The organism is Vibrio sp. 10N.222.49.C12, assembly GCF_041475025.1.
GTDB lineage: Bacteria > Pseudomonadota > Gammaproteobacteria > Enterobacterales > Vibrionaceae > Vibrio > Vibrio crassostreae_C.
In genome coordinates, this window is sequence record NZ_JBFRVF010000026.1 from 57,672 (window position 1) to 115,342 (window position 57,671).

Sequence of the window (57,671 nt, forward strand, 5' to 3'; positions counted from 1 at the left end):
ACTTCATCCGCGTAAACTCTTTGCCAAAGTGTGGCGTGATCCAGCCTTTGTTTAGTTCATGGCACACATCAGAAACATCGAGCAAGGTACCGTCATCACAGCGGAAAGTAGGGAAGTTTCCTACCGGTTCTCCTTGAGCGCTAGGCATTAACCAATAAGGTGCAAGCCCTTCAGTCGCATGGTTGAGCCACTCTTCTCCAGAAGGAAGATGGGCGTTGGCAGATACGGCGAAGCTAGTAATACTGAGTAATGCGATCGTTGCTCGTAACATGATGTTTATCTTAACTATTTGAATTTCTTTGAATATAAACAATCACATCTGCACATTGTGATTAGGCGATCACAATCGACCAAATTAATAAGGTTTAGATAAAAGCTCACAGACTAGTGAGCTTTGGAAGGGTGTCTTGTATTTTATACTGGCTTGCCCGCCTCATCTTCTTCAACCACATCGGTTTCTAAGCTTGCCTCTGCCAGCCATTTTTGTATCGATGGACTGTTAAGCACGCGTTGTTGATACTGTGATGCCTTCTCTGAAAGTTTGATGCCATAGGTTTCTACACGTAATGCAACGGGTGCAAACATCGCATCGGCAATCGACCATTCACCGTACAACCATCCCTCTGGGTATTGCTCCATTTGCGCTGACCAAATTGCATCGATACGAGCGATGTCTTTCAGTGCGCCATCACTCAACGTGAGCTTTCTTTTGGCTCGGCAGTTCATTGGTAACTCATTTCTGACGGCAAAGAACCCGGAGTGCATCTCGGCGGAAATTGCTCGGGCATGGGCGCGTTCTTTCACTGAACTGGGCCACGCTGCGCCATTCAAGTGGGCGTCGTTAACGTATTCGAGAATTGCCAATGAATCCCACACCGCAACGTCGCCGTCAACTAAGGTTGGAACCTTAGCCGTTGGCGTCACTTTCGCCAGAGTGTCGTAAAAATCAGAGGTGAATAGCTTGAGCTTGATGACTTCTGCATTGAGGTTGTAGTTATCGAATATCAGCCATGCACGCAGTGACCAAGTTGAGTAGTTCTGGTTTCCAATATAAAGCTGCATCGTTGCTTCCTTGCGTTTAGTGGGTATGCATTTGAGCTTAGGGGATTGTATTGCGGCGCACTAACGGATAATTTTGATGCAATACATTAATAAAAACGATGGGTGGTGATTTCAATATGGATATTGATGCTTTGCGAGGTTTTCTCGCGTTTGTGGAAACCAGTAGTTTCACACGTGCAGCGAAACAGATAAATCGCACCCAATCGGCATTCAGTGCTCAGATGCGTAAGTTGGAAGAAGAACTCAACGTCACTCTTTTCCAAAAAGAAGGGCGTAACTTAATACTCACTGAAGCAGGCTTAGCGCTGCGTTCTCATGCCGAACAGTTGGTCGCGCTCCACAATACAGCCCTCAAGCAAGTAAAGCGTTACGAAGACAAACAACCTCTGAGACTCGGCTGCCCTGAAGACTACAACGACACCATTCTGCCGAAAGTCATTCGCCTGTTACAGCAAGCAGAGCCTACGTGCTCAATCCAAATATTCAGCCTGCCGAGCATTACGCTCAGAGAGTGGTTGGATGATGGCCGTTTAGATGCGGCGATTGTCACTCGAGCGCCCGACAGCGAAGAGGGTTATTGGCTTACACATGATGTGGGTGTTTGGATAAGCAGCTCTGACTATGCGTTTGATAGCTCCAAGCCTGTTCCATTAGCCTTGTTTCAAACGGACTGTAAATATCACGCTGCAGCAGTGAATGGTTTAACTAAGCAAGGTACGCCTTATCAGTTATTGGCGTGTAGCAATACCGCTTCGGCGCAGCGAGCGATCGTTAAAGCCGGATTAGCCATTGGTGCAATGGGTAAGCTCAGCGTGACTTCAGACTTGAAAATTCTTGATGATATGCCGCCGTTGCCTTCGGTCGATATTGTGTTGATCTTAGCGAGCAAGCACCACCCAGTATTGGATAAAGAGGTGCTCAATCAACTTGTGGAGCTGGGTTCTGAGTAGCTTAGGTTCATCTTCCTATTGGAGGATTCCCAAGCTTTTCAATTTTCGATAAATGGTATTGCGGCTGATACCGAGTATTCTCGAAGTCTTACTTATGTTGCCTTGGTTGGCTTGATAGGTTTGCAGCAAGGTTTCTTCAACGGTACTTCTTAAATCGTTATTAGCTGTACCTTTGGTGGTATTAGGAGGCGTGAGTTGATGCTGATTATCGTGTGCTAATGACGTGAGATGTTGAGCAAGGTGGCTGGGCACATGCTCGAGTGTGAGTTGGGGTTCATCACTTGCTAATAGAGCAGCAACCTTAAGTAAGTTGTCTAATTCGCGGATATTACCCGGCCAAGAATAGGCGCACAGTAAGCTCATCAAGTGCGGGCAGATTGTCTGTTCGTCTTCGGCGTATTTACGATGAATGTGCTCGATTAAAGCGTGCTTGTCTTGTCGGTGTTGTAGGCTTGGCAAGGTGAAGGCTAAGCCATTGAGTCTGTAATACAGGTCTTGCCTAAACTCACCTGTTGCGACTAACTGCTCGAGGTTTTTGTGAGTTGCAGCGATGATCTGACAATCGACTTGATAGCTTTGATTGGAACCAACTGGCACCACGGATTTGTCTTGCAGAACATGCAGTAGTCGGCACTGAGCTTCTAAAGGCATGTCGGCGATCTCATCTAGAAATAGAATCCCTTTATCTGCTTGACGGATCTTACCTTGGAAGCCCTTGTGGCTTGCTCCCGTAAAGGCGCCCGGCGCGTAACCAAACAGTTCAGATTCGATAAGGTCTTTAGGCAGCGCGCCACAATTTAACGCTACCAAGGGCGAAGACTTACGCTGGCTTTGCTTGTGCAGCGCTTTAACAAACTCGCCTTTGCCAACTCCTGTTTCTCCTAAGATCAACAAACTGATCCCTTTATCGATTACCTTGTTGGCTTGCTGCCAAGCGTGTTCGATTTGTTGCTCGCCATGGTGCAAATCACACGATGCTGAAATGGAGCGTGTGCGTTTGGTGGTTACAAGAAGTCGGGTATCGGCCGTGAGACACATAAGATGATGCTCGATCACTACCAAAATACTAAGAACCTGTTGATCAGCTACGATACTAACCCACTAGGATTTTTCTAAAATAGATAGGTTCTAGAACAGTCTATTAGGAAGTCACTAGCAACGAGATGGCTTAAACAATACAAGTAAAATGAAAAGCAAAACGCCAAGTTCTTATGAGCTTGGCGTTTTTATATTTGAATCGCTCTAGTTTTGCGAAAAGAAGATCTCGGGCTTGTGGACTGGGCCATAGTTGCCTTCTAACTGAGTGAGTTCTAATCCTTGTTTGCTTATCAAAGAGCCGACTAACTGGCGGTTGAACGGGTAGCTGTCGGGGTTGTTAATGTACTCTTCAACATCAATCCATTTAGCTTCTGCAATTTCATCGGTGTCTTGAATCGCAATCTCCCGAGTTTGAGCGATAAGGTGACAAACAAAGTAGAGGTTAGACTTTCCGAATTGATACGGGTGTCTCGTCGCCATGCCAACCACTGAAACGAACGTGGCTTCGATGCCAGTCTCTTCTAAGGTTTCTCGAACCACGGATTCTTCAATGCCTTCACCCAACTCAATATGACCGCCCGGTAATTTGTAGCCCGTCATGCCGTGTTCTTTAATCATCAGCACTTGGTTGTGTTCGTTAGTGATTAACGCGCCAGCACCCAAGGTGTGTGGGTCGGAATGAAAGGCACAAACTCTACAATCTCGGATTTGTGGATCAGCGTAATCTCGTCTTCTAGACAGTTGTGGAACACAAAGCCAAGTTCGGTCGCTACCGGAATGAGGTGCGAGAGTGAAATAGGTAAGCTAATCCAAATGATGCCTTTGTTATTCTGCTTTGAAAATTCGGTGATCTCGCTGAGTTCGGCATTGAATGAGTCAACATCGTGAGGGGCTGTTGCTGGGTCAATGATGATGCCGTTAAATTTGTCGAGCGTAAATTCCACGGGTGATCCTTTATTATTTTGATTTATTGGGCGTCGAGCATGGTCTGAGCTTATCGTATCTAAAGAGCTTATAACACATTGAGAGCAAGGGCAGCAGTGAATCAAAAGTAGGCAATGCAGTTTATGTCGAACGGGTCGGGATAAGTGGAGGGTGTTGCTAGAAACAAAAACTGCGCTTGGAAGCCAAAGCGCAGTTTTAAAATGAGGTTTATTGCAGTTCGATTTTAACGAATATAGTTCGCGTTAATACTCACGTACCAGTGTTGAAGCTTGCCATCAGATTTCTTGATCCACAAATCGTTGGTGTAGCTATCAATCTTGCCGTTAACCGTAAGGTTGAATGTGTTCTCGTCGAATTCGCCAAGCTTCACGAACTGGTCCGTGGTAATCAGGAATGGGTCCATGTCGTCTACACCAACCACATCTGAAATCACATAGTAGTGGTAAGTCAGCGGCTTGCTCGCATCATTCGGGTTGCTGCGATACGCAACAAGCTTGAATGGTTCCGTTAATGGAACGTCGAGCGTTTGCTTGTCCATGGTCGCTGGAATTGGAATAAACAGCCAAGCGGTAAACAGACCGCTCAATAAAACCATCAGGAAGAAAAGAGTCTTAATTGCTTTCATAGCAACCTTCAAAATATGGGGGATGTTAATGGGGCTATGGTAACTAGGGAGAGTAAAGATGCAAGCTCTGTTATTACCCTATCTTATCTCAGCTTAATCTAGCGCAAAGAAAGCGGTTCGGTTAACTCGAAATGTAAACACGAGTGCTTAACTCTTGATTATGGCTTAAGAGAATTCGTTATTTGAACCAATCTTGGTTTTTAACCAGTCTCTCGAAACAAGGCGAAGAACTGTCGCGAAATGACCTATATAGATAAAATTCAGTACGATAAGAATAGCGCATGAATATTTTTTGAGCGTTTTCTTATGCATTTAAATCCACGGTTAAGTGGCGAATACCATTCTTATGTCGATCACTCATTTCGTATCGATTGTTCACTTGGCTCCAATCCATTTGGCGCACCAGAAATTCCTGAACATGTGATCAAAGATATTATCTACGGTATTGATAAGTACTATTGCCACAGGGAGCTTTCGGAGCTGACTTATCTGACTCGCCAGTTTATTGGGATTGAAGATTGTCGTATTACGTACACCACGGGCTCTCTTGGGGCGCTAGAACTTATCTTCAATAAACTTATCGATCACAACAATCGCACCATGATAGGCATTGGCCCTCAGTTTGTTGAAGCAGTATCAGAGTTCACTTTGGTGGGCGGGAAGTACCAGTCCATCAACATGTTTGATTATCAAAACGAGTCGGATCTGTTCGGTGTGTTGGCATCAAAAATAAGCAGTCAAAATCCTGCCTTGGTGTATATCGATAATCCCAACAACCCAACGGGTCGAATCTACGACAGAGCTTATCTGGTCGAGATAGCGAGAGTATGTGAGCGTTCTGGCGCTATTTTGATTGTCGACGAGGCATATGGTGAATACCTGACCCCTGAGCAGTCTATGCTCGATCAGACCTTAGTCTTGGACAACTTAATAGTTTTACGAACCTTTTCTAAAGGTTTAGGGCTCGCTGGGATTCGACTCGGTTACTTAGCCAGCAGTGAAAACCTGACTTCTGCAATCGAAGCTGCGGTGAGTGTGTTTACGCCGACTTACCCCTCAATAAAAATCGCATCGGCGACCTTACCCAATGCAATACACTTCTTAGAAATGAACCGCAGCAAAACTGAATACTTTAAGCAGCAAATGATCGGCTTGTTGTCTGAGAACAATATTGAGGTGGTTGGCACGTCAATATCGACGCCCATTATGTTGTTGAAAAAGAGAGGAACTCACCTTTCAAAGCTATTTGAGAGTATCGGTATTAAGACATGTTCGGGTGTCGATTTTGCTATTACGTGCGACGCGATGACTGAAGAGTATGTTCGATTACGAATTGTTGGCAATGATATAGATTTAGAAGCGTTAAAGCAGCGTATTAAGCAGTTATAAAAGCAACCGTTATAAAATCAGTAGGCATAAAAAAGCCCGCACCTTGCGTTTACAAAGTGCGGGCTAAATTCATCTGGCTACTTGTTTAAGTAAGCAGCGTGGAACTCAATGTGTTCATCAATAAAGCTAGAGATGAAGTAGTAGCTGTGGTCGTAACCAGGCTGCATACGTAGATCTAAATCGGCATTGGTTACCTTAGCGGCTTCGACTAATTGCTCAGGTTTAAGCTGTTCAATCAGGAAGTTATCGGCTTCACCTTGGTCGACCAACATTGGCAGTTTAGTGCCTTTGGTTTTTAGAAGCTCAGAGGCATCGTAGTGTTTCCACTCTTCAATATCCAAGCCTAGGTATTGGTTGAAGGCTTTTTGTCCCCAAGGGCATTGCATTGGGTTGGTGATTGGGCTGAATGCAGAGATAGAACGGTAGCTATCTTCGTTTTTAATGCCAATCGTTAGGGCACCATGTCCGCCCATGCTGTGACCAGAAATCGATTTTACGGATGTAACAGGGAAGAACGACTCAATTAATGCAGGGAGCTCTGTTACCACGTAATCGTACATGTGGTAATGGCTGTCCCATGGCGCTTGAGTGGCATTCACATAGAAGCCTGCACCTTGGCCGAGATCGTAATTTTCATCGTCGGCAACACCTTCGCCACGTGGGCTAGTGTCTGGTGCAACAATCGCGATGCCTTGCTCAGCCGCGGCTTTGAAAGCGCCGGCTTTTTGCATGAAGTTTTCATCGGTACAGGTTAAGCCTGACAACCAATACAAAACAGGAACTGGGTTTTCTTTGCTTGCGTTAGGTGGCAAGAAAATCGCAAAACGCATGTTGCAGTCAAGCGTTGCAGAAAAGTGGGTGTATTGTTTGTGCCAACCACCAGCAACCTTTGCTTGGCTAATGTTTTCGATTGTCATCTATTGTGCTCCGTTAGGTTGATGGTTTGGGAGTAAATTTGTCTATATTACATAAAGTTTCACCACCCACCGGGCAGGAGGTGGTGAAGACAGTTTGTTGCTATTCATTTGTAGCTGTGGCCTCGACACCTAAGTATCGAGACCAAGAGGTGTTATACCAATCACAGTAAGTAGATGGTCATAAATAGCGCAGGAAAAAGGCTTGAGAACAAGGCAGAAATTTTCGATAAGTAGTTATTCTACAATCAAAATTTCTAACGCCGTTATCGAGTGTTTTAACAAGCTAGAATGACCAGTTATTTACTACGATTGGTATTATTTATCCATGTGTAGAACAGTACGGATAGATTCACCTTTGTGCATTAGGTCGAATGCTTCGTTAACGTCTTGCAGACCCATAGTGTGAGTAATGAACTCTTGAAGACCAAACTCACCTGCCATGTAGCGGTTAACGATTTCTGGAAGCTCAGAGCGGCCTTTAACACCACCGAAAGCAGAACCACGCCATACGCGACCAGTCACTAGTTGGAATGGACGAGTTGAGATCTCTTGACCTGCACCCGCAACACCAATGATGACTGATTCGCCCCAACCTTTGTGGCAGCACTCAAGTGCTTGACGCATCACGTTTACGTTACCGATACACTCGAAAGAGTACTCAACACCACCGTCTGTCATCTCTACGATAACGTCTTGGATTGGCTTGTCGAATTTAGTTGGGTTGATGCAGTCTGTCGCGCCAAGCTGTTTAGCTAGCTCGAATTTGCTCTCGTTGATATCAACACCGATGATGCGGTCAGCACCAGCCATGCGAGCACCAATGATTGCAGAAAGACCGATACCACCTAGGCCGAATACAGCAACGTTGTCGCCTTTTTCAACTTTAGCTGTGTTCAGTACAGCGCCCATACCTGTAGTTACACCACAACCTAGAAGACAAACTTCTTCAAGCGGTGCTTCTTTGCTTACTTTCGCTAGTGAGATTTCTGGAAGTACTGTGTACTCAGAGAAAGTAGAACAACCCATGTAGTGGAAGATTGTCTCACCATTGATAGAGAAGCGGCTTGTACCGTCTGGCATTAGGCCTTTACCTTGCGTTTCACGAACCGCTTGGCATAGGTTAGTTTTACCAGATTTACAGAACTTACATTCGCCACATTCAGCTGTGTAAAGTGGGATAACGTGGTCGCCAACTTCGACACTTGTCACGCCTTCGCCGATCATCTCAACGATACCGCCACCTTCGTGACCGAGAATAGAAGGGAAGATACCTTCTGGATCGTCACCTGATAATGTGAATGCGTCAGTGTGACAAACACCAGTAGCAACGATGCGAACTAGAACCTCACCAGCTTTAGGAAGTTGTACATCAACTTCTTCCATTTTTAGTGGCTCGCCAGCTGCCCATGCAACCATTGCTTTTGATTTGATATGCGTTTGACCAGGTTTAATTTCGATTGTCATTGGATGTTTCCTATATATGTCAGTACAGCGGATAACTGTGCAATTAAATTCAACCCGTTAAGTGTAGTTGAGCTTAATTGTTTCCGCTCTCTCGTTTTGTTGGAGCTAGTATAGGTGTGAGTGCATGTTTTGATAATCCCCTTAAATAGAAAATGATTATTACGTATTTGTAATAATAGAGCATTTAGGTTCCTCGTGTTAACCGAAAGTCACACTTAAGAATTTTTAAGGTACGTCATAATAATTGCTTACTGAAAATCACATGAATTGGAAATAAAACTACAATATTCTGAGCGCCGTATTTAATGTTGTGGACTCATACATGCTTTTATCTCTTCCGCCTCCAGTGATGCTGTCACTTGCCATCGTGCTTGAAGTTGTCGCGACTTCTTTATTGCCTAAAACGCAGCAATTTACTTCCCTTCCTGCGACCGCCGCAGTACTCGTCGGTTATGGCTTTGCTTTTTATCTGTTGTCTCTCACGGTTCAAACCATGTCTTTGGGTGTGGCGTATGCGATTTGGTGTGGCGCAGGGATAGTGTTGGTCGCGGCGTTGTCTTGGTTGGTCTACGGGCAAAAGCTAGACATCTACGCGATCATTGGAATCGCTTTGATTCTGTCTGGCGTGGTGATCATCAACCTGTTTTCAACGTCGGTGAGTCACTAAGAGTCTATTCCTACTTCTGAAACAACAAACTAATTGGAATCTAGAGTTGTTAACCTCCAACTTAAGATATTGAATATAAAATAGTAATTCTAATAAATGCATTTTGTGCATGTATTTTATGAAAACAGCTCACTTTACTCATAGATTGGTCGGTTTAGTATAGCCAGCAGAAACCAATGATTATAAATAATCATAGATATTGTCTGTTTATCAATAACTTAGTAGGTAATTATGACTATTCCGACAACCGATATGATGGAAGCTTGGGCGGGATTTCAAGCTGGCGACTGGCAAACATCCGTTAATGCACGTGATTTTATTCAGCGAAACTACACTCCTTATGAAGGTGATGAATCTTTTCTTGCGGACGTGTCGGATTCGACGACACAGCTATGGGAATCGGTGCTAGAAGGTATTAAAGAAGAAAGCCGCACTCACGCCCCTGTCGATTTTGATACTGATATCGTTTCCACTATCACCTCACACGATGCAGGTTACATTGCAAAAAACCTCGAAAAAATCGTGGGTCTACAAACCGATAAACCACTAAAACGCGGCATCATCGCTAATGGCGGTATTCGAATGGTGAAAACGTCGTGCGAAGTGTACGGTCGTGAATTAGAGCCACAAATCGAAAAGATCTTCACTGAATACCGCAAAACGCATAACCAAGTAGCGTTCGATCTTTATACCGATGAAATTAAAGCATGTCGCCGTTCTGGTATTATTACTGGTTTGCCAGATGCTTATGGTCGTGGACGCATTATCGGCGACTACCGTCGTCTTGCTTTGTACGGTATCGACTTCCTAAAATCAGACAAAAATGAGCAGTTCAAATCGACTCAGAAGATGCTTGAAACGGGTGGTGATTTAGATAAGACATTGCGTTTACGTGAAGAGCTTACTGATCAAATTCGTGCCCTTGATGAAATGCGAGAAATGGGTTTGAAGTACGGCATTGATATGTCTTCTCCTGCTCGTACTGCGCAAGAAGCAATCCAATTTACCTATTTTGGTTACTTAGCTGCGGTTAAGTCTCAAAATGGTGCTGCGATGTCGCTAGGCCGCACATCAACCTTCCTAGATGTTTACATCGAACGTGACCTTAAACTTGGTCTGATTGATGAAAAACAAGCGCAAGAGTTGATTGACCATTTCATCATGAAGCTTCGTATGGTTCGTTTCCTTCGCACTCCTGAATATGATTCATTGTTCTCTGGCGACCCAATTTGGGCAACAGAAGCAATGGCTGGTATGGGCGTTGATGGTCGTACTCTTGTTAGCAAAACGACTTTCCGCTACTTGCACACATTGCACACGATGGGCCCAGCACCAGAGCCGAACATGACGGTTCTATGGTCTGAACAACTGCCTATCGCGTTTAAACAATACGCGGCTAAAGTGTCTATCGAAACCTCATCACTTCAGTATGAGAACGATGATCTAATGCGTGCGGATTTTGATAATGACGATTACGCGATTGCGTGTTGTGTGAGCCCACAGGTGGTTGGCCAACATATGCAGTTCTTTGGTGCTCGTGCAAACCTTGCTAAAGCGTTGCTTTACACCATTAACGGTGGTGTTGATGAAAAATCTAACATGCAGGTTGGTCCTCAAGTTGCTCGTATCGAAGATGAAGTTCTCGATTTTGACCGCTTAATGCCTCGCTTTGATGACATGATGGATTGGCTTGCAACGCAATACGTCACTGCGCTGAACGTGATCCATTACTCGCATGACCGTTACAGCTATGAAGCATCGTTAATGGCATTAATGGATCGCGATGTTCATCGCACAATGGCTTGTGGTATTGCAGGGCTGTCGGTTGTTGCTGACTCTTTAGCGGCTATCAAATACGCGAAGGTAACACCAGTACGTAACGAGGATGGCATCGCTGTCGACTTTGAGATTGAAGGCGAATATCCGAAATTCGGCAACAACGATTCACGTGTCGATGATATTGCTTGTGATTTGGTTGAACGTTTTATGAAGAAAATTCAGAAAAGGAACACCTACCGTGAAGCGGTTCCAACTCAATCTATCCTTACGATTACTTCAAACGTTGTATATGGTAAAAAAACCGGTAACACGCCTGATGGTCGCCGCGCTGGTATGCCATTTGGCCCGGGCGCAAACCCAATGCACGGTCGTGATGAGAAAGGGGCGGTGGCTTCACTTTCTTCAGTTGCCAAACTGCCATTCGAGTTCGCTAAAGATGGTATCTCTTACACCTTCTCAATCGTACCAAATGCACTAGGTAAAGATGACCTAAGCCAAAAAGTGAACCTAGCAGCACTAATGGATGGTTACTTCCACCACGAGGAAAGTGCAGGATCGATTCGTATTGAGGGTGGGCAACATCTTAACGTGAACGTGCTTAACCGTGACATGTTGTTGGATGCCGTCGAACATCCAGAAAAATACCCACAGTTAACCATCCGAGTATCGGGTTACGCAGTACGATTCAACTCGCTAACACGTGAGCAGCAACAAGATGTAATTAGCCGTACGTTTACTGCTAAGATCTAACCGTAAACTTCAAGTTATACGGTCCTAAAAAGCGCGAGAATGACATCCGTCTCTCGCGCTTTTTTGTGCGTCGAGTATGGTGGTAATCATGTTGTTGGACGTCGCGTTGTCTTGGCTGGTATATGGGCAAAACCGATATTTACACGGTGATTGGTATCGCTTTGATTCTTTTTTTGGGGGGATTCGCTTGTTTTTTATGTCAGAGATCACTAGGAGCTCTAACTTATCTTTGCCCCATTACGTGTTTCAACTGATTCAATATACACTGCACCAAAGCGCAGTTTGACTTACTTTTTCTCATATAATTATGTGGCCAAATTTCCTCATCCACTACAGTGCAGTGTTTACAAGGGGGAAGAGGATGAAGAGTCATGCAAGTACAAGGATCGACTACCTGACACACTGAAAAGTAAGTTAAAAGCTAAAGACAGAATACCTCGTTAATGGTATCTGCGACAAACAGATAGCCCTGAACTGTGGTTAGGTTGTACGTGATTGGCTTAACCGTACTTTATTTTCACAGTAGTACTGCCTATATCTCAGATTTTTTGCAGGTGGCTTGCCATAAGGCACTTGTTTCATGAAAATTATGTGCTTAAGCGTTTACAACTGATTGGCAGACATTTAGTGAAAAGTATAAACATCTTATCGTTAGTTCAAGCTAAAGCATCTCTGGATGATAACGTCTTTGATGATTTGGTAACTTTCCATAAAATCGGTATCAACGATGCCGAAATGGAGGATCTTAAACAGTTGGTTGAAACTGTTTGGGGTGAGCTAGAAAACCCAATTCATCTAAATAATTTCTTCGTTGGTTATACTATCCCACAGATTGGGAAGGAATTTGATTTACTTAGGTTTAGTGATGACCTTGTGGTCAATATAGAGCTTAAACGAGAAAGTACAGAAGAGAAAATTAAAAAGCAGTTGCTAAGAAATAAATATTATTTGAGTTACTTACAGCGTGAAATATATAGTGTTACTTTTGTCTCTACTACTGGCGAGTTCTTCACTCTAAATGATGATGACGAGCTAGAAGCAAGCTCGGTTGAAGAGTTAGCTGAAGTTCTTTGTGGTCAGGAATCTCTAGAAATAAGAAATTTAGACCAAGAGTTTGACCCGTCTGACTATTTGGTATCACCATTCAATTCTACTGATAAGTTCTTAAATGAAAACTATTTCCTAACAAGTCAACAAGAGAATATTAAAAATCAAATATTGAAAGAGCTTGATAAGAATAAAACAAGCTTTATTTCACTGATTGGAAGTGCTGGTACAGGTAAGACTCTGTTAGCATACGACATTGTGAAAGACTATGTTGATGGTAACTCTGCCCTCATTGTTCATTGTGGACAACTTAATGATGGTCATCGGGCTCTTATCGATGCAGGGTGGGATATCATATCGATTAGACACCTCAATTCCAGAAAGCTCTCGGATTACGACGCAATATTCGTAGATGAAGCGCAACGAGTTTACAAGAAACAATTTGAAAAAATTGTTGATGAAGTGAAAGCTGAAAAAATTAACTGTGTTTTTTCATATGATCAATTGCAAACTCTGTCAAATTCCGAAGCTAGAGTGAATATTCATGGGGAGATAAGTAAGATAAAGGGATTGGTTTCTCATAAGCTGTCTGAAAAGATTAGGACAAACAAAGAGATCTCTAACTTCATAAAATGTCTTTTCGATAAGAAGCGATATATAGATTTCACCTATTCAGGTGACATTGATTTCGAATACTATGATGAGATAGATGATGCTCGTGAATATATATCTTCATTAAGAGAAGGAGATTGGGAAGTCGTTAGGTTTACACCTTCGCAATATAATAGAGAGCATCACAAAAAATATTCAGATTGTAATTGTCAAACATCTCATGAAATCATAGGTCAGGAATTTGATAATGTAGTCATCGTATTGGATAAGTTCTTTCATTACAATGGCAGTGATAACCTAGACTATAGTGCTTATGCCTATTACAACCCAGTAAAAATGCTCTTCCAGAACATCACTCGAACTAGGAAAAAGCTAAAACTCATCGTTATAGATAATGATGAGATCTTGGGAAGGTGCATGAAGATCTTGGGTTAAGTGTATGTTGAGGAGGCTATGTAGATTCACACAACAAGTTGATACTGGTTGAGTTTCATAGTAAATGGCATCAACATAGACGGGATGTAAAGATGGAAAAGGCCTATCTATAAAGCGTAATGAGCCATCGGTACAAAGGAATTACTATGGAAAATTTAAATAACCCAGCAAAGCGAGTTTTGCATCTTGTTAATCAGGTGAAAACTAAGAAAGATAATGTTCCTATGTCGGTTGCATGGGGTGAGGTTTTTGAGCTTGATACTGAGCTTGTCAAAAGAGATCCACATGAAGTGTATGACAAGCTAATGTTAGTTCGAAAAGAAGTAGAACTGGTTGAGCGCTTAATGAAACAAACAACATTTAGTAGCAACCTTTACCAGCCATATTTGGACCGAGTTAAAAGTACTATCTCATTAACTAATGTTTCAGCTTCATGGAATAATTACAAAAATAAATTGAGTACGGATACGATCTTAGCATTAGGATACTGTAGTGAGATACTAGAAGACGAAGATCCTGTAGATAAAGAAGAGTTAGAGGCAATTTTAAGTTCTATTCAGACTTTAAGGCAGGATATCGAAAATAGCTCTATCTCATCTGGTATGTACGATTTCTTGATGAGTCAGCTCAATATCATTGAAAGTGCTATTCAAAGTTATCCAATCGTCGGTGGGGCAGCCTTAAAAAAAGCATTTTCTGAGGGCTTTACTGACCTAGCATCAAGAGTCGATGATATCTCTGACGGGGCTGAAAATGATCATGAAAAAGCTTCAAATGTAGCTAAAGTATGGGGTAACTTGAGAACGGCAGCTAAAGGTATAGCTGAAACAGACAAAATGGCTAATGCATTACTAGGTTTATACGAAAAAGGACAAAATGCAGCAGAACCACTACTAGACCTTCTGTCTGGCTCATAAAAAACGACTATGGTATCAAGATACTTTTTCTAACCTGACGCAAGCACTTTAGAGCATGTGCACTAACGCGTTTCTGTCCAGAAACGTTTTTAAAATTGATCAAACTCTATTGTCCTCCGACAACAATGGCTAGATATAGAGCGAGCATAGGGTCAGATAGAGTTTAAAAGTAGGTAGTGGTTAGGGGGGAGTTGGTGATCTTAATTACACATCCCTGTGTAACGTATTTTGAATGTCAGCTGGCTTTAAAGAGCTTCATAAATTGACTAAAGCGTGGAATCAGGTTTTGCACAGTCGGCGCATCTGGAATCTCATTTACAAAAATCATAAAGCGCTGTGCTTTACTTTTATCACCTTGAGCAGTCCCTGCTAGTATTGCTTGAGCTAAAATTACATGCTCAGCGGTAACGTCCTTATTCGAAAATTCGTGAATCAACATAGAAAATCCTAATAAGTATAAATACGGATATAATAATACAATATATTGATGTTTATATCGATAGCTTATGGCATTCATCAATGTCAGATTTGTGTAAAAACAATACTGGACAGTGAGCTTAGTGACTTTTCATACTTATGCTAATTCGTGATTTGCTAATACTTGGTTCTTCGAAACTCATTTATTTCCAGAGCCTTCATAAGCTGAATTTTTACCCGTGGTACTTCCTAGTTCGAAAGTCCCTCTTTCCAACTCAGAACCGAACTCAATATGAGTTGTCGGGAGATTTTCATTTACCCTCCCGACATCAAACGGATACATAGCTGATCTTCCTAGCGACTTACAACGTAAGAGGTTAGATAAAAGGGAGAAAACAATATGTCCACCGTCTATGTCAGCATCGGAAGCAACATTAACCGCGAACATCACATCACAGAATCTCTCAAAGCGTTGAATAGTCACTTTGCACCTCTGAACATTTCTAATTTCTACGATTGTGAGCCTGTTGGTTTTGAAGGGGACAACTTCCTAAACCTAGTCGCAGGGTTTGAATGTGACCTTTCTATCGCTGAACTGGCTAAGGTTCTGCATCAAATCGAATTAGAAAATGACCGCAAGCGAGAAACTAAAGAATATGCCTCGCGCACGATGGATATCGATATCCTTCTTTACGGTAACGAAGTGGGCACTATCGATGGAGTAGAGCTGCCGCGAGGTGAAATCACCGAGTACGCTTTTGTGCTTCGACCGTTAGTTGATGTTGCCGCGCAAGAACTTCATCCCACTCTAGATATCTCTTTTCAGCATCTCTGGAACAACTTCGATCAGCTGAGTCAGAAAACCGAACTTATACCGTTCGAGGTCAGCTTCACTTAGTCCCTGTAACTGCTTTAAACAGAACGCTTGAGCTTTATTGATCTTTTCCTCTAATAGGCACGTAACTCACTCTACCTTCTAAGGATCGGAAACTGTTATGAATCACAATGCGATTATCACCATCACAAATCTCAGATTAAGAACCTTCATCGGCTTCAACGAAGAAGAAAAAACCAAGCAGCAAGACATCGTCATAAATGCGGAGATCCATTATCCCGCAAACAACCTTTGCCTCTCTGATGATGTGGAGAACGCACTTAACTACAAAAATATCTGCAAAAAAATTATTGAACATGTTGAATCTGGACGGTTTCTGCTTTTAGAAAAGTTAACCAGCGACGTACTCGGTATTTGTATCGACCATTCATGGGTTCGATACGCTCAGGTGAGAATTGACAAGCCTCATGCTCTACGTTTCGCCGATTCCGTCTCGCTCACCCTGAGCTATGAAGCAGAACTTGAAGATTAACTCATAAGGAGCGACTCAATGCTAACCACAGAAGCTGAAAAAGTAAGAGAAGCTTTGCTCGAAAAGGGGCTTGAAACCCCGATGACATCGAGCGAAATGAACCCAGACCAGAAGTACAACCGCATCAAAGGGCTTTTGACGGAAGTTGTCAGTACGCTCGGGCTGGATTTAACCGATGACAGTCTCGCTGAAACACCTCATCGCATTGCAAAGATGTACGTTCACGAGATATTTTCAGGGCTCGACTACAATAACTTCCCAAAAATCAGCGTTATCGACAACAAAATGTCAGTTGATGAAATGGTTAAGGTATCGGATATAGATTTAACTTCGACGTGCGAACATCACTTCATCACCATCGATGGTTTAGCACAAGTGGCTTATATCCCAGAATCCAAGATTCTTGGGCTATCTAAAATAAACCGTATTGTTCGATTCTTTGCTCAGCGTCCGCAGGTTCAAGAACGCCTTACACAGCAAATCCTGGTCGCGATACAGGCTCTGGTTGAAACAGAAAATGTGGCTGTGACGATTAAAGCAACTCACTACTGCGTTAAATCGAGAGGCGTTATGGACGCTAACTCTGAAACCACCACAACCGCGCTTGGTGGCAGTTTCAAAACTAACCCTCAAACTAGAGCTGAGTTTTTACGATGAGTGAAACGATTCTAATAACTGGAGTGGGGAAGCGTTTAGGATTCGCTCTGGCGCAGCAACTTATATCTGACGGATACAAAGTCGTTGGCACTTACCGAAGCGACTATCCCCAGCTGAAAATACTGCGCGACAGTGGAGCCGACTTGCAACAGGTAGATTTTTATCAACAAAGTAGCTTAGAGGGTTTTTTGCATTATGTTGGTCAAGAATATAAGGCGATTCGAGCCATCATCCATAACGCTTCCGACTGGCAACCGGAGAACAAAAAAAATCCCAGTGAAAACGCATTACAAATCATGAACCAGATGATGACGGTTCACGCTACCGTGCCTTATCTGGTTAACTTAATGCTCAAAGACCAATTAATGTCTGGCGATAAAACGTCGGACATCATCCACATCAGTGATTACGTTGCGGAAAAAGGCAGTAAAAAACACATCGCTTACGCGGCCAGTAAAGCTGCACTCAACAACCTGACGCTGTCGTTCTCAGCGATGTTGGCTCCCAAGGTGAAAGTCAATACTGTCTCTCCTGCCATGATAAAATTCAATGAACATGACGACGAGGCGTACAAAACCAAAGCTCTGAAAAAAGCACTGATTCCCGCAGAGGCAGGCTTTGAAGAAGTGATAGATGGCATTAAGTTTGTTTTGGCTAGTCACTATATGACAGGAAGGACTTTGCACCTTGATGGCGGCAGGCACTTGAAGTGAAGTTCATGCGTTGTGATCTTGAGGCAGGATAGTCAACTAATCTATTCGTCTTTCATATCGTCTAACTACATTTTTTTAAGTTGTCCCTCGACACTTTTTGGGTTTTAGACATTAGAACGTGTTTGCATGGGCGACTCACCAAACAACTGCTTGTAGCTTTGGCAAAAATATCCCAGATGAAAAAAACCAAAGTCAAAGGCGATTTCATTGATGCACCGTTGTTCGCTCGGATTTTGCAGAATGCGCCGTACCTGGTTGAGACGTACATTTTGTATAAATTGTTTTGGTGATATGTCACAACAGGACTCAAAGGTGTATTGCAGCGTACGGCGACTGACATAAACCGCATCGCACAGTTCAGACACGGTGACGGGTTTACGGTACTGCGAGTTATCTAGGTACTGCCTAATTCGACGCATTGTGTTCTCACGCTGTGAGGCATTGGTTTTTTGCATATTTTGATTAGACGATTGAGCGAACAATTCGACCAACATATCTTGAACAATGGATTGATGAGTTTGAAAAGACCAGCGAGATTGACTCGGGGAGAGTAGTAAGCTCAAGTAAGCTTTTATTTGTTGGGTGTAGTGTTGAGAGCAACCAAGAAAGTGGCTCTTGCTGTTTAATGATTCAATCTCTAGCTGTTGCTGAATCATTTCAACCAGTGAAGGGCTTATGACTAACCCATAAATAGAAAAGGTTTCTGGCGTAAGTAGCTCAAAATCCGCCCCAGCCTCACGGATCAAAATACTATCAGGATTACCTTGTGCGTAATTGATGTGTAAAGGTCTATCGTTAGCACTGATCCCTAACCAAATCCCTTCATTAATACGACATTGCTGCTTAAGCTTTCGGTTGCTGTCTTCTCGAAATAGGTGCACGTGAGAAAATTTTCGTTCACGGATCTGACCTAGAAAACTTCCTTGACTCAGTTGGTCATATTCTTGCTGCCAGTTAAAGAGGCTGGCTGCCTGCTGATTTGCATCAAATGTGTTGAATGTGCACAAATTAGGTGCATAACGCATCAATTCTTCATCCTTTCTCATCATTCCATGACCTACCCATGTGACCCATATTAGTACAGTGTGTCTTTAAGTTTATGTTTATTAATGCTTTTTTATGTTTGCCGATTCTTGATATTCATTCGGTTCAAAAATCGCTTAATTACTCATATATACAAAAGGTTATTGAGCAAGAACTGAACCAGTTTATGAAGAGGGAATTTATGACAGCAGCTTATCGCCGACAACAAGGGCACCTGGTTTTTAACTTTGAGTCGTTAGCAGATCTGATGGCAAAGGCTACGCCAGAGCGTTCAGGGGATGTTTTGGCTGGTGTATCTGCGACTTCTGCTGCAGAGCGTGTTGTAGCTCAGATGACACTGGCAGACTTGCCCCTAAAGACGTTTTTAAATGAAGCGGTGATCCCTTATGAAAGTGATGAAGTTACTCGTTTAATCATTGATAGCCATGATAGAGAGGCGTTTAAAGCGATTGATCACCTTACAGTGGGAGACTTTCGGAACTGGCTGCTAAGTGATGAAGCCGATAGTCTCACGCTTGCAAAGCTGCGTCCTGGTTTAACTCCAGAAATGGTGGCTGCAGTGAGTAAGATCATGCGTAATCAGGATTTGATCCAAGTCGCCAAAAAATGTCGGGTAGTGACTGCGTTTCGTAACACCATTGGCTTGCCTAGTCGTTTATCCACCCGTTTACAGCCCAATCATCCAACCGATTCTCTCAATGGCATTGCCGCCAGTATTTTTGATGGTTTGATGTATGGCAATGGTGATGCTGTGATCGGCATTAATCCCGCAACAGATAATGTACCACAGGCAATTAAGTTGATGAATCTGATGGAAGAGGTCATTCAACACTACCAGATCCCGACCCAATCTTGCGTATTAACCCATGTTACCAACACGATTGAAGCGATTGAGATGGGCGCTCCGGTGGATCTCGTCTTTCAATCTATTGGTGGCACTCAAGGTACGAACGACACCTTTGGTATTAACCTTTCGATCCTTAAAGAAGCAAACGAAGCGGCGCTTTCGCTGAACCGAGGCACCGTTGGAAGTAACGTCATGTACTTTGAGACAGGGCAAGGAACATCTCTCTCTGCCAATGCTTTTCATGGTGTGGACCAACAAACTTGTGAGACACGGGCTTATGCCGTAGCGCGTCATTTTAATCCATTGTTGGTTAATACCGTGGTCGGCTTTATCGGCCCTGAATATCTCTTTGATGGAAAACAGATTATTCGAGCAGGGCTTGAGGACCATTTTTGTGGCAAATTGCTTGGCCTGCCGATGGGGTGTGATATCTGCTATACCAACCATGCCTATGCCGATCAAAATGATATGGATAACTTACTGACATTGCTCGGTGTCGCTGAGTGCTCGTTCATTATGGGGATTCCGGGTTCCGATGACATCATGCTCAATTATCAAACAACCTCGTTTCATGATGCACTTTATGCACGCAAGGTGTTGGGTTTAAAACCTGCGCCGGAGTTTGAGGAGTGGCTAACTCAGATGCAGATTTTTGATGATGTAAAAGATGTGCGCCTAAATGAACGACTCTCCGGCTCATTTGCTGGCGCTCTAGCACAACTTAATGGAGGCCCCGCACATGGGTAAGGTGGTCTCTATGGCAAAACATTCTGCTTCTAAGTTGGTAACTCAAAACCCTTGGCACGAGCTTAAAGGTTTTACATCGGCACGTATTGCACTGGGTCGAAGTGGAAATAGCGTTCCAACTAAAGAGTTGCTTTCATTTCAACTCGACCATGCACAGGCGATGGATGCCGTTCATTGTGCTTTAGATGTGGATTCATTGGTTGAGCTCATCGCTCAATCAAACTCGGTCATTCAACACACTTCTCAGGCACCCATTAAGGCGCACAGCAAAGCGACAGACAGATTCATGTATTTGCAAAGGCCGGATCTTGGTCGTGAGCTTGATGACGTCTGTTGGAATCAGTTGCAAGCCGTTCTTCATTCAGAGTCTCCCCCGTTTGATCTCGCGATAGTAGTGGCTGATGGCTTGTCTTCAATTGCCATTCAAAATCATGCAAATCCAGTCATTGAGCATCTGCTTTCTTTATTAGGGGAAGACGAAGTGCCGTGGCATGTTGCTCCTATTACTGTTGTGAGGCAGGGCCGAGTGGCAATAGGAGATGATGTTTGCGAGTGCTTACAAGCCAAGATGGTGGTGGTTTTGATTGGTGAACGCCCGGGACTGACCTCTCCAGATAGCATGGGTATGTACCTGACTTGGCAGGCGAGAAGAGGAACAAAAGACTCTGATAGGAACTGCATTTCTAATATTCGCCCACAGGGGTTGGCTTATGAAGATGCGTGTAAGCGAGCGGTATACCTATTGAAGGAAGCTCGTCGGCTAGAGCTTTCAGGAGTCAACCTTAAAGACCGTTCGAGTATCGAGGAAGAAGGTGGTGAGCAGTTAGAAGACAAGCACACAGGCAATTTTTTAATTGGATAAAAGACAAAAATAGAGGGATTTACAATGTCAGAACATCAGGAATATTTGGCGCAAAGACAACTTAAAAGGGGCACTGCTGGGTGGATTTTGCTAGCAGGGTTAGGCGTTTCATACGTGATCTCTGGTGACTTTGCAGGCTGGAACTTTGGTATCGGTCAAGCTGGCTGGGGAGGCTTTCTTATTGCTGCAATTGCTATGGCGGTGATGTACTTTACCCTTGTCCTTTCTTTGGCGGAGATGTCTGCGGCTATTCCCGCTGCAGGAGGTGGCTATAGTTTTGCTCGACAAGCCATGGGACCAACGGGGGGATTTTTTACCGGCTTATCCGTCTTAATTGAGTATGCCCTTGCACCTGCCGCGATTGTCATTTTTATTGGCTCAGCGGTGAATGAACTAATGGGTATCGATGGTCCTCTTGTTTACGCGATCTTTTATGCCATCTTTATCGGTATTCATATGGCAGGGGTGGGAGAAGCTCTGAAAGTCATGATGGTCATCAGTGGGTTAGCCGTACTAGCAATTCTTATGACAGCAGGCGTATTGGTTAGTGAGTTTGATGCTAATAATCTGTTTGATATCGCTCCGGCAACCGCACAAGCCACAGAACTACTTCCTTTTGGTTGGTATGGTGTATGGGCGGCACTACCGTTTGCAATGTGGCTTTTTCTTGCGGTAGAAGGGGTTCCACTGGCTGCTGAAGAGGCGAAAAACCCGGCCAAGGATGTACCCAAAGGTATTATCGGCGCAATGTTATTCTTACTGGTCACCGCTACCTTAGTCGTTCTGCTGCTTGCGGGCGCTGTGGGTTCTGAAGCGATTGCGAATAGTGCCGTTCCTCTAGTCGATGCCTTGAAGTTGACCGGTAATCCAACCGTTGCAACGGCTGTTAATATACTAGGACTTGCAGGACTTATTGCTTCATTCTTCTCGATTATCTACGGTTATAGCCGCTTAGTGTTTGCATTGTCTCGTGCGGGTTACTTGCCTCAAAGTTTGTCGCTTACAAACAAAAACAAAGTGCCTGCTCGTGCTTTAGTGGTGCCGGGTGTGTTTGGTTTTGCTGTGTCATTGACCGGAGAAGGCGACCTGATCTTGGCGATGGCGGTAGTGGGGGCGACAGTGTCTTATGCATTAATGTCGCTTAGTCATATATTGTTGCGTATCAAGCAACCAGAGCTTCACCGTCCATACAAAACACCGGGTGGCATGCTGACTTCCGGCACTTCACTAGTGCTGTCGCTTATTGCAATGACGGGTGTTTATGCTTTTGACCCATCTGCATTCTTTATGACTATGGGACTCTTTGTGATTGGTGGTGCTTATTATGGCCTATATAGCCGTAATAAATTGGTCGCATCGACCGCTGAGGAAGAGTTTGAGATGCTGTCGGTTGCAGAGAAAGAGCTTGAGGCTAATAATTAGATTCAATTTCTAATGGTATTTAAGGCTCTAGTGCTTTGCTGGAGCCTTTATTACACTACTTGTAGTAACTTGCGTGTAAACCCCAATCGCGATCACCTCTAACGATAAATATTAATTTAGAAATAGTGCTGTTTTAGGATCATTTTCTTGGAACATTTTTGTCCAGACACTTGTCATGATTTTTTATAACGAGTTAGATTCATAGCGACGAGCCCCGAAGTTCATTGATAGTGAAGTTTTTATCGCGCTAATCATGTCGATTGCCTTTCTCTAAAGATAAGTTGAAATGATGCAAAGGAAGAATTCGGCATAGATTATGAATGGGATTGATTCAGTAGACGGAATATATGATTCACTAGTAATTAGGATGAATTACTGTTCGCATGTGTATATGTAGCCTACTCCAGACTAATTTCCCTCACACCCCAACACTGCCACAAACGCATCCAAATACTTCTCTATAGTTAAATCCGCAGAAACTGGCGGAAGTTCTACGGTAATGCATGGCAGGTTTCTTTCCTGACACCATGTGCCGAATGAGCCTGGGGTTTCGTAATCCACGTCTTCAACGAGCGGTAGGTTGAATTGTTTGCTTAGCCAAGTGGCAAGCTCCGATTGGGTTGGGTCATCGACCATGGCGAGAGGTTCGTGGAAAGAGATGACGAATTTTGGCTTACGCTGTTCAATGAGTGTGATGAGGGACTGCACTTCAGGTTCAAGTTGTTCGGCTTGGCCGGTTTTCACTTTTACATCTCTGACTGGTGTGTGGGAGCTCCAGCGATAGACAGTGCCGTTTGCTGTCCAATTTTGAGTTGGGAAGGCACGGTTCAGGTCGACTTGGTTTGCGTTGGCACGTGTTCCTAATTGATTGCCATCTGGGTTCATCGACAGGATCACATCGTGTCTCAAGTTGGCGGCTGGCAAGCTTCTCAGCGCACAAGATAATCCTGCAATAGAAGCGGTTTCATCACCGTGTGTGCCTGCTAAGATCAGCCCGCGAGACTCGCTTTCTACTTGTACGGGGAAATAGAGCAAAGGCGCACCCAACACCGATTTTCCATATGACAGCGGCTTTATCGAAAACGCAGCTCTTTCCGTTCTTGGAATTAAACTCACCTTAATCTCCTGATTGATCAAGTACTATCAAGTATTCACTATTGGCTATATTAATCATTAACTAAGTCCATTAGATGAACCCCTTTAAATAAATCATAGCGTCAAAACTCGTCAACCGTCGCATTGTTAATTTTATTACTTGCTTCAAAGATAGGCTAGGAGAGCAAAAACATATGGATTTTAAGAAACATTCAACGGCTTTACTCATTTCATCTCTATTGACACCTTTTATCTCAGTAACTGCCGTTGCTGACACATTGCCTGCGGGAACTTCTCTGGCGAAAGAACAACATTTAGTTCGTGCTAACGATGCAGAAGCGGCGACGCTTGACCCTGCGAAAGCAGAAGGCCTGCCAGAAATGCACATTCTACGTGACCTGTTTGAAGGTTTAGTGATTCAAGATCGTGATGGCAATATTACTCCAGGTGTCGCGGAATCTTGGGAAACCGAAGACAACCAGACGTTTGTGTTCCACCTGCGTAAAGACGCGAAATGGTCGAATGGCGATCCGGTAACGGCTGATGATTTCGTGTATGCGATAAGACGCGCGGTCGATCCTAAAACGGCATCGCCGAATGTGTGGTATCTCAAGCTCACCCAAATCAACAACATTGCTGACGTAGCCGAAGGCAAAAAGCCCGTTGAAGAGTTAGGTATCTCTGCAGTCGATAAACACACGGTGAAGTTCGAACTCGATAGTAAAGTGCCTTACTTTGTGGCGATGACGGGCCACACATCCATGATGCCAGTACACGAAGCAGCCCTAGAAAGTAGCGACAAGCCGTGGAGCGATCCTAAGCAATTTGTTGGTAATGGTGCATTCGTACTAGACGAGTGGGTGGTGAACGAGCGCATTGAACTGAAGAAGAACCCAAAATACTGGGACAGTTCAGATACCCACTTAACCGAAGTAACTTATATTCCGTTTGAGAATCAGAATGCCTCGATTAACCGTTATGCAGTGGGCGAGGTCGATATTACTTCGGACGTGCCTACACACATGGCGCAGCAGCTTAAAAGCAAATACCAAGATGCGTTTACTACCGTGCCTTTGCTGTGTACTTACTACTACGCATTCAATACTACGCGACCACCTTTTGATGATGCGCGAGTACGTAAAGCCGTCTCTTATTCTATGATGCGTGACGTTATCACCAATGGTGTGACTCAGGTGGGCAACTTACCAGCTTATACCTTTGCACATGAGTACACGGCTGGTTTTGATGCGACACAACCTGAATACAGTACGTGGACTCAAAAGGAACGTGATCAAAAAGCAAAAGAGCTACTGAAAGAAGCGGGCTACGATGCGTCTAACCCGTTGGATTTCAAACTGCTTTACAACACCAGCGAATCGAACAAGTCGATTGCAGTGGCGATTGCATCAATGCTGAAAGGCAACTTAGGCGCACAAGTTGAACTAGAAAACCAAGAGTGGAAGTCTTACTTGGTATCGCGTCGCCAAGGTGATTTTGATGTGATGCGCGCCTCTTGGTGTGGTGACTACAATGAAGCATCAACCTTCTTGAGCCTATTGCGCTCTGGTTCTTCGGGTAACTTTGCTCGTTACAATAACGACAAGTACGACGCAGCAATGGACAGCGCCTTAGCTGCAACCAGTGAACAAGATCGCCAAGGTTTCTATGATCAAGCAGAACAGTTGTTGGCAGAAGATATGCCGATCGCACCAATTTACTACTACATGCAGGCTCGCCTAGTGCGACCAAGTGTTGGTGGTTTTGCGAAAAACAATGTGGAAGGGCGTATCTACTCTAAGGATCTCTACATCAAAGAGTAATTGCGTTTGATTCACGCGGCGACACACCGCTAAGAACATGAAATAAAGAAAAGGGACGTTGATCATAAATATCTGATCAATGTCCCTTCGTCATTAATCTGTAACTAGAACCGCAAAAAACTGAAACCTGATTGAAGTATTTTTCACTTTTATTTCAATCAGGTGAAGCCATGTTACCCCCTCTACGTGCTCTTGTTGCGTTCGAAGCTGTTGCTCGTCTTGGTTCCATTGGCGCGGCTGCCCGAGAGCTTTGTGTCACGCAAGCGGCGGTTAGCCAACAGCTCAAAAGTTTAGAAACCTTCCTCGCCTGCCATCCTTTTATAAAAAATACTCTTTTATCAGGCTTAATATTCAGCTGGTGGACTGGCCATCAACTAACCCTTGTCAGAATGTCGATATCGAGCTGACCAACGGCAAGGTCGAAAGCGAAGACACTCATTGCGAGCGATTGTTTCAAGAACATTGGCAACTGGTGTGCAGCCCTTTCAGAGAAATTACGCTCAGCAATTCAGAAGATCAAACTTGAGCAATAGCCAACTCTAACAATTAAGTCTAGTTTTGGTATTAGCTTGCTATCAGAAAATGAAAAGTGGAAAGACCGTGCGATCGCGCGCTTTATCAAACAAAGCTAAAAGGACGAAATACAATTGTGATTGAAGAGTCATACCCGGCATCAACAAAAGCGATCGGCAGTTCTTAGTTTGACTAAGAGCCAACATCCACACAAATTGTTTTTCGCATGTTTTAGCCCTAAAAGGTTTTCGTCGCGCAAAGTGATAACGAAAATCGGTAAATAAAAATCAAAAATAAAAACGCGAGCGGTAGATTGCGATTTATGTTGGTGCTACGTTATGAGCAATTTATAACATATAAGTCATGACACATTAGACTGAGAGATAGCAGCTAACGATGAACAAGACAAAAAGATATCCGGTCAACATAGTATTCAGTTACTTAATACTGTCATCATTATGGGTTTTATTCTCTGATCTCGCAGTTGAGTCACTATCAAATAATCTATACGAACACGCCTTAGCTCAGACAGTTAAAGGTCTGATCTTTATCATTCTAACGTCTATTTTATTATGGGTAATGGTCCAGAAAAATAATCGAGATTTAGAGGACGCTAACGATCTTGATAGTGTGACTGGACTTCATAGCCCTTCAGTCTTTTATCGATATTTAAATAAAAGACTGAAAAATTCTCAAGCCAGTGACCATTATGTCCTCTTCTTATTAGACATTGATAACTTCAAATCTGTCGCTGACCAGATCGGATTCGAGAATACTAATTCATTTTTAAAAGATATCGCACGATCTATTGAACTTCCTATAGAGCATCAACCGCTTTCATCACGAGTGCACTCAGATGGCTTCGCGTGCTTGGTTAAACTCAACCACACGGAGCATATTGAATCCTACATTGCCCTCGTACATCGTAGATTTAACCAGTGTGCTTATCGTTATGATATCCACGCCACTTGTTGTATTGGCGCTGCTCTATTCCCCTCGGATGGGAATAATGCCAAGCAACTCATGGCATCTGCTACCCACGCCTTAACTGAAGCAAAGAAAAGCAAGGACACGATTGAATTTCATGACCCAAAACTCACTGAGCTTGAACGCAACGTCAAGAAATGGTGCAAGAATTACGTAAAGCGATTGATGACAAAGCGATTGATATTGTGTTTCAGCCTAAATTCAACATTGAAAGTAGACTCGTCGCAGGTGTGGAGGTGTTGTCTCGTTGGACGCATGAGCGCTATGGTGTCGTTTCACCGGATATCTTTGTCGCGCTAGCAGAAGAGAATTATTTTTGTCGTGATTTGACTACGTTAGTTCTAGAGAAGACTGCGTCACAACTTAGGGCTAATGGCTTGCTAGGGAATGAGCTTAATAGTGTCTCGGTCAATATTTCAGCGGTAGAGCTAAATAGCGTTGATGACATGAACCATCTGGACGAATATCTACGAAAGGATCCCGAGTTTGCTCGCTTACTTTGTCTGGAAATCACTGAAACCGCTATTTTGAAAGATATAGATCAGTGTGCAATCGCTGTTCAGAAGTTAAAAAAACAAGGGGTGTCCTTTTCGATAGATGATTTTGGTGTTGGCTACACGTCTTTTGGTATATTTAGCAAATTGGATGTAGATGAAATCAAAGTCGATCGCAGTTACATCAGTGGGTTAGAAGATGATTATCGTTCTAGAGCTATAACGTCTGGTATCATTGATATAGCGCGAGGGTTTGGCATTAGTGTTGTGGCTGAAGGGGTTGAAAATGCTCAACAACTGTCAATTTTGAAAACGTTAAATTGCGAACAAGCCCAAGGTTATTATCTGGGCTACCCGATGCCATATAAGCAGTTGAAAGAAAGTCTCACCTCTGAAATAGAACCATGTTCAACAACATAACTTAATACTTTTTCATCTAGGCTACAGAGATACAGATGACTTGTATCGAGAAGGATGCTGTTGGCCTAACTATAAGAAATCCCCATTCGCTGACAAAACGAATGGGGATTTTAGTTACTAGGGGGTAGTAATTTTATCTTCTAACTTGTTTCAGGTTTTAGATAGCCACCATAGTCGCGGCTTTCTTCATTGCTTCCTTGGTTGAACACTCAATCACGTTCGCGTTAGCAAAGCGGTGAGCGTCTTTCACTTGAATATCGTGAGCCAAGATAACCAGTCTTGCGTTCGCTACATCTAGGTCAGTGATGCGGTTCTGAATGCCGTTTTGACCTTGAGTTTCTACCTTAATCTTAAGGCCTGCGGCTAAGCCTGCTTTCTCTAGTGCTTTCGCTGCCATGAAGGTGTGTGCAACACCTGAAGGGCAACATGTTACAGCTACGATGTCGTACTCGCCTTCGCCTGCTACAGGTGCCACTTGAGCTTGTACTGGTGCTTCAACCATGTATTCTTCTGTTTCTACCGCTACCGGTTTCCAGAAGCCAACGATAACTGCTGTGGTTAGTGAGCCAAGCGCAATACCGACCACGTACATTGGAATGTTGCTTGATACTGGCGCAGTGATTAGGCCGCCCCACGGTGCGTGAAGTAGAACGTCTGTCATGAAGCCAAACACACAACCCACGATACCACCGGCAACGATTGAAGGAAGTACGCGCATTGGGTCATTCGCTGCGAACGGGATAGCGCCTTCAGAGATACCGATAGAACCCATGATTGCTGCAGCTTTACCTGCTTCTTGCTCTTGTTTAGAGAACTTGTTTTTGAATAGGAACGTTGCCAATGCCATGCCTAGAGGTGGTGTACAAATCGCGATGCCTACGCCGCCCATTAGCCACGGTTGTGTGTCTACTTGAGTTTGAGCAAATAGGGTCGCGACTTTGTTGATAGGGCCGCCCATATCAAACGCCGTCATACCACCAAGGATTGTGCCCAGAACCATCTTAGATGCACCAGCCATTGAAGCTAGGAACTCGTTCATTGAAGACATGAACAGTTTGATTGGCTCGCCGATACCCCACAGTACGATGCCGGCAGAGATTAACGTGCCTAGAAGCGGATAGATGAAGTAAGCACCTAGCGCGGTCATGTTGGTAGAAAGTGGGATCTTCTTAAGTTGGAACACCACGCCACCAGCGATAAAGCCTGCCACGATACAACCAAGGAAGCCGCCGCCCATGTCAGCCATGATGCCTGAAGAAATCATCGCAGGTGCCAGTGCTGGTTTATCCGCAATTGAGTAACCAATAAAGCCGCCAAGAATGATTGGGAAAAGAACAAGGCCTTTGATACCGATATTAGAGATGTCTGCCAACAAGCCGTCTGCTGGAACCGCACCTTTGCCTGATGCCATGACCGCTAACGCCAACAGAACACCACCGGCTACGATGAAAGGTAGCATGTGTGAGGTTCCGAAAAGCAGGTGGCCTTTCATGGTACTAAGGATTTTTTTAAAGTCGCTACTACTGTTTTTATTATTGGTATTCGTAGCTTGAGTTGTTAGGGTGCTCATAATTTTCTACGCCTTATGAATTAATTAAAATATTAAGGATTTGATGTTCGTCTTCTGCGTTATGGATATCTTGAATAAATTCATCGCTGAATTTTCCAAATAGTTCTTGTAGTACATAAATATGATGGTCTGCACCGTTATCTGGTGAGGCAATCATAAAAAACACGGTTGGATTGATGCCGTCTTCATCTCCATACTCGATACCTTGACGCTTAACACCAACAGCAATGGCAGGCTCAGTTACAGCCTTGCTTTTTGAGTGTGGGTAAGCGATGCCGTCCATTGAGGTGATGCTTTGAGATTCACGAATTTCAATGTCTGCCAAGAAGGCTTCTTTACTGCTGATTCGGTTGTTCTCAAATAACATGCTTGCCAATTCTTCAAACAGTTCTTTTTTATTATTCGCTTTAAGGTTGTTATTAATTAAGTTGACGTTAGTTAGCTGTGTGATCATTTATTAACTCATTCACTCTTGAAGTTCTTGAATTAAAATTAATGGATTAACCCGATTCGCGAAATAGCAAATAAAAGCCCTTCACTGTACATTTGTATCCAGCAAAATTAAGTGTGATTTGCATCATTCATCCAGTGTGAGATGGGTCATATTTGATGGCGTTTTTCGGTGTTGAAATAACTTTTTGTAGGAACAAAAATGCCCCGCAAAAGCAGGGCATGAACAGTGTGTACTGAGTTCTGAGGGAGTTAGCTGTAAGCGCGCGCTACGCGTCCAGCGCAATCCAGTTTGTAACTCTCAGCATAAGCCGGAACGAATACCGAATGGCCTTTCTCTATCACGCAGGTTTCACCACATTGATGAGTGAGCACCATAGACTCGTCGAGCGGCAATAGGATCTCGGCACCTTCGGTCGTGATCTGGCGTTGATGCGAATTTTGCACGATAGAGAACTTAAAATCCTCGACAGGGATTTGGTATTCCATCACATCACCTTGCTCAATCGGGCTGAGCAATAATCTATCCGCGGGCTTTTCGTTAAATCGTGTACAAGAAACCAGTTCATTCACGTCCATGTACTTAGGCGTTAACCCAGCACGCAGCACATTGTCTGAGTTCGCCATGATCTCTAAGCCTGTGCCTTTGATGTAAGCGTGAGGGGTTTCAGCGTCCAGATACATGGCTTGCCCCGGCTTTAGCGTAATCACGTTCAATAGTAGCGGAGCAAACAGGCCGACATCACCTGGGTATTGGTTTTCCAGTTCTGAAATCAATTGGAATACACGTTTATCAGAAAGCTTGGCCTTCATGATCAACATGGTCAGCGCCATGCCTTTTTGTTCACCTTCCAAAGACAATAAGCTTGCAAAAAAACAGGCTAAGCCATTGGGTGTTTGATCGCCCGCGAGATCGTTTACCATCGAATGTAACTCAGGAATGTCGAGGTAATGAAAATGCTCAAGGATCTCACTGATCGACCTAAAGCCATTCATTGCTGTGTAGTCGGTTAGGGCATACACCAGTTCTGGCTTGTGATTCGGATCCTTGTAGTTACGATTGCCTGCGGTCATCGGAATACCTTGCTGCTCTTCAAGAGCATAGCCAGATTCCGCTTGCTGCTTGTTTGGGTGGACTTGAACAGACAGTGCCTTCTCCGCAGCTAACACCTTGAATAGGTAAGGCAGCTCGCCAAAACGACTTGCAACTTTCTCGCTTAAAAACAGGTTTAGGTTCTTAGAGATCAAGCTCGATAATGTGGTCTGCTGCCCGTTGTCGTTTACCATTGAGCAACCATTAGGGTGAGCGCCCATCCAGATCTCTGCTTGCGGCTCACCAGACTGGTTATCTATGCCAAACAGTTGGCTAAACGAAGAAGGGCTACCCCATGCGTAGTTTTGAATCACATTAGTCATAGGGTAGAAAAAACGTTGTACGAACGAATCGTTCGCTAAAGAAAAATCAGACATCGAAATCACCATGAAGGGAAACATGGCTTGAGCTCTACTCGGCTTAATGAAATGCGAGAGTAGAGTGGGCTCAAGCCATTGGAGTTGAAATGGCTTAAGCCGCTGCTGTTGCTAGCTTGGCTTTGCGTAGGTTTTTAAGTGCGATACAAGTAACCGCAGTTACGCCCGCACCAGACGCCATGCATACCAGTGCTAGCAGTGGGTAGTTCATTGCGCCAAGTAGAGCGACCACTGGACCACCGTGAGCAACGCTGTTGGTGATGCCGAATGAGAACGCCATAACCGCAGCAGTCATTGAGCCAAGTACGTTGGCTGGGATAACCGACATCGGGTCTTGAGCCGCGAAAGGAATCGCACCTTCAGAGATACCTACTAAGCCCATCGCACCTGCTGCTTTACCCGCTTCGATTTCAGAAGATTCGAACAGGTCAAACTTACGGCCAAGTCTGGTTGCGATAGCCATACCTAGCGGAGCGACAGGGATAGCACATGCCATTGCACCCATGAACTGAGTTTGACCGCTGGCAATCATGCCGACTGAGAATAGGAACGCCACTTTGTTGAATGGGCCACCCATATCAAAACCAGCCATACCACCCAATACGATGCCAAGCAGAACCACGTTACCTGTGCTCATGCTAGTAAGTAGGGCAGTTAGGGCATCCATCAACCCAGCGATAGGTGCACCAATGACGAAGATGAACAAACCTGCGATGAATAGAGAACCAGTGATCGGAGCGATCATGATAGGCACAAGCGGTTGAACGAACTTGTGGTAGTTAAACGAGGTAATCCATTTAACGAAGTAACCCACTAATAGACCGGCGATGATTGCGCCAATGAAGCCAGTACCTGCGTCAGCGCCATAGAAAGAACCGTTGTTGGCAATCCAACCGCCAATCAAGCCAGGGGTTAGAGCAGGACGGTCAGCAATCGCGTAAGCAATGTAGCCGGCCAAGATTGGGATCATCAGGGTGAAGGCAACCACGCCCACTTCTAGGATTTGGTTCCACATGCTGCCAGCAGGAATCGCCATGCCAGATTCGCTTGGCTCGCCACCAATAGCCAGTGCTAGGGCAATCAAAAGGCCGCCTGTCACTACGAATGGGATCATGTGAGATACGCCATTCATCAAGTAACGATAAAGGTCTGAACGTGCTTGCGAGGCTTTCTCTGCAACAGATTGGTTAGTCGGTGCTTGTTCAGCTTGGTAGCTTGGCGCGTTGAGTGCTTGTTTGATCAAGCCTTGTGCGTCTTTGATTGGCGCTTTTACGTTGGTTTTGATAACGCGTTTGCCAGCAAAACGAGCCATGTCGACCTGCTTGTCACAAGCCACCACAATCGCGTCGGCACGTTCAATTTCTTCTTGAGTTGGGCTGTTTTTAACGCCGATAGAACCGTTGGTTTCGACCTTAACATCGTAGCCAAGAGCCGCTGCGCCTTTCTCTAGCGCTTCAGCTGCCAAATAGGTGTGTGCAACGCCAGCTGGACAGCCTGTCACGCCAATGATGAAGCCTTGGGTTTCTGTCGTTTCTTCGGTTGGAACTGGCTCTGGTTTAGTCAGTAACAGCTCCAATGCAGCTTGCTCGGAATCGGCATTCATGAAGTTTTCAATGAAACCTTCTTCAATCAGTTTTGAAGAAAGCTCGGCCAATACTTCGATGTGGTGATTGTCGCCGCCACCGGGAGAAGCAATCATAAAGAACAGTTTTGAAGGCTGACCATCATCGGCTCCGTAGTCGATGCCTTCTTTGTGCACGCCGATAACAACCGCAGGTTTGATTACCGCGCTACTCTTCGCGTGTGGCAGGGCAATGCCTTCTTCAAAGCCAGTGTTGCCTTGTTCTTCTCGCGCTTTAATGTCGGCAAGAAACTGAGCTTTGTCTGAAATTCGACCTTGTGTGTACAGCACCTCTATCAGCTCTTTAAATACATCTTCTTTGGAATTGGCGCTTAGCGAAAGCTTAATCAAATCTTGATTGATCAGTGTTGTGATCATAATGAACCCCTACTCTGTTTTTATTTTGTTAGGGGTATTTTGAAATTGATTCGGTGCCTGCTGTAGTGAAGAAAAAACGCATTTACTGGATGATTGTTGCCTTCTAAATGGAGTGTGATTTTGATCGGTTAGGAGTGCCTGTTTGGGGGAGTGTTGACAGCTTTTATGAGGTTATAACGCTTTTATTGATAAGGGCTTAGATTGATTTTTCTATCATGATAACAGTGTTCTAAATCTGGCCTTAGACTGGAGATTTATTTCCACTACTGGATTTTTGTAACCTAGATCTCAAATTGTGATTTTGCTCAATAGCGCTATGTTTCACTAAGGAGTATATCTATTCCCGTAGCGTTATTGCTGCTTTTAAGAGTTCGAAACAATGATATTTCATGACCTAATCTCGTCGGTATTAAATGAGCGAGAACCATTTCATAACATCTGGTTTGCTGGAGATTTTCACACGCCTTCAGCGTGCAGCTATCAGGTGAACTTTCCGCGCTTAGAGTTGGTATTAGACGGAGAGTATATTAATGAAATGGAGAGTCATGATCGCAAGATCACCAACGTTATTGCCAAAGCCGGAGACGCGATTTTCATCCCGCCTAACTGTTGGAACAAGCCGAACTGGGATACTGATTGTTCGGTACTGAGTATGTTGTTTGGGCGTCGTCAGCTTGGTTTAAGCTTGGTGAGTAAGCGCAAAGGGGAAGAGAGCTTTTACGATATCCAAAAACACAGTATTCAGACTCGATCAGGGTTTGCGATTGATAACATCTTGGAGGCGCTTAGCTCGTTAGCGAGAGAGAGCAACAAGCAGCCGATGGATGAGTTATTGCTGCAAGCTCTGCTCCAATACAGCAAGACGATGTTGGATGCGCCTGTCGAGAAATCTCACAGCCGCGTGCAGGATGTGTATCAAGGGATTTGTATCTATATCCAAGAGAATTTCCACCGCCAGATCACGCGAGACAGCATCTCTTTGCGCTTTAGTATTTCATCCAACCATTTGTCGCGAATGTTTCGTCAACAAGGCCACATGACGCTGGCTGAATACATTACACGTGTGCGAATCGACCGCGCCAAGTTCATGCTCAAGAAATACAATTTCAAGCTCAATGAAGTGTCGGTACGTTGTGGCTTTAAGGATGTGAATTACTTCTGCCGAGTATTCAAAAACCGCACCGGAAGAACCCCGACTGAATATCGAGGATCCATCTAGAACTAACGAGCTGGTAATCAAATCAGGCGTGACGAGATGTACATCAGCAGAGCTTGTAGGTCGACACTGCTTCGAGTCTTTTGCAGACGTTCATTGACCTGATCGTGAAGCAGGTTTCGAGTTAGGTTGGTCGCCGCGACAATGTGCTCACGCTGTGGCTTGGTTGGCAGAACAAGAGCAATGGCCACATGCACTTCGCCGATACGTGATGCCCAGTCAATTGGGTCGTCACTGACGATAACCGCAATCGAGAGATCTTGAGTCGATTCAAACATCACATGCGGCAGTGCGATACCTGGTGACACGCAGGTTGAAGAGCGTTCCTCCCGCTTAATAAATGCCAGAATCAGTTCATCTGGATCTTCTGGATAAACAAGGTGAGCGAGCCCTTTTAAGCACTCAAATTTGGTCAGTTGGGTTTGCGCCTTAGCGTGGTGCCATTTGATGTCACAAGGCGGGCATATTTGTGGCATTCGCTGGATTAAATCTTTAGAGAATTCATGGTTCACTTGTGAGCCAACCATGTCGTAATGCTCAGCAATTACATCTTTGAGAACGAAACAGGCCAGCTCCGCATCAATCCCAACCGCGGTTATCTGACACAAATCACCACGAAGTAAACCTACTTGCAGCATCGCAACGGATTTGGAGAGATCAGCGGTTCGATTTTGAGTGATGTTGATAATGCGGATGTTGCTTTTGAACTTCTTCGCTAAGCGAGTCAGCGGCTGTGCGACATGTGAGTTCGCGGCAGGATCGTTAACGAAGAAGGTGATCTGGTATTCGTTCATCAAAAGCTTAAGTTCGACAATGCTTAATAAAAACTTTATCGACACTCAACAACACCTCTTCCATTGGAACAAATACGGTTTTAGCTGGGTCAAATCGGCTTAGTTGTCCGATGTCGATATCAGAGACGATCAACACTTTGTCTGCGAGGGTAATATCTTGGGCTGTCAGTAAGTTTTCAATACCCATAGCGCCTTGCGTCTCAACCTTGATTGAAACGTTGAACTTAGGGGCTGTTTTATTTAGAGCATCAGCTGCCATATAGGTGTGCGCAATGCCTGTAGGGCACGCAGTTACCGCTACAATTCTCATTATTATTCTCGGCTTAATCTCGTCCCTGTTACGTTACAAAAGCTACCTTTCAGAAGCTACCTTGGAAAAGCTATCTTGCATGGAAAATCCAGTATAGAAAGCTCGCATGGCGGAGGGACGATATTGTTATGGGTTCTGTGGATTTTATGGATTGGCGTTTTTTATTCCAAGGTGAAAGTCACACTCTGAGTTCTTGGTTACAATAATCCAGTTAATGCACCTTTCGTCCTATATATTGAGTGCCTTCACACCGTTAATCTTTTCATCTTATTAACCTTATCACTTACGTAATTACTTCAGTCTGAAATCAGGCGAGGCAGAGCAGCATATGGATATCACCAACATTATCGAGCCCGAGATTATCTGTTTGGATTTACAAGCAGACTCAAAACAGGCGGTATTTGAAGAGCTTGTTGAACTGCTCGACCGTGCCGGTAAGCTCTCTAATAAACGTGAATTCCTTGACGACATCTGGAAGCGTGAAGCCATCGGTAATACTGGCTTTGACGATGGCATCGCCATTCCACACGCGAAAAGTGCTGCCGTAGCTAAACCTGCGGTGGCGGTAGGTATCAGCCGTTCTGGCATCGATTATGGCGCAGACGGCGGCGAGCTGTCGGATGTGTTCTTTATGCTCGCTTCACCAGACAACAACGACGACCACCATATCGAGGTACTGGCTCAGATTTCGACCAGGCTTATTGAAGATGGCTTTGTTACAAAATTAAAGGCGGTGGAGTCTGTCGAGGAAGCTCAAGAGCTGTTTCTTGAAGCCAATTCAGAATCGTTCGATAGCTACGCATCTAGCCATCATGAAGTGTATGTCGAACCACTAAGCCCTTGGGCACAATCTCTTAATCGCCTCAAAGAACACTTATTATACGGCACCTCACACATGATTCCTTTCGTGGTTGCAGGTGGTGTGCTTTTGTCTTTGTCGGTGATGATTTCGGGTCATGGTGCAGTGCCTGAGAGCGGAGTTCTGGCTGACATCGCACAGATGGGCATCGCGGGGTTAACCCTGTTTACAGCGGTGCTCGGTGGTTACATCGCGTATTCAATGGCCGACAAACCGGGTTTAGCGCCCGGTATGATTGGTTCTTGGGTTGCGGTGAATCAATACAATACCGGCTTTCTCGGTGCAATTGTGGTCGGTTTCTTCGCTGGTTTTGTGGTGAATCTACTTAAGAAGATCAAACTGCCAGACAGCATGATCTCGCTGAGCTCTATCTTCATCTATCCATTAGTCGGCACCTTCGTGACCTGTGGTGCGGTGATGTGGGTGATTGGCTCTCCGATAGCTCAAGTAATGCTTGAGATGAACCAAATGCTCACGGGCATGGCAGGCTCCGGAAAAATGGTATTGGGCAGTATTTTAGGTGCAATGACGGCCTTTGATATGGGCGGCCCGATCAATAAAGTAGCAACGCTGTTTGCCCAAACTCAGGTGAATACTCAACCATGGTTGATGGGCGGTGTCGGGATAGCGATTTGTACGCCACCGCTAGGTATGGCATTGGCGACTTTCTTATCGCCAAAGAAATTCAAAAGAGACGAACGTGAAGCAGGTAAAGCGGCGGGTATCATGGGTATGATTGGCATCAGTGAAGGCGCGATTCCTTTTGCTGCCGCCGATCCTGCGCGCGTTCTGCCTGCGGTTGTTGCTGGTGGCATTGTCGGTAACGTGGTTGGCTTTATGTTCCATGTAGTGAACCATGCACCATGGGGTGGATGGATAGTGTTGCCAGTGGTTGATGGCAAGATTGGCTATATCGTTGGCACACTAGCGGGGGCTCTAACGACAGCCCTGATCGTGATTCTTCTGAAGAAGAACGTGGTCGAAGGTGAAGTGAATTCTAATCAGTTGACCTGTGGTTCGGTAACGGAAGAAGGGCAAGCAGATGTATTGGCGATCACTTCTTGTCCATCTGGTGTTGCCCACACTTTCCTGGCGGCTAAGTCTTTAGAAAAGGCGGCCCATCACCTTGGAGTTCGGATAAAGGTTGAGACCCAAGGTGCCAACGGAATAGGTAATCGCATTACCCAGAAAGATATTGAAAGGGCGAGGTTGGTGATCTTCGCTCACGATGTGGCGATTAAGGAAGTTGAGCGCTTTGCGAATGTGAAAATCTTAGATGTCAGCACCAAAGAAGCGATGCTCAATGCGCAGGCGTTGATCATGCGAAAGGTGTAACCCTTAAGCTTTAAAGTTAATCATCTATAAAGTTAACTAGATCAAAACTAAAAAGACTCCGTTCTAGCCTTTGGCTAATAGTGGAGTCTTTTTGTATGGCTTCTAAAACAAGTTGAGCTTTTAAAAAGGATGATACTTAAATACGTCTTCAACCATTGAGTTAAGCAAATCGATGTCGTCACAGGTTTTGGCGTAGGTACGCAAGCCTGCGATCTGAACTTGAACATGTCGAGCAAGCTGAACAGGTTCACGCTCTTTGCTTATCTCACCCAGTTCTTGTGCTTCTGTAATCAACTTGGCGAACTCACCTTCCATGATTTTGAGTGATTTCTTCGCTTCTGCTAATAGCTCTGCGTGTTCATCAGTCAGCTCTGCGACCGTTTTAGCCAGCATACACATGCCATTTGGCGAACTTTGTTTTGATTCGACAACCGCACGTTTCACGAAATTTTCGAGCGCTTTGATTGGAGAATCCGTTTCGCTGCGGAAGCGGTTCAGATTGAGGATGCCAAGTTCGGTATAGCGAGCAAGCGTCTCTTTAAACAAACCTTCTTTGCTGCCAAAAGTCGCGTAGATGCTGCCCGGACGCATATCAATCACGTCTTGCAGGTTACGCATAGAAGTCGCATGAAAGCCCTTTTCCCAATACAGGTTCGTTGCTTTATCTACTACATCTTGTCTATCGAACTTCGCAGTCTTGGCCATAACATCTACTTCATTAATCTGAACATATGTTCAATATTTTATGCTGAACGCCCGTTCTAGTAAAGGTGTGTTTAGCTGCTTTGCGCAGGCTTAGAACATCAAAGAGTTAATAAAACATCCAGATCATCAGGAAATAATCTTAATCATCAATAACTTCTACGGTCTTGTGCTGAGCGCCGTAGTAGGTGCCTTCATCGATGGTGTACATCAATGTTGCTTCGCACTCTGGACAATCGAATTCCTCATTGGGTTCAATAGCCGCTTCTTCTACCCATTCCCAACCGATATGTTCTTCGCAAGCGGGACAGTCCATAAAATATCTCTCAGTTATTGTCGCATATTTATTGCGAATCTCTACTTTAATAATTCGGCATTATACATATTTAGTTAACGAGGAATAGACAGTTAATCAGCGCAGAATAGGGAGTTGATTAGTTGTGAATCAATCGCTGGTGAGCGTTGAATCTATAGTTAGTTCTGAATATATCGTTTTCTCTGAGCACATAATTGGTGCAGGCCTACCCCTTTTGGGTAGTTAAAGTGTGTCAGATTTCAGTCGCTTACGTCAATAAAATGTTGTCGCATGTGTTTTGGGTATCGTTAGGTCGCTTAGCTAACAGTTTTATCGGTAAATCAATGAATTTTGTAAGGTTAAATGTTACCTTCATCGCATCGCGATCTGTGTGTCACGGTAATTGATGCACATTGATCAAGTTGAATAATTATACAGTCACAATTGAGGCGCATCTTATTAAGGGTGTGCGAGTTAGATGACTGAAAAGATTTGTTAGCTGCTAGGGAAATGATAATGAAATTAACCGATATGTCTTTTAAGCAAAAAATCATCGCTTTGCTTATTTTACCGATCTTGGGATTTCTATGGCTTAGCGTTTCTGCGATTTCAAAAGGCGTAGAAACCACCAGTGAATTGTCTTCATTAAACCAACTTACCCGTTTGTCGGTTGTGTACAGTGAACTTGTGCATGAGTTACAAAAAGAGCGTGGAATGACGGCTGGGTTTATCGGCTCACAGGGCACTAAGTTTGTCAGTGAACTACGTGCACAAAGAGCCAGTGCAGATAATAGACGTAATCTGAAAACCGAATACTGGCAATCTGCTGAAATCGATTTACCGCAGATCACTCGGCTGAACACTGAAATAAGCCAAAGCCTAAATCAAATCACTTCTATTCGTAATCGGGTCGATTCTCAATCGATTCCGCTGTCTGAGGCTTTGGGTTATTACACCCAACTTAATGCAAAGCTGCTGAGCGTATCGGCGTTAATTGCTGAGCTTAGCTCTGATGCTGCCATCACCACTGAAACCATCGCTTACTACAACTTTTTACAAGGTAAAGAGCGAGCGGGTATCGAGCGTGCTGTCCTAAATAATACCTTCTCTAAAAATGAATTTGGCCCAGGCATGTTGGTTAAATTCATCTCTTTGGTGACTGAGCAAAATACCTATTTCTCAAACTTTGAGGTATTGAGTAACCCAGCTAACGTTCGTTTCTTTGAACAGCAATTGAATGATCGTTCGGTGGCAGAAGTAGAAAAGCTTCGTGGTTTGGCTGAATCTAAGATGAGCGGTTTTGATGTTGATCCTGTGTACTGGTTCTCGCAATCTACCGCTCGTATTGTTCAGCTAAAGAAAACAGAAAACCACCTAGCAGAGTCGCTTATCGCACTGACAGAGAAAAAAATGTCAGAGGCGCAGTCTGCGATGATGATGAGTATTGGTCTGTTTGCTTTGATAACCTTGTTCGCGACCTTCGTGAGCTATAAGGCGATCAGCGACCTGACGATGAGAGTAAAAGATCTTACAGTGATGTTGTCTAAGGTTCGTAATGACAACGACTTAACAGTTCGCGCTAAGTACGTTGGTAACAGCGAACTTGGACAGATCTCTTCTGCACTCAACGAAACCCTAGAGAAGTTTTCAAACGTTATCGACAACCTGTCTCAGTCGAGTCTGACTTTAGCTTCAGCTGCTGAAGAAACCTCGCAAACTTGTCACTACAACTCGAACACGCTAGTTCAACAACAAGACCAAATAGGCTTAGTTGCGACTGCGACAGAAGAGTTATCAGCAACGGTAAATGAAGTGGCCGCTAAAACTCAGCAGACAGCAAGCTCCGCTAAACTGGTCGATGAGCAGTCGCAAGAAGGTTTGAGTACGGTTCAAAACTCTTACCACTCTATCGAAAAACTGGCTTCTGAAATTAATGACCTAGCGGAAAAAATCACGCATCTACACGAGAGCAGCAATAGCATTAACAGTGTGATTGATGTGATTAAGTCGGTAGCAGAACAAACCAACCTACTGGCATTGAACGCGGCAATTGAAGCGGCACGAGCGGGTGAGCAAGGCCGTGGATTCGCGGTAGTGGCTGATGAAGTTCGCACGCTAGCACAACGTACTCAGCAATCGACAGCTGAAATTGAAGGCTTTATCAGCTCGCTACAGTCCGATGTTCAAACGGCGTTTAATGTGATTGATAACAGCCAGAAGATGTCGTCTAAAGCGGTTGAGGATTCAAAAGAGGTGGAACACACCTTACAAGGTATCTCAGCATCGGTGAGCGAGATCTTTAGCATGACTGAGCAGATCGCAACCGCTACCGAAGAGCAAGCGGTAGTGACTCAAGATATTGCTCAAAACGTCATGGCAGTAGAGCAGAAGTCGACAGAATCTACGACAGGTGCAACGCAAATAGCTGCAACAGCCAAAGAACAAGCTCAGTTAGCAGCTTCATTGAAAGATATTGCGAGTACGTTTAAGAGCTAACTAGCAAGCACTCAATAAGAAGTAAAATGCCCGTTAGTCTCTACTTTTAATAGCAGGACTAACGGGCTATTTGTATCTGCTGTCTTCTAAATGGCAACAGATAGTCCATTCAATGGGGATCTACCCCATAAACCAAGACACGAAAATCAACGCACCAAAACCAAATGTCGCCATTAATGCCGTGTCGCCACCGGCTGCTGTGTAGCTGCCTTCGGTTTGTAGGTGAGGGAAGTCAGGTCTGCGAACCTTAACTACCATTGCGAGTGGGCCCCAGATAGCTAGGAACACCAGCACCATACCTGCATAGTCCAGCATGCTTACAAACTGGCTAGCGAACAGCTCAGCTAATACCAAAGGTAAGATGAAGGTTAGCGCATAAGCCAACGCTTTGTTGTTGGTCACCGCATCTTTGTTTTGGTCGTAAAGCGCCATCGACACGCCGAGGAAAGAAGTCACCAAGGCTAGAGCAGAGAACAGAGCGATCACCACTTTCAACCAAGCAGATTGGCCGCTGAACGCAGAGATCAACTCAGAGATATTGTGGAACTGGCTGATCGCGTCTGTGCCGAGGTTGCCGATAATCGCGAATAACCAAGTCAGGTAGCAAATTAATGGAATCACTGAGCCAAGCAGAATCATATTGCGGATCTGCTTTTGAGTCGCTTCACGGTTGTAGATCACCAGTGATGGGATCACCACCATAGAGGCAAAGCTGGTAAAGATAACCGCGCTGTATTGCACCACATCATTGGCTGTGTATTGGCTGGTTTGAGTAAGGTAATCAAGGCGAATGTTGCTAAACAACGACGCGATAACGATAAACAGCATCACGACCATCAAGATGAATAGCCCGCGATTCAGTTTGTCGATATAAGACTTGCCCGAGACGACGATAGCACCCATCAATAGGCTGAAAATGGTATACGCAACGGATGCTGATACATCGACACCAACGTCGAGCAGTAGCTTATGAATGATGTCACCGACACCCAAGATATAAGCGATCAACATGCATACTAGCAACAGGTAAAAGAGTGCATTGATAAAGTGTTTACCTTTGCTGCCCAGAGTGAGGTAAGCAACACTGCTCATGCCACTGTTGTCTTTGGTTTTAGTGCATGCTTCTGCCAGGAGGAGTGCAGAGTATGTGGTGCCGATAAAGATAAGTAGCATCAGCACTGAGCTGATCATGAAGCCAAATTGGGCCAACACCATGGGAATAGCGAGCATGCCAGCCCCTAATGCAGTTCCTGACAGAATCAAAGAACTGCCGAATAATTTCATATTCAAGAAAAACAACCTCAAGCGATCCAATTAAATTTTGTTTGGATTGTAAATAATTGTTTCCAAGACTAACAAAATACTCAGTAAAGTTAGGGGTTAATTTCTAATAAATTTTGAATTTTTCTAAAAAATTTAAGCAGGAATTTCTGGTGTATATGTGTGGTTGATTTAAGTATTCACTCGGTGAGTTTATTTATCGTTTAGTTAACGTTCGTCCATTATTGAATGATTTAGAAATTGGCAAAATTCAGTTAAAAAGAAGTATGTTTATGAGCTAATTGAAGACGATTCTAGTGAGTCGGATGCGGATAGCACGATTGTGGGTGCGATTATCTTTACGCCGCTTTCATTTGATGATGAAACCAAGGCATATTTGCTTTCGCCAGTGGCGGTGAGCACTCAGATGCAAAAGCGTGGTATTGGTCAGCGCCTGATTAACTTCGGTTTGCAGTTTCTAAAAGAGCAGGGTATTGAGCTTGCAGTGACGTACGGTGATCCTGACTACTATTCAAAAGTGGGCTTTGGGCAAATTACCGTTGAGCAGGTCCCAGCGCCCTTTGAATTGAGTTTCCCTCACGGTTGGTTGGCTCAATTGTTAACTGGTGGTGAAATCAAAGTAACAAGTGGCAAGTCGAGTTGTGTTAAAGGCTTGGCTCACGCAGAATATTGGTAGCCGCTTGCAAAAAATTGAGAAAAAGAGAAAGCCCATCAGGTGTTGCCTGTTGGGCTTTCTCGTTATGAACAAAAGATATCCGTCAGGCTTCAATGTATATTTTGAACGAGTGTTCAAAATAACACTTGAACGATCGTTCTTGTTTGATCTATATTGTTTTCACACCAACGGAGAACATTCATTAATTGCTCCGTGATTGAATAACTTTAGAACCGAAAATTGATAGGGATAGAGCAATGAGCAACTTCAAAATTCACTCAGTAGAATCCGCGCCAGAGCAAAGCCAACCTATTCTTGAGGGCGCTAAAAAGCAGATGGGCAGAGTGCCGGGCTTGTTTGGTGTGTTGGCTGAATCTCCAAACACACTTAAGGCTTACACCCAGCTTCATCAGGCATTTAGTGACTCATCTTTCGATGCTGAAGAGCTAACGGTTGTTTGGCAAACCATCAACGTTGAACACGAATGTCACTACTGCGTTCCAGCGCACACAGGTATCGCACATTCAATGAAGGTTGATCCTGCAATCACCGAAGCACTGCGTAATCGCACGGCTCTACCCACTGAAAAATTGCAAGCACTGCATGATTTTACGCTGAGCATGGTGCGTAACCGCGGCAATGTGCCTGAAAGTGAAATGGCAGCATTTTTCGAAGCGGGCTACGGTCAGCAACAAGTGCTAGAAGTGATTCTTGGCCTGTCTCAGAAAGTGATCAGTAATTACGTAAACCACGTTGCTAAAACGCCAGTCGACAAAGTTTTTGAACAGTTCGCTTGGCAAGGGTAATCGTATTTAACTAACCATCGTATTTAAGCAACTCAAGATATGATAATGATGAAAGCCCCACTCAGTTGAATGGGGCTTTGTTGTTTTGGTCTAAATGGTAATTAGAAAGGTAACCTAACGCACGTGCTTAGCGATTATCTTCGCTAGTGTCACAACCCCTTCTTTCCACTCTTTGCTCTCTTCAATGTTGGCAACAGTAAAGCGCAAGCAGTGTTTATATTGGTCGTTGGTGCCAAATACTGTTCCGGGTAAAATCCCCAACTTATGCTTTAAACAGTCTTGATAGACCGCGTAGCTATCGACCGATTCAGGCAGTGTTATCCAGTTTAAAAAAGAGCCTTCCGGTTTTGATAGGTGGTATTGCCCGACAAGGTGTGGGTGGCTATCTAGTGCTTGTATTAACAGGCTTTGGAATTGCTTTTGGTTGGTTTGGTAGAGCCGTTTCATTTTGGATAAGTGGCTGCGATATTTACCGGTAGTGAGGAATTGCCCTACCGCGGATTGCATCAGGTTTGAGCTGCCCATGTTGTCGCATAAAAGGTACTTTTCGACCAAAGGTTGGTAGCGCCCAGACAGTAACCAACCGATTCGCAAGCGTGAGTCTAATGTTTTAGACAGTGAGTTAACGTAGATGACTCTATCTTGATCATCAAGCTCTTTGAGGCTCGCGATTGGTGTGTCGAATGCCAAGCTACCGAACACATCGTCTTCGATAATTGGTAAAGATCCGGTGATCTCCAGTAATGCTTTTCGATTCGCCAATGGCATTCTTGAGCCGGTTGGGTTAGTAAAGTTTGGCGTTAGCAGTAAGGTTTTCACTTCCCATTTGTCCAACGCACTCTGTAGTGATGGGATATCAATACCGTGGCTAACGCTGCTTGGGATTTCAAGTGCTTGCAATCCAAGTGATTCAAGTAAAAGTAGATTACCGAAATAACAGGGCGACTCGACCGCCACGATGTCGCCGGGCTTGGTGAGCGCACGCAAAGCTAGACTGATCGCCTGTTGAGCACCATGAGTAATTGCAATCTCTTTCGATCCCGCAGGCACACCAAGATCATGAGTGATCTTTAACAATTGCTTTACTAATTGCTCGTCGCCGGGGGGTAATTGGTAATAACCGGGAAGCTGAGTTTGTAATCGACTGTGACGGCCAATCTCGGCATACAAGCTACGAATCGCAGGATTGTTGATGTTCGGGTGCGCGGAGCCTGCCAACAGTTTCAGGCGACCTTTTGGACGAGAGAGTACCGATTTGGTGACAGACAACAGATCGACTTTTTGAGGTTGGCTTGATGCATCCCAGCTGGTGGTGTTCGGTGCTTTCACGCGATAGCCAGATTTAGGTACTGAATAAACCCAGCCTGTCGCTTCCAGTTCTTGATAGGCGCGAATTACGGTATTTTTGCTTACGCCAAGCTGTTCGCTTAACTGGCGGATCGAGGGAAGGCGATCGTCTGGATGAAAGAGCCCCTTATCGATCTGAGCCTTAATATGTTGTTCGGTAGCAAGGTATTTATTGCCGCTGAGTTCTGCTTCCACGTTTTTCTCCCTCGTTGCTCACTCTCAATCTGTAACCATTCAAAGTGTTATATCTGTATCTTTATTAGTTATCTGTACCCAACTAAGGTAACAGCATTGATGAAGAGTTGACCAGAGGTTTGTAATGCTGATTAAAATGATTCCGTTTGTGTTTGTAATATTGTGGTCGTCAGGTTTTGTCGGCGCACGTCTTGGTGTGGAATACGCGGAACCCGCAACATTACTTTCATTGAGGATGGTGGCCAACGTTGCGCTGTTCTTGGTTTTGATTGCAATCCTTAAGCGTCGTATTCCTCGTGGTCGAGCATTCTTCCACGCAAGTGTGGTTGGCATCTTGATTCATGGTTTCTACCTTGGTGGCACCTATCTGGCGATTGATATGGGTATGCCCGCCGGGTTGAGCTCTCTACTTGTTGGCTTACAACCGATTCTGACCGCCTTGATTATGATCAGCTGTACTTCGCAGCGTTTTAATTTTGCACAGTGGTTGGGATTGGCGCTTGGTTTTGCGGGTATTAGTTTGGTGTTGATGGGCAATATTGAATGGCAGTCAGACGACCAAAAAGGCTTGGCAACGTTATTGTGTTTGGTTTCTTTGGTGGGTATTACCTGCGGCACTTTGTATCAGAAGCGCTTCTGTCAGGGGACAGATATGGTCGGCGGTGCGATGGTGCAATATTTGGCTTCTGCCGCGTTGTTTCTGCCGTTCGCAATGCGTTACGAAACGATGCAAGTAAACTGGACGATAGAATTCACGTTGACTCTAATTTGGCTGGTGGTTGTTCTGTCTTGTGTTGCCATATTATTGTTGCTTTACATGGTAGAACACGGTGCATCTTCAAGTGTGGCCTCAGTGTTTTACTTAGTTCCACCGACGACAGCAATTCAAGCTTGGCTTATTTTCGGTGAGTCGTTCGACATCTATGGCGCGATGGGCTTTGCCTTGTCTGCTGCGGCGGTTTATTTGGTGGTGAGGAAGCCAGAATGGATTAAGGCTCGCAGGCGAACAGTGTTAGAGCGGTAGTGTGTATATCATAATTAACTCCACTTAACGTCAGTAACTAGAAACAAAAAAGAGCCTGAATATTCAGGCTCTTTCTGTATCAAATATTGGCTAGCGACTTTTGATTAGCGCTTCATCAAGCAAGCGTATGCCGTAGTAAACGGTGCTTCTTGGTATTGCTTAAGGCCAGTTTCTTTGAATTTCATCATTAGAGGGTTGCGCTTGAGGCTCTCTTTGATGTCAGCCGGTGATACAACGGTTACGTCTAGGCCGTCGATCAGTTGAATTGCTGCTTCTAGTTTGAAACCAAAGCCACCGCCAGCAAATTTGCCTTTAGTTTGGCGTTGACGAATTACAACTTTATCTACTTGGTAGTCTTCCATTAACTTTGCAAAAGAGAATTGAAAGTCTTTCATATTCTGTGTGTCGTTTGCGTCGCTAATTGAAACTTTAGAAACTCGGCAATCAGGAATGTTAAATACACCATCTGATAGAGAAAGAAGACAGATGACTGCATCGTTACCTTTGATTTCAACACCACAAATTTTCATGTTCTTACCTACTTATTTTAGAGCCCTACATTATGGTGTTATTTCTCACACTTCTCCAGTATTTGCGTGTATCAGCGGAAAATAAGTCTAAATCAGAGCATGCCTTAACGTTTGGGAGTTGAGCTATGGTCGAATAATCACCACGAAATTTGACGATATCGTTTGCTATGAGATGAGGCTCACAAATCCTTAGCGAGACTTCATATGTGTGCTGTATATTGCGCGCGCATCCCTATTTGAAGTGTGGTTATTAATCCCAATGAATATCAATAATCTTTCGATTAAGAGTAAAATCGCGATCCCGCTGTTTGTGATTGTGATTGTTTTTTCTACTGTTACTGTGCTCAACGTTATCAGATCAAATGCTCAAGCTGCGATTAATAACGAGCTCAATAATGTGGTTCAGCCAGTCCTAGATAACCTAGAAGATGGCTACCGAGATATCTACCAGATTATCGCTTCGGCACAAGGTCTGTTGCTTGCTAAAGACCAAGCGGCGATCGAGTACCAAAAGTTTGAATTTAAAGACAACGCTTACAAAGCGGTTCCTCGTTTTCAAAGTGTTGAAACCTTATATCAAGCGGGCGTGTTGGATCCATCTTCACGTGATGAGTTATCAAAGCTTGTTAATGCGATGAGCAAGTGGGTGGCACTGCACGAGCCAATGTTCGCTGATCCAGCAAACGCAGACCAATACAATATTGATTACTCGCCAGCGCTTGACGCAGAGTTTGCGATCATTCGTACTCAACTGCGCGATATCCGAACTCTGATCGAATTGAAACAGAAAGAGCTTCGCCAGCAAGCCGATGACTCTATTGAATCGAGTAAGTTGATCATTGAAGTGGGTATGGCCGTTGCTGTTTTCGCTGCACTTTTCGCTATGTGGTTATCCAATCGGTTTATCGTTCAGCCAATCCAGAACGTAGAGAAAGCGATGAATGAGATCGCATCGGGCGACGGTAACTTGTCTCAACGTATGAAGGTCGAAGGTAATGATGAGATCGCTCGTTTAAGTTCTGCTTTCAACCAGTTTGTTGGCAAGATCCATGTCACCGTCGAACAAGTTATTTTTACATCGAATGCGGTACGCGCTGAGATGGAAAACATTAAATCGTTAACGCAAAGTGTTGCTGAATTTTCATCGAACCAACAGCGTGAAAGTGAAGTAGTCGCGGCGGCGGTTCATGAGATGCAAGCAACCAGTGAAGTGGTGAGTGGTAATGCATTAGATGCGGCAACCGCCAGTAATGTTGCCAATCATGAAGTGGAATCGGCAGACACCACGCTTGGCTTGACCGTGACTTCGATTGAACGCCTTGCGCAAGATATCGAGAACGCGGGCGGTGTTGTTCAAGAGCTGGACACAGACGTGAAGAACATTGCCTCAATCCTTGGTGTGATCAAAGGCATTGCAGAGCAAACCAACCTACTTGCTTTGAATGCGGCTATTGAAGCGGCACGAGCGGGTGAACAAGGCCGTGGCTTTGCGGTTGTGGCTGATGAAGTTCGAGCGCTTGCGAGTAAAACTCAAGACAGCACTGGCGAAATCCAATCAATGATTGAACGCTTAGAAGTGGGTGCTAAACACGCGGTTGGTGTGATGACTGAAAGCAAAGTGAGTGGCGAGAAAACCATTGTTCAAGCAGGAACTGCAGCATCTTCATTGAGTGAGATTCGTAACTCAATTGGCAAGATGAATGACATGAACACACAAATTGCTACGGCGGCTTCGCAACAGTCTCAAGTGTCTGAAGAAGTGAATAAGAATGTTCAACGCATCGCTGAAAGCACCATGCAAATGGTTGAGATGGCAAGCAGCGCAGAAAATGCATGTATGGCATTGGCTGAACAGTGTGAAGCGCTAGATAGCCTTGTGTCTCAGTTTGAAGTGTAATTTTCAAAATTAGACAGACGAATATGAGCTGATAATGGTTGCTCGTATTGAGTCCCATTAATCAGCGGTGAACGACAAAAAGCCCGCACTCTATGAGTGCGGGCTTTCTTTTTGACTAGGTGATCAGTTTTTAGACCTGATCAATCACTCAGTGTTAGCTGCTAAGACCGTCTTTGTATGTGTAACGGTAGTCCACTTTTACGTTCGCTTGGTAGTGGATGTCGCCGTTCATGTTAGTGATCTTTTTCACTTCCATATTTGCATCATCAATCTTGAACGAATCGTATTTGGTTGTCTGTTGGAACTGTGGCAGTTCTCTTGAAAGCTCAAAAGGTGTTTTTGCGCGTAACTCATCCATAAGGTTGGTGCCTGCATCGTATGCTTCGACTTCACTAGCATATGTGTCAGATTTTAGCGTTGTTTCTTGAATTGTTGTTTTAGTTGCTGCAAACGCAGTGGTGCTGAGTACAAGAGTTGATGCAAGTATGATTAACTTTTTCAAAGGGATACCTTACTTTGTTGTACCAGTGTTTTAGAGATTCTCACCCTAGCAATAGGGGATGAGGTTAATGTTAGGACAAAAATATGGTTCTGTAAGGGAATGACTATAGGTGCCGAAGATTAATGCACAGCGCATATCAAGCAAGGTGACACTGATATCTAACTTCAATACACTGTATGGGTAACCAAAGTTCAGCATAAGGTAAAGGCATGGCCAATTGGGAAGGGGTAAGTGAGTTTGTTGCAGTGGCAGAGCGTGAAAGCTTTACTGGTGCGGCGCAGAAGCTCGCTACGTCGGTGGCTCAAATCAGTCGTAGAGTAGCAAACCTCGAAGAACGACTCGCAGTGAAACTGCTCAATCGAACGACTCGAAAGGTGTCTCTTACAGAGGCTGGGCAACTCTATTACCAACAATGTAAGTTGTTGGTCGAAGGTTTAGAAATTGCTGAGCTTGCGGTCACGCAGATGCAATCCACACCCAAAGGCTTACTGAAAGTCACCGCGCCTGTGACTTATGGTGAGCGCCAACTCGCCCCAATACTGCATCAATTCTTAAAGCTTCACCCGCAAGTAGAGCTTGAGCTGATGCTGACCAATCAAAAGCTCGATCTTATCGATTCGGGTGTTGATGTTGCGATTCGTCTTGGCCGCTTGGAAGATTCAAGCCTTGTGGCAAAGAGGCTGTCTCAACGCCAACTTTATGTATGTGCAAGCCCTGAATATATTGAACGTTATGGCGAGCCGCATACATTATCAGAATTAAATAATCACCAATGTTTAGTCGGTGGATTTGAACATTGGCGTTTCAAAGAAAATAGACGCCCTCGCTCAGTTCGTGTTAACGGACGCATTAAGTGCAACAGTGGTTTAGCCTTGTTAGACGCAGCTAAGCAGAGCATTGGCTTGGTGCAGTTGCCTGAATACTATGTGAGTGAAGACCTTGATTCTGGTGAGTTGGTTGAGGTGCTGTCCGATTATCGAGATGACAAAGAAGGGATCTGGGCGCTTTATCCTCAGAACCGCAACTTATCTTCAAAGGTTCGCCTGCTGGTGGACTTCCTTTCTGAGCAATTGGGTTAGTGTATGGCTTAAAACCTCCACCGATAAAAACAGGCTTCAGAATAGAGATTCTGAAGCCCGGCGTGTTTTAGGATTAATTATCGTTTGATTACGGCTTACTAGACCGAAAATGTATTAGACGGTGAAGCGATCCACCAAGTGATACAGCTCATTTGCACGACTGTTGAGGTTTTGGCTACCTGTACGGTTTTGATTCGCGAGTTCTGCCGATTGTGAGCTTTGGTCAGAAATCACCACGATGCGTTGAGATATTTCTTGTCCTACAATATTTTGCTGTTCAGTGGCTGTCGCAATAAGCGAGTTCATGTCCATGATGGTATCAATCGACGCTTGGATCTTCGCCAGTGCTTTGGCTGCGGCATTCGCTTCTTCCACGGTTTGCGCACTTCGGTTTTGACTTGAATCCATCGCTTTCACAGCAGCATCTGAGGCAGCTTTAAGTTGCTCAATCATCTTGTGAATGTCGCCAGTGCTTTCTTGAGTACGGCTTGCCAGTTTACGAACCTCATCGGCAACCACAGCAAACCCACGACCTTGTTCGCCTGCACGTGCAGCTTCAATCGCGGCATTCAACGCGAGTAGGTTAGTTTGCTCGGCAATGTCTTGGATGACCGCCAACGAAGAGGAGATATTCTGCACATCACCTTCTAAACGAGACACGACAGTGTTGGCTTCTGATACTTCGCTCGCTAGGCCTGCCACCGAATCTGCAGCGGCGTTTACTATCTGTTGCGCTTCTTTGGCATTGCCCTCTGCAAGTTTAGCGGAATCCGCCGCTTGGCTAGCGTTGCTCGAGATCTCTTGCGCCGTTGTGGTCATTTCAGTCATCGCCGTTGCAACTTGTTCAGTCTCTTCACGTTGCCCAGTAGCAATCTCGTCGACCTGCGCAGCGCGAGAAGACATGCTAGATGTCTCGGCTACGACTTGCTGACCGACATCGCTTACGCTGCGAATGATGGTTTGAAGGCTTGCCACGAAGGCGTTGAAGTTCTCGCTGAGCTTAGTGAACTCAGGCGCTTTAAATGTTTCCATTCGAGCGGTTAAATCGGCTTCGCCACTCGCGAATGCGCTGATTGAACGATCAAACTGCTCGAGTGGTCGCATGATTGTGCGGTTGACGGCAACGGCAAACGCAGCAACTACTAGGGCAATCAAACCACAGAATATAGCGATCGCCGTCAATGAGCTTTGTAACGCGACATTCGAGCTCTCTTTCATCTCTGCGATTACAGCATCGATGTCGTCAGTATAAAAACCTGTGCCTAGCATCAAGTCCCACTGGGGAACGAATATCGAGTAGCTCAGTTTCGGTAGAGCTTCTGATTGACCAAGTTTTGGAAAGTAGTAGGTGGTGAACTCACCAAGCTTTGAGTTCTTGATCAAGTCACGAATCAGGTAGTTGCCTTTTTTGTCTTGCAGGTCGTAGTAGTTTTTACCAATGCCATCGTTATTTTGCCCAACAACTACTCGAACGCCTTTAGAGTCGTAGCCAAAGATGTAGCCAGACTCGCCATATTCGAGAGTTCTTAATGTCGGTAAGGCTTCTTCTAATGTTGCACCTCTTTCCAAGAACGGGCTAATAGAAGATTGAGCCATTTGCAGATACGCTTTAAGTTCCTTTTCTTTCATCGCCATCATATTGCTACGCGTCGATTCTACTTGTTGTGCGGTTAGCTCGGTGCTCTTCATATACGTCACGCTCATCATCCCAATTGCCATCAGTAGCAGTGGAATAAAAGAGAGAATATAAAGGCGGTTTTTGATGGTTAGGGTCATGTCACGCTTCCTGTGTGATTGTCTCATGTAATTTTCAACACATTATTAATGTGGTTTCAAAATGTAAATGGGCTTGTTGTTTAATTGTTATCCTAGAGTGTTTTTGTTTTATAAATATGATGACGGTTAGGTTTTTGGGGTGAGAAGCCTTGCAACTAGAGGCTTAAGCGCGAAAAAGTGAGTTTGTATCGATGCTTTTGAATTCGACGCTGCTTTGTTAGAATGCGACGCTTTGTAGCACCCTGCTATGTCTATTCGTTAAGTGAGAAAGATTCATGAACAAAAGCCATGTGACTATTGGTTTAACTAACCCAAAGAGCCCGACAAACGTTGGTGCTGTTATGCGTGCGGCTGGTTGTTACCAAGTCGACGAAGTTAAATACACAGGGCAACGCTACGAAAAAGCCGCAAAATTCCACACCGATACTAAGAGTGCTGCGCGTACTATCCCGTTGACTGGTGTTGAGTCGTTTTTAGACAATCTTGATCCAGAAACTAAGATCGTTTGCGTAGAACTCGCAGAAGGTGCAACACCACTACCGCGTTTTAAACACCCAGAAAATGCCATTTATATCTTTGGCCCTGAAGACGGCTCTATTTCTCAAGATGTCGCCGACAGAGCCGATCATGTTGTGTACGTACCAACGGTTGGCTGCATGAACTTGGCTGCAACAGTGAATGTGCTGCTTTACGATCGTCTTGCTAAATCTGATGAAATGGATGAGAGCAACGAGCTGATTAAGAAAAGTCGTGATAATCGTAATCATCTATTAATCAAAGAAAAGTAACTATTTACTTCTAGTAAAAGTAACGATCTGCTTCTAGTGTTATCTATCCCGTACGCAATCGGATATTATCTTGAGTTCATCATCAGATAATTGAAGGGTTAGATAACACCATGGAAGACAAGCAATTACTTGCCGCGCTACAGCAACACTCTGTCCTCGATCTCTATCAGTTATTCCAAGAAGTTGGTCAAAACTGCTCTTTGTATGCATTACTAGAGAGGTTATCTTCCCTTAAAGAACATCATCAACTGAGTACTCGTCTTAGCCCTTTTAAGCCTCATATCGAAGGATTGCTAGCTCAATTTGATAGCGCCACTCCAGATAGCGAGATCCTCAAGGCAGTCGCTCTTCAGTCTGAGATTCAGCAACGAGGCCACAGTATGAGTCGTTACATCATGACATCAGATAACCATCGCCATTTTTCCCCAAGTGCAGACCTAGTCATGTTTGGTGATTCGATCACCGAATGGGCCCCGTGGGCGGATATCTTTCGCGATGTTTCGATGGTCAACCGTGGCTTAGCGGGTGACACCACAACTGGCATGTTGCGCCGTATTGATACCACGTTGAATGTGAAGCCAAAGCTGGTGTGTTTTATGGCAGGGATAAACGATTTAGCTCAGGGTTATGATGTCGACCATATCTACCAGAACTACATTGATATGCTTAAGGTGTGGCAAGAAAATGAGATTCGCATATTGGTGCAATCAACGCTTTATGTTGGCTCTAAACTGCAAGGTTTAAATCCGTCGGTTGAACTGCTCAATAGCAAGCTAAGCGAGTACTGTACACAGCAAGGCATTGCGTTCTTAGATGTGAATTCAGTATTGTCGCCTAATAAGCTGTTGTCGAACAAGTACTCGTGTGATGATCTGCATTTGAATGCGAAGGCTTATCAAACTTGGGCTGAGATACTTCAACCTACGATAGCTGAGCTACTAAAATAGACTCACGCAAAATGCTAGCTAGACCGATAAACAGCTTAGCTAATACAAGAAAAGCCAAACCCTAGATTTGTTTCGCGAACCATAAGGACATCAATGTGAACCTAAGACAATTGGAAGTCTTTTACGCCATTATGCAGACCGGAACCGTATCTGGAGCCGCTCGCAGCTTGCATGTGTCGCAACCAAACGTGACCCGTATTTTGGCGCACACGGAGCAACAACTTGGGTTTGGCTTATTCGAACGAGTTAAAGGGCGCTTAGTACCAACGGTTGAAGCGAAAACCTTGCTGCCAGAAGCGGAAAAGGTGTATCAGCAATTGGGGCAATTTCGATCTCTGACCAACAAAGTGAAGCAAGGCCATCAGCATTTACGCATTGGTGCGCCGCCGATTTTAGCGACTAAATTACTGACTCCGGTAATCGCCCAAATGTCTCGCGAGCAAAATGGCAGTAAGCAAGATCTCTCTTTTGAGTTGCTGACTGCAAACCGTGATGAGCTGTGTGCTGGGTTATTAAAGCATGAGCTTGATATTGCTATCGCGTTTGGCGATGAAGCACCGCCTGCGATATTAAGTGAAACGCTATTAACCGAATCACTAAAGGTTTTGGTTCCTTCCAATACGGTTGATCATTTCCCCGCGGAATTAACGTTAGATGATCTGATCAATTATCCGCTGCCAATCATCGGGCTCGATAGCCGCGATCCATTAGGCCTCCTGTTACATCAACGCCTTATTGCACGTGAGCAGCATTATCACCACCCGATATCTGTACGTGGGTATAGCGCGGCGGCGGAACTGGTCAAGCACCAAGCGGGGTTTGCGATTGTTGATCCGTGGACGGCAGAGCAATATCAAAATGACGATGCGGTCTGTGTGTTGCCGCTTCAACCAGACATCCAATTTTCGGTATCGATGCTTTGCGCAGAGCACACCCCTCAGTCGATTTCCGTTAAGCAATTTATCGCTTCATTGAAAATCCATACTCACCCTATAACTTAAGGTTATAGGCTCGCCATAAATAGGCATTCGGCAGCTTCGAAGTTCTTAATTAAAGTAAACCCATACAAGGGCTTATTAATTAGGAATACTCATGTCGATCGCTCAACCTTACCTTCTTTTTCTTGGGGATGTTACTGACCCACTCGCTGCAAAAACAGCTCGCGGTATTCATCAATGGCGACCAGAAATCTGCCTAGGTCAACTGCGTTTAACGGGTGATACCGTTTCACTGGGCTTAACGGATATGACCCTGCAAGAGGCGCAAGCGCAGGGCGCTAAAACCTTAGTGGTTGGTACCGCAAATCCGGGTGGCGTTATTCCTGATTCTTGGCAGTCAACCATTATGGCCGCTGCAGAAATGGGATATGAGATTGCATCTGGCATGCACCAACGATTGAGTGAATTTTCACCGCTTGCTGACATGCAGCAACAAGGATTGACTAAGCTTCATGATGTACGCCATTTTGACGGTGTTCTTAATGTTGGTAACGGTAAGCTTCGTCAAGGTAAGCGCCTGCTTACTGTCGGAACTGATTGCTCAGTAGGCAAAATGTTCTCGGCATTAGCGATTGAAAAGTCGCTTAAACAAGCGGGAACATCCGCTCAGTTTAAAGCGACAGGGCAGACAGGTATTTTGATTGAAGGCAGCGGTATTTCGATTGATGCGGTGGTTGCGGATTTTATTTCTGGCGCAGTTGAAGCGATTAGCCCTGATTTTACCGACCACGATTGGGACATCATTGAAGGGCAAGGCTCTTTGTTCAACCCTTCGTTTGCAGGCGTGAGTTTGGGTCTTTTACATGGCGCACAAGCTGATGCCTTAGTGCTGTGTCATGAAGTTGGGCGACCACATATTCGTAACCTTCCTCATGCTAAATTACCAAGCATAGAACAGACGATTGAAGCCAACTTGCAAGCGGCGCGACTGACTAATCCAGACGCGAAGCTGGTGGGTATCTGCTTGAACACGTCGGCGATTAGCATTGAAGAGGCTGAGACATTGTGCCAAGAATGGACCACACTCTATCAAGTGCCAGTGACGGACCCAGTGCGCTTTGGTGTACAACACATTACTGATCATTTGCGACATTCACTTTAACGACTTCATCATTTCTACGTTTCCATTTGTTAAAGTGAACATCAACCGAGTGAAATTATGAAGATTACAGCTGAACCCATTATTATCGCGATGCAAACGCCTTTTCGCATCTCTCGTGGCAGTCGAACTGAGTGTCACGTTGTTCGTGTTTACATTGAACATGGTGGCAAACGAGCTCAGGGCGAATGCACGCCTTACCCACGATACGGCGAGTCATCGGAGTCTGTGTTAGCGCAAATCCAACAAGCGTCTAGCGCACTTGAAGCTATGTTTGAACGAGGCGTTACTGATCCGGCAGAGCTAAGAGATCATCTTCAGTCTTTATTGACCGGAGGGGCAGCGCGCAATGCGGTCGATTGTGCGCTTTGGGATTTTGAAGCTCAGCAGAACGACCAGACGTTTCCGAATAGCTTGTTTGAGTTGCCTGCTCAAATCGTGACTGCAATGACAGTCTCGATTGGCACGCCAGAAGCCATGGCGACTCAGGCTCGAGACTATGTCGCGAATGGTGCGAAACTTCTGAAAGTGAAGCTTGACGGCGAGCAGGTGGTAGAGCGTGTTCGCGCGGTACGAGAAGCTGCGGCAGATGTTCAAATTGTATTGGATGCGAATGAAGCGTGGACAGGATTGAATCTCGAAGAGTTGTTCAATCAACTGGTAGAATTTGATATTACGATGATCGAGCAGCCGTTACCCCAACAGCACGATGCCTCATTGGCGCACATCAAGCACCCGATACCACTGTGTGCTGATGAAAGCTGTCATACCACTTCGCAACTTTCATCTTTGTTAGGCAAATATGAAATGGTCAACATCAAGCTCGATAAAACAGGTGGTTTGACCGAAGCATTGGTACTTGCTGAAGAAGCTCAAAGGCTAGGATTTACGCTGATGTCGGGTTGTATGCTCGGTACATCGCTGGCGATGCGTGCAGCTCTGCCTATCGCCGTTCAATCTGAAATCGTCGACCTCGATGGCCCAGTCTTACTTGGTCAAGATGTAGCACCATCACTGACTTATCGAGATGGGATGATTGTTCTTTAAGTTCCTAACAAATTAGCTAGGAATCTCTCCATACAAAAATCGCATAAGCGTTAACTTATGCGATTTTTTGTTTGTACCGTTTTACAGAGATAAGTAAACCATACTGCAACTACTCACTTGCTTCATTGAGTGGGGTGTACTGAACTGCTAAATACAACCCGCCTAGAAAATGCAGTGCTTGGCAAAATCGCCCGCTTCATTA

At 44.7% G+C, this 57,671-nt stretch carries 48 protein-coding genes and 5 pseudogenes (2 of these 53 cut by a window edge); 29 read left to right on the top strand and 24 right to left on the bottom strand.

Annotated features, from left to right (window positions below; all coding sequences use genetic code 11):
- On the bottom strand, positions 1-271 hold the beginning of the coding sequence (locus AB4583_RS09925) for an N-acylglucosamine 2-epimerase (protein ID WP_372117192.1). 1,172 nt of this gene lie to the left of the window's left edge; 271 of the gene's 1,443 nt are visible here — the first part of the coding sequence; its start codon is at positions 269-271; the stop codon falls past the left edge of the window.
- Positions 272-414: 143 nt separating this feature from the next.
- Positions 415-1,062, bottom strand: coding sequence for a glutathione S-transferase family protein (locus AB4583_RS09930; protein WP_372117194.1), 648 nt, complete (start codon positions 1,060-1,062; stop codon positions 415-417).
- Between the two features lie 98 nt (positions 1,063-1,160).
- On the opposite strand from AB4583_RS09930, the gene AB4583_RS09935 reads away from it, so the two are divergent.
- On the top strand, positions 1,161-2,012 hold the full coding sequence (locus AB4583_RS09935) for a LysR family transcriptional regulator (RefSeq protein WP_372117196.1): 852 nt from the start codon (positions 1,161-1,163) through the stop codon (positions 2,010-2,012).
- A gap of 15 nt (positions 2,013-2,027) precedes the next feature.
- Here the strand turns inward: AB4583_RS09935 and AB4583_RS09940 are convergent.
- The 3 genes and pseudogenes from AB4583_RS09940 to AB4583_RS09950 all read right to left on the bottom strand — a co-directional run.
- Positions 2,028-3,017, bottom strand: a pseudogene (locus tag AB4583_RS09940) (sigma-54-dependent Fis family transcriptional regulator); the annotation flags it as partial.
- Positions 3,018-3,254: 237 nt separating this feature from the next.
- Positions 3,255-3,994, bottom strand: a pseudogene (locus tag AB4583_RS09945) (NUDIX domain-containing protein).
- Between the two features lie 224 nt (positions 3,995-4,218).
- Positions 4,219-4,620: a hypothetical protein gene (locus tag AB4583_RS09950; RefSeq protein ID WP_017061631.1), complete on the bottom strand. Its 402-nt coding sequence runs from the start codon at positions 4,618-4,620 to the stop codon at positions 4,219-4,221.
- A 306-nt stretch (positions 4,621-4,926) separates the two neighbouring features.
- Between AB4583_RS09950 and AB4583_RS09955 the strand changes: the two genes are divergently transcribed.
- Positions 4,927-6,009, top strand: a complete 1,083-nt coding sequence (locus AB4583_RS09955) for a pyridoxal phosphate-dependent aminotransferase (RefSeq protein WP_372052098.1) — start codon at positions 4,927-4,929, stop codon at positions 6,007-6,009.
- 77 nt (positions 6,010-6,086) lie between these two features.
- On the opposite strand, the gene fghA is transcribed toward AB4583_RS09955, so the two are convergent.
- The gene (fghA, locus tag AB4583_RS09960) at positions 6,087-6,926 is read right to left on the bottom strand and encodes an S-formylglutathione hydrolase (RefSeq protein WP_017061633.1); all 840 of its coding nucleotides are present in this window, start codon (positions 6,924-6,926) and stop codon (positions 6,087-6,089) included.
- A gap of 315 nt (positions 6,927-7,241) precedes the next feature.
- Positions 7,242-8,390, bottom strand: a complete 1,149-nt coding sequence (locus AB4583_RS09965) for an S-(hydroxymethyl)glutathione dehydrogenase/class III alcohol dehydrogenase (protein WP_193846139.1) — start codon at positions 8,388-8,390, stop codon at positions 7,242-7,244.
- A 322-nt stretch (positions 8,391-8,712) separates the two neighbouring features.
- Here AB4583_RS09965 and AB4583_RS09970 point away from each other — a divergent pair, with 322 nt between their 5' ends.
- From AB4583_RS09970 to AB4583_RS09985, 4 genes are all read left to right on the top strand, one after another.
- Complete coding sequence (locus tag AB4583_RS09970; protein WP_017069768.1) at positions 8,713-9,057, top strand: multidrug efflux SMR transporter; 345 nt, start codon at positions 8,713-8,715, stop codon at positions 9,055-9,057.
- Between the two features lie 231 nt (positions 9,058-9,288).
- Entirely contained in the window at positions 9,289-11,586 is a 2,298-nt protein-coding gene (gene pflB, locus AB4583_RS09975) for a formate C-acetyltransferase (RefSeq protein WP_372117199.1), read from the top strand.
- Positions 11,587-12,177: 591 nt separating this feature from the next.
- Complete coding sequence (locus AB4583_RS09980) at positions 12,178-13,680, top strand: DNA/RNA helicase domain-containing protein (RefSeq protein WP_372117201.1); 1,503 nt, start codon at positions 12,178-12,180, stop codon at positions 13,678-13,680.
- A 146-nt stretch (positions 13,681-13,826) separates the two neighbouring features.
- Positions 13,827-14,597 carry a hypothetical protein gene (locus AB4583_RS09985; RefSeq protein ID WP_372117203.1) on the top strand — a complete coding sequence of 257 codons (771 nt, stop codon included), beginning with the start codon at positions 13,827-13,829 and terminating at the stop codon, positions 14,595-14,597.
- A gap of 235 nt (positions 14,598-14,832) precedes the next feature.
- Here AB4583_RS09985 and AB4583_RS09990 read toward each other — a convergent pair whose 3' ends face one another.
- Entirely contained in the window at positions 14,833-15,036 is a 204-nt protein-coding gene (locus tag AB4583_RS09990; protein WP_102420170.1) for a pyrophosphatase, read from the bottom strand.
- 378 nt (positions 15,037-15,414) lie between these two features.
- Between AB4583_RS09990 and folK the strand changes: the two genes are divergently transcribed.
- The 4 genes from folK to folM all read left to right on the top strand — a co-directional run bounded on the left by folK (position 15,415) and on the right by folM (position 17,751).
- Positions 15,415-15,912: a 2-amino-4-hydroxy-6-hydroxymethyldihydropteridine diphosphokinase gene (gene folK, locus AB4583_RS09995; protein WP_372117205.1), complete on the top strand. Its 498-nt coding sequence runs from the start codon at positions 15,415-15,417 to the stop codon at positions 15,910-15,912.
- A gap of 97 nt (positions 15,913-16,009) precedes the next feature.
- Complete coding sequence (gene folX / locus AB4583_RS10000) at positions 16,010-16,381, top strand: dihydroneopterin triphosphate 2'-epimerase (protein WP_017067658.1); 372 nt, start codon at positions 16,010-16,012, stop codon at positions 16,379-16,381.
- Between the two features lie 18 nt (positions 16,382-16,399).
- Positions 16,400-17,038 carry a GTP cyclohydrolase I FolE gene (folE, locus tag AB4583_RS10005; protein ID WP_048611743.1) on the top strand — a complete coding sequence of 213 codons (639 nt, stop codon included), beginning with the start codon at positions 16,400-16,402 and terminating at the stop codon, positions 17,036-17,038.
- Entirely contained in the window at positions 17,035-17,751 is a 717-nt protein-coding gene (folM, locus tag AB4583_RS10010; RefSeq protein WP_372052096.1) for a dihydromonapterin reductase, read from the top strand. The genes folE and folM overlap by 4 nt, the downstream gene beginning before the upstream one ends.
- A gap of 104 nt (positions 17,752-17,855) precedes the next feature.
- Here folM and AB4583_RS10015 read toward each other — a convergent pair whose 3' ends face one another.
- Positions 17,856-18,776, bottom strand: coding sequence for a helix-turn-helix domain-containing protein (locus tag AB4583_RS10015; RefSeq protein WP_017067657.1), 921 nt, complete (start codon positions 18,774-18,776; stop codon positions 17,856-17,858).
- Between the two features lie 200 nt (positions 18,777-18,976).
- Here AB4583_RS10015 and AB4583_RS10020 point away from each other — a divergent pair, with 200 nt between their 5' ends.
- The 3 genes from AB4583_RS10020 to eat are packed head-to-tail and all read left to right on the top strand — an operon-like array spanning position 18,977 to position 22,673.
- Positions 18,977-20,389 (top strand): ethanolamine ammonia-lyase subunit EutB, encoded by a 1,413-nt coding sequence (locus AB4583_RS10020; RefSeq protein WP_017061645.1) that lies wholly within the window; start codon positions 18,977-18,979, stop codon positions 20,387-20,389.
- On the top strand, positions 20,382-21,251 hold the full coding sequence (gene eutC, locus AB4583_RS10025; protein ID WP_136974151.1) for an ethanolamine ammonia-lyase subunit EutC: 870 nt from the start codon (positions 20,382-20,384) through the stop codon (positions 21,249-21,251). The genes AB4583_RS10020 and eutC overlap by 8 nt, the downstream gene beginning before the upstream one ends.
- 24 nt (positions 21,252-21,275) lie before the next feature.
- Positions 21,276-22,673, top strand: coding sequence for an ethanolamine permease (gene eat / locus AB4583_RS10030; RefSeq protein WP_136999155.1), 1,398 nt, complete (start codon positions 21,276-21,278; stop codon positions 22,671-22,673).
- Positions 22,674-23,081: 408 nt separating this feature from the next.
- On the opposite strand, the gene mpaA is transcribed toward eat, so the two are convergent.
- Positions 23,082-23,789: a murein tripeptide amidase MpaA gene (gene mpaA, locus AB4583_RS10035; RefSeq protein WP_372117207.1), complete on the bottom strand. Its 708-nt coding sequence runs from the start codon at positions 23,787-23,789 to the stop codon at positions 23,082-23,084.
- Between the two features lie 173 nt (positions 23,790-23,962).
- Between mpaA and AB4583_RS10040 the strand changes: the two genes are divergently transcribed.
- From AB4583_RS10040 to AB4583_RS10050, 3 genes and pseudogenes are all read left to right on the top strand, one after another.
- Positions 23,963-25,588, top strand: a complete 1,626-nt coding sequence (locus AB4583_RS10040) for an ABC transporter substrate-binding protein (protein WP_372117209.1) — start codon at positions 23,963-23,965, stop codon at positions 25,586-25,588.
- Positions 25,589-25,758: 170 nt separating this feature from the next.
- Positions 25,759-26,072 (top strand): annotated as a pseudogene (locus AB4583_RS10045) (LysR family transcriptional regulator); the annotation flags it as partial.
- 425 nt (positions 26,073-26,497) lie between these two features.
- A pseudogene (locus AB4583_RS10050) lies at positions 26,498-28,002 on the top strand (putative bifunctional diguanylate cyclase/phosphodiesterase).
- Between the two features lie 157 nt (positions 28,003-28,159).
- Here the strand turns inward: AB4583_RS10050 and AB4583_RS10055 are convergent.
- From AB4583_RS10055 to AB4583_RS10070, 4 genes are all read right to left on the bottom strand, one after another.
- A complete protein-coding gene (locus AB4583_RS10055; RefSeq protein WP_372117211.1) occupies positions 28,160-29,572 on the bottom strand; it encodes a fructose-specific PTS transporter subunit EIIC in 1,413 nt (470 codons plus the stop codon).
- 13 nt (positions 29,573-29,585) lie between these two features.
- Complete coding sequence (locus tag AB4583_RS10060) at positions 29,586-30,026, bottom strand: PTS sugar transporter subunit IIA (protein ID WP_372117213.1); 441 nt, start codon at positions 30,024-30,026, stop codon at positions 29,586-29,588.
- Positions 30,027-30,274: 248 nt separating this feature from the next.
- On the bottom strand, positions 30,275-31,492 hold the full coding sequence (gene manA, locus AB4583_RS10065; protein WP_017069784.1) for a mannose-6-phosphate isomerase, class I: 1,218 nt from the start codon (positions 31,490-31,492) through the stop codon (positions 30,275-30,277).
- A gap of 94 nt (positions 31,493-31,586) precedes the next feature.
- Positions 31,587-33,491, bottom strand: coding sequence for a fructose-specific PTS transporter subunit EIIC (locus tag AB4583_RS10070; protein ID WP_372117214.1), 1,905 nt, complete (start codon positions 33,489-33,491; stop codon positions 31,587-31,589).
- Between the two features lie 379 nt (positions 33,492-33,870).
- Between AB4583_RS10070 and AB4583_RS10075 the strand changes: the two genes are divergently transcribed.
- A complete protein-coding gene (locus AB4583_RS10075; protein ID WP_372117216.1) occupies positions 33,871-34,710 on the top strand; it encodes a helix-turn-helix transcriptional regulator in 840 nt (279 codons plus the stop codon).
- Between the two features lie 17 nt (positions 34,711-34,727).
- Here AB4583_RS10075 and AB4583_RS10080 read toward each other — a convergent pair whose 3' ends face one another.
- Both AB4583_RS10080 and AB4583_RS10085 read right to left on the bottom strand, forming a co-directional pair.
- Complete coding sequence (locus AB4583_RS10080) at positions 34,728-35,501, bottom strand: PTS sugar transporter subunit IIA (protein ID WP_017070486.1); 774 nt, start codon at positions 35,499-35,501, stop codon at positions 34,728-34,730.
- A gap of 7 nt (positions 35,502-35,508) precedes the next feature.
- On the bottom strand, positions 35,509-35,811 hold the full coding sequence (locus tag AB4583_RS10085; protein WP_136979973.1) for a PTS fructose transporter subunit IIB: 303 nt from the start codon (positions 35,809-35,811) through the stop codon (positions 35,509-35,511).
- A gap of 328 nt (positions 35,812-36,139) precedes the next feature.
- Here AB4583_RS10085 and AB4583_RS10090 point away from each other — a divergent pair, with 328 nt between their 5' ends.
- Entirely contained in the window at positions 36,140-38,005 is a 1,866-nt protein-coding gene (locus AB4583_RS10090) for a fructose-specific PTS transporter subunit EIIC (RefSeq protein WP_372117218.1), read from the top strand.
- Between the two features lie 120 nt (positions 38,006-38,125).
- Here AB4583_RS10090 and AB4583_RS10095 read toward each other — a convergent pair whose 3' ends face one another.
- Entirely contained in the window at positions 38,126-38,710 is a 585-nt protein-coding gene (locus tag AB4583_RS10095) for a TetR/AcrR family transcriptional regulator (RefSeq protein ID WP_372117220.1), read from the bottom strand.
- A gap of 139 nt (positions 38,711-38,849) precedes the next feature.
- Positions 38,850-39,023, bottom strand: coding sequence for a hypothetical protein (locus AB4583_RS10100; protein WP_017061661.1), 174 nt, complete (start codon positions 39,021-39,023; stop codon positions 38,850-38,852).
- Between the two features lie 495 nt (positions 39,024-39,518).
- Between AB4583_RS10100 and AB4583_RS10105 the strand changes: the two genes are divergently transcribed.
- The gene (locus AB4583_RS10105) at positions 39,519-41,498 is read left to right on the top strand and encodes a methyl-accepting chemotaxis protein (RefSeq protein ID WP_372117222.1); all 1,980 of its coding nucleotides are present in this window, start codon (positions 39,519-39,521) and stop codon (positions 41,496-41,498) included.
- Between the two features lie 120 nt (positions 41,499-41,618).
- Here the strand turns inward: AB4583_RS10105 and AB4583_RS10110 are convergent, their stop codons facing one another.
- Complete coding sequence (locus AB4583_RS10110) at positions 41,619-42,782, bottom strand: amino acid permease (RefSeq protein WP_017061663.1); 1,164 nt, start codon at positions 42,780-42,782, stop codon at positions 41,619-41,621.
- A gap of 274 nt (positions 42,783-43,056) precedes the next feature.
- Here AB4583_RS10110 and AB4583_RS10115 point away from each other — a divergent pair.
- Positions 43,057-43,455 (top strand): annotated as a pseudogene (locus tag AB4583_RS10115) (GNAT family N-acetyltransferase); the annotation flags it as partial.
- Between the two features lie 236 nt (positions 43,456-43,691).
- Positions 43,692-44,240 carry a carboxymuconolactone decarboxylase family protein gene (locus AB4583_RS10120; RefSeq protein WP_017061666.1) on the top strand — a complete coding sequence of 183 codons (549 nt, stop codon included), beginning with the start codon at positions 43,692-43,694 and terminating at the stop codon, positions 44,238-44,240.
- A 114-nt stretch (positions 44,241-44,354) separates the two neighbouring features.
- Here AB4583_RS10120 and AB4583_RS10125 read toward each other — a convergent pair whose 3' ends face one another.
- On the bottom strand, positions 44,355-45,782 hold the full coding sequence (locus AB4583_RS10125) for an aminotransferase class I/II-fold pyridoxal phosphate-dependent enzyme (protein WP_171732861.1): 1,428 nt from the start codon (positions 45,780-45,782) through the stop codon (positions 44,355-44,357).
- Between the two features lie 124 nt (positions 45,783-45,906).
- On the opposite strand from AB4583_RS10125, the gene AB4583_RS10130 reads away from it, so the two are divergent.
- Positions 45,907-46,806, top strand: coding sequence for a DMT family transporter (locus tag AB4583_RS10130; protein WP_372117225.1), 900 nt, complete (start codon positions 45,907-45,909; stop codon positions 46,804-46,806).
- Positions 46,807-46,910: 104 nt separating this feature from the next.
- On the opposite strand, the gene AB4583_RS10135 is transcribed toward AB4583_RS10130, so the two are convergent.
- Positions 46,911-47,336 (bottom strand): DUF3010 family protein, encoded by a 426-nt coding sequence (locus AB4583_RS10135; RefSeq protein ID WP_017069797.1) that lies wholly within the window; start codon positions 47,334-47,336, stop codon positions 46,911-46,913.
- Positions 47,337-47,595: 259 nt separating this feature from the next.
- On the opposite strand from AB4583_RS10135, the gene AB4583_RS10140 reads away from it, so the two are divergent.
- Entirely contained in the window at positions 47,596-49,233 is a 1,638-nt protein-coding gene (locus AB4583_RS10140; RefSeq protein ID WP_372117228.1) for a methyl-accepting chemotaxis protein, read from the top strand.
- Positions 49,234-49,387: 154 nt separating this feature from the next.
- Here AB4583_RS10140 and AB4583_RS10145 read toward each other — a convergent pair whose 3' ends face one another.
- Positions 49,388-49,735 carry a DUF3316 domain-containing protein gene (locus tag AB4583_RS10145; protein ID WP_017064934.1) on the bottom strand — a complete coding sequence of 116 codons (348 nt, stop codon included), beginning with the start codon at positions 49,733-49,735 and terminating at the stop codon, positions 49,388-49,390.
- A gap of 209 nt (positions 49,736-49,944) precedes the next feature.
- Between AB4583_RS10145 and AB4583_RS10150 the strand changes: the two genes are divergently transcribed.
- Positions 49,945-50,814: a LysR family transcriptional regulator gene (locus AB4583_RS10150; RefSeq protein ID WP_372117230.1), complete on the top strand. Its 870-nt coding sequence runs from the start codon at positions 49,945-49,947 to the stop codon at positions 50,812-50,814.
- A 114-nt stretch (positions 50,815-50,928) separates the two neighbouring features.
- On the opposite strand, the gene AB4583_RS10155 is transcribed toward AB4583_RS10150, so the two are convergent.
- Positions 50,929-52,590, bottom strand: a complete 1,662-nt coding sequence (locus tag AB4583_RS10155) for a methyl-accepting chemotaxis protein (RefSeq protein ID WP_017064932.1) — start codon at positions 52,588-52,590, stop codon at positions 50,929-50,931.
- A gap of 275 nt (positions 52,591-52,865) precedes the next feature.
- Between AB4583_RS10155 and AB4583_RS10160 the strand changes: the two genes are divergently transcribed.
- The 5 genes from AB4583_RS10160 (at position 52,866) to dgcA (ending at position 57,469) form a co-directional block, all read left to right on the top strand.
- Positions 52,866-53,378, top strand: coding sequence for an RNA methyltransferase (locus tag AB4583_RS10160; RefSeq protein WP_017061674.1), 513 nt, complete (start codon positions 52,866-52,868; stop codon positions 53,376-53,378).
- A gap of 110 nt (positions 53,379-53,488) precedes the next feature.
- Positions 53,489-54,325 carry an SGNH/GDSL hydrolase family protein gene (locus AB4583_RS10165; RefSeq protein ID WP_017069800.1) on the top strand — a complete coding sequence of 279 codons (837 nt, stop codon included), beginning with the start codon at positions 53,489-53,491 and terminating at the stop codon, positions 54,323-54,325.
- A gap of 95 nt (positions 54,326-54,420) precedes the next feature.
- The gene (locus AB4583_RS10170) at positions 54,421-55,326 is read left to right on the top strand and encodes a LysR family transcriptional regulator (RefSeq protein ID WP_102320893.1); all 906 of its coding nucleotides are present in this window, start codon (positions 54,421-54,423) and stop codon (positions 55,324-55,326) included.
- A 91-nt stretch (positions 55,327-55,417) separates the two neighbouring features.
- Positions 55,418-56,425, top strand: a complete 1,008-nt coding sequence (dgcN, locus tag AB4583_RS10175; protein ID WP_372117233.1) for an N-acetyltransferase DgcN — start codon at positions 55,418-55,420, stop codon at positions 56,423-56,425.
- A 57-nt stretch (positions 56,426-56,482) separates the two neighbouring features.
- Entirely contained in the window at positions 56,483-57,469 is a 987-nt protein-coding gene (gene dgcA / locus AB4583_RS10180) for an N-acetyl-D-Glu racemase DgcA (RefSeq protein WP_372117235.1), read from the top strand.
- 162 nt (positions 57,470-57,631) lie between these two features.
- Here dgcA and AB4583_RS10185 read toward each other — a convergent pair whose 3' ends face one another.
- A protein-coding gene (locus AB4583_RS10185) for a DUF3012 domain-containing protein (RefSeq protein WP_017061679.1) crosses the window boundary here: on the bottom strand, positions 57,632-57,671 show its final stretch. 116 nt of this gene lie beyond the right edge of the window; the window shows 40 of its 156 coding nt (coding positions 117-156); its start codon lies off the right edge, out of view; it ends in the stop codon at positions 57,632-57,634.

Bases quoted from the DNA above. Each gene is read 5' to 3' on its own strand.
- manA (WP_017069784.1), bottom strand. From the start codon at position 31,492: ATGTCTGATTTTTCTTTAGCGAACGATTCGTTCGTACAACGTTTTTTC.
- folK (WP_372117205.1), top strand. From the start codon at position 15,415: ATGTCCACCGTCTATGTCAGCATCGGAAGCAACATTAACCGCGAACAT.
- AB4583_RS09985 (WP_372117203.1), top strand. From the start codon at position 13,827: ATGGAAAATTTAAATAACCCAGCAAAGCGAGTTTTGCATCTTGTTAAT.
- eutC (WP_136974151.1), top strand. From the start codon at position 20,382: ATGGGTAAGGTGGTCTCTATGGCAAAACATTCTGCTTCTAAGTTGGTA.
- pflB (WP_372117199.1), top strand. From the start codon at position 9,289: ATGACTATTCCGACAACCGATATGATGGAAGCTTGGGCGGGATTTCAA.
- AB4583_RS10070 (WP_372117214.1), bottom strand. From the start codon at position 33,491: ATGATCACAACACTGATCAATCAAGATTTGATTAAGCTTTCGCTAAGC.
- fghA (WP_017061633.1), bottom strand. From the start codon at position 6,926: ATGACAATCGAAAACATTAGCCAAGCAAAGGTTGCTGGTGGTTGGCAC.
- AB4583_RS10095 (WP_372117220.1), bottom strand. From the start codon at position 38,710: ATGGCCAAGACTGCGAAGTTCGATAGACAAGATGTAGTAGATAAAGCA.
- folE (WP_048611743.1), top strand. From the start codon at position 16,400: ATGCTAACCACAGAAGCTGAAAAAGTAAGAGAAGCTTTGCTCGAAAAG.
- AB4583_RS10090 (WP_372117218.1), top strand. From the start codon at position 36,140: ATGGATATCACCAACATTATCGAGCCCGAGATTATCTGTTTGGATTTA.
- AB4583_RS09955 (WP_372052098.1), top strand. From the start codon at position 4,927: ATGCATTTAAATCCACGGTTAAGTGGCGAATACCATTCTTATGTCGAT.
- AB4583_RS09990 (WP_102420170.1), bottom strand. From the start codon at position 15,036: ATGTTGATTCACGAATTTTCGAATAAGGACGTTACCGCTGAGCATGTA.
- AB4583_RS09935 (WP_372117196.1), top strand. From the start codon at position 1,161: ATGGGTGGTGATTTCAATATGGATATTGATGCTTTGCGAGGTTTTCTC.
- AB4583_RS10110 (WP_017061663.1), bottom strand. From the start codon at position 42,782: ATGAAATTATTCGGCAGTTCTTTGATTCTGTCAGGAACTGCATTAGGG.
- AB4583_RS10055 (WP_372117211.1), bottom strand. From the start codon at position 29,572: ATGAGCACCCTAACAACTCAAGCTACGAATACCAATAATAAAAACAGT.
- AB4583_RS09965 (WP_193846139.1), bottom strand. From the start codon at position 8,390: ATGACAATCGAAATTAAACCTGGTCAAACGCATATCAAATCAAAAGCA.
- dgcN (WP_372117233.1), top strand. From the start codon at position 55,418: ATGTCGATCGCTCAACCTTACCTTCTTTTTCTTGGGGATGTTACTGAC.
- AB4583_RS10130 (WP_372117225.1), top strand. From the start codon at position 45,907: ATGCTGATTAAAATGATTCCGTTTGTGTTTGTAATATTGTGGTCGTCA.
- AB4583_RS10020 (WP_017061645.1), top strand. From the start codon at position 18,977: ATGACAGCAGCTTATCGCCGACAACAAGGGCACCTGGTTTTTAACTTT.
- AB4583_RS10155 (WP_017064932.1), bottom strand. From the start codon at position 52,590: ATGACCCTAACCATCAAAAACCGCCTTTATATTCTCTCTTTTATTCCA.
- folM (WP_372052096.1), top strand. From the start codon at position 17,035: ATGAGTGAAACGATTCTAATAACTGGAGTGGGGAAGCGTTTAGGATTC.
- AB4583_RS09930 (WP_372117194.1), bottom strand. From the start codon at position 1,062: ATGCAGCTTTATATTGGAAACCAGAACTACTCAACTTGGTCACTGCGT.
- AB4583_RS10015 (WP_017067657.1), bottom strand. From the start codon at position 18,776: ATGCGTTATGCACCTAATTTGTGCACATTCAACACATTTGATGCAAAT.
- AB4583_RS10080 (WP_017070486.1), bottom strand. From the start codon at position 35,501: ATGAACGAATACCAGATCACCTTCTTCGTTAACGATCCTGCCGCGAAC.
- AB4583_RS10165 (WP_017069800.1), top strand. From the start codon at position 53,489: ATGGAAGACAAGCAATTACTTGCCGCGCTACAGCAACACTCTGTCCTC.
- AB4583_RS10100 (WP_017061661.1), bottom strand. From the start codon at position 39,023: ATGGACTGTCCCGCTTGCGAAGAACATATCGGTTGGGAATGGGTAGAA.
- AB4583_RS10160 (WP_017061674.1), top strand. From the start codon at position 52,866: ATGAACAAAAGCCATGTGACTATTGGTTTAACTAACCCAAAGAGCCCG.
- AB4583_RS09970 (WP_017069768.1), top strand. From the start codon at position 8,713: ATGCTTTTATCTCTTCCGCCTCCAGTGATGCTGTCACTTGCCATCGTG.
- AB4583_RS10060 (WP_372117213.1), bottom strand. From the start codon at position 30,026: ATGATCACACAGCTAACTAACGTCAACTTAATTAATAACAACCTTAAA.
- AB4583_RS10105 (WP_372117222.1), top strand. From the start codon at position 39,519: ATGAAATTAACCGATATGTCTTTTAAGCAAAAAATCATCGCTTTGCTT.
- AB4583_RS10085 (WP_136979973.1), bottom strand. From the start codon at position 35,811: ATGAGAATTGTAGCGGTAACTGCGTGCCCTACAGGCATTGCGCACACC.
- eat (WP_136999155.1), top strand. From the start codon at position 21,276: ATGTCAGAACATCAGGAATATTTGGCGCAAAGACAACTTAAAAGGGGC.
- AB4583_RS10150 (WP_372117230.1), top strand. From the start codon at position 49,945: ATGGCCAATTGGGAAGGGGTAAGTGAGTTTGTTGCAGTGGCAGAGCGT.
- AB4583_RS09950 (WP_017061631.1), bottom strand. From the start codon at position 4,620: ATGAAAGCAATTAAGACTCTTTTCTTCCTGATGGTTTTATTGAGCGGT.
- AB4583_RS10075 (WP_372117216.1), top strand. From the start codon at position 33,871: ATGATATTTCATGACCTAATCTCGTCGGTATTAAATGAGCGAGAACCA.
- AB4583_RS10135 (WP_017069797.1), bottom strand. From the start codon at position 47,336: ATGAAAATTTGTGGTGTTGAAATCAAAGGTAACGATGCAGTCATCTGT.
- AB4583_RS10140 (WP_372117228.1), top strand. From the start codon at position 47,596: ATGAATATCAATAATCTTTCGATTAAGAGTAAAATCGCGATCCCGCTG.
- AB4583_RS10120 (WP_017061666.1), top strand. From the start codon at position 43,692: ATGAGCAACTTCAAAATTCACTCAGTAGAATCCGCGCCAGAGCAAAGC.
- AB4583_RS10040 (WP_372117209.1), top strand. From the start codon at position 23,963: ATGGATTTTAAGAAACATTCAACGGCTTTACTCATTTCATCTCTATTG.
- dgcA (WP_372117235.1), top strand. From the start codon at position 56,483: ATGAAGATTACAGCTGAACCCATTATTATCGCGATGCAAACGCCTTTT.
- folX (WP_017067658.1), top strand. From the start codon at position 16,010: ATGAATCACAATGCGATTATCACCATCACAAATCTCAGATTAAGAACC.